At 57.4% G+C, this 45,226-nt stretch carries 43 protein-coding genes and 1 tRNA gene (1 of these 44 cut by a window edge); 18 read left to right on the top strand and 26 right to left on the bottom strand.

Annotated features, from left to right (window positions below):
• Both istA and istB read left to right on the top strand, forming a co-directional pair.
• Positions 1-1,257, top strand: a 1,257-nt coding sequence (istA, locus tag J2X56_RS20235; protein ID WP_310162078.1) for an IS21 family transposase, incomplete at its 5' end; no start/stop codon positions are given.
• Complete coding sequence (gene istB, locus J2X56_RS20230) at positions 1,241-2,011, top strand: IS21-like element helper ATPase IstB (protein WP_310162075.1); 771 nt, start codon at positions 1,241-1,243, stop codon at positions 2,009-2,011. The genes istA and istB, both read left to right, overlap by 17 nt.
• A 138-nt stretch (positions 2,012-2,149) precedes the next feature.
• On the opposite strand, the gene J2X56_RS20225 is transcribed toward istB, so the two are convergent.
• Positions 2,150-2,893, bottom strand: coding sequence for an HNH endonuclease (locus tag J2X56_RS20225; RefSeq protein ID WP_310162073.1), 744 nt, complete (start codon positions 2,891-2,893; stop codon positions 2,150-2,152).
• An 8-nt stretch (positions 2,894-2,901) separates the two neighbouring features.
• Entirely contained in the window at positions 2,902-3,675 is a 774-nt protein-coding gene (locus J2X56_RS20220; RefSeq protein WP_310162071.1) for an HNH endonuclease, read from the bottom strand.
• A gap of 174 nt (positions 3,676-3,849) precedes the next feature.
• On the opposite strand from J2X56_RS20220, the gene J2X56_RS20215 reads away from it, so the two are divergent.
• The gene (locus J2X56_RS20215; RefSeq protein ID WP_182993668.1) at positions 3,850-4,047 is read left to right on the top strand and encodes a hypothetical protein; all 198 of its coding nucleotides are present in this window, start codon (positions 3,850-3,852) and stop codon (positions 4,045-4,047) included.
• Positions 4,048-4,051: 4 nt separating this feature from the next.
• Here J2X56_RS20215 and J2X56_RS20210 read toward each other — a convergent pair whose 3' ends face one another.
• On the bottom strand, positions 4,052-4,393 hold the full coding sequence (locus tag J2X56_RS20210; protein WP_182993669.1) for a helix-turn-helix domain-containing protein: 342 nt from the start codon (positions 4,391-4,393) through the stop codon (positions 4,052-4,054).
• A 528-nt stretch (positions 4,394-4,921) separates the two neighbouring features.
• On the opposite strand from J2X56_RS20210, the gene fliL reads away from it, so the two are divergent.
• The 3 genes from fliL to J2X56_RS20195 are packed head-to-tail and all read left to right on the top strand — an operon-like array spanning position 4,922 to position 6,374.
• Complete coding sequence (fliL, locus tag J2X56_RS20205; protein WP_310162066.1) at positions 4,922-5,677, top strand: flagellar basal body-associated FliL family protein; 756 nt, start codon at positions 4,922-4,924, stop codon at positions 5,675-5,677.
• Positions 5,678-5,693: 16 nt separating this feature from the next.
• Complete coding sequence (locus tag J2X56_RS20200) at positions 5,694-6,044, top strand: hypothetical protein (RefSeq protein ID WP_182993671.1); 351 nt, start codon at positions 5,694-5,696, stop codon at positions 6,042-6,044.
• 15 nt (positions 6,045-6,059) lie between these two features.
• Positions 6,060-6,374, top strand: coding sequence for a hypothetical protein (locus J2X56_RS20195; RefSeq protein WP_182993672.1), 315 nt, complete (start codon positions 6,060-6,062; stop codon positions 6,372-6,374).
• A gap of 184 nt (positions 6,375-6,558) precedes the next feature.
• On the opposite strand, the gene J2X56_RS20190 is transcribed toward J2X56_RS20195, so the two are convergent.
• The 3 genes from J2X56_RS20190 to J2X56_RS20180 all read right to left on the bottom strand — a co-directional run bounded on the left by J2X56_RS20190 (position 6,559) and on the right by J2X56_RS20180 (position 10,499).
• Positions 6,559-6,903 carry a hypothetical protein gene (locus J2X56_RS20190; protein ID WP_182993673.1) on the bottom strand — a complete coding sequence of 115 codons (345 nt, stop codon included), beginning with the start codon at positions 6,901-6,903 and terminating at the stop codon, positions 6,559-6,561.
• An 85-nt stretch (positions 6,904-6,988) separates the two neighbouring features.
• A complete protein-coding gene (locus J2X56_RS20185) occupies positions 6,989-8,131 on the bottom strand; it encodes a site-specific integrase (RefSeq protein WP_182993674.1) in 1,143 nt (380 codons plus the stop codon).
• Between the two features lie 103 nt (positions 8,132-8,234).
• Positions 8,235-10,499: a phage/plasmid primase, P4 family gene (locus tag J2X56_RS20180; RefSeq protein ID WP_310162059.1), complete on the bottom strand. Its 2,265-nt coding sequence runs from the start codon at positions 10,497-10,499 to the stop codon at positions 8,235-8,237.
• 702 nt (positions 10,500-11,201) lie between these two features.
• Between J2X56_RS20180 and J2X56_RS20175 the strand changes: the two genes are divergently transcribed.
• A complete protein-coding gene (locus J2X56_RS20175; protein ID WP_310162057.1) occupies positions 11,202-11,552 on the top strand; it encodes a hypothetical protein in 351 nt (116 codons plus the stop codon).
• Positions 11,553-11,921: 369 nt separating this feature from the next.
• On the opposite strand, the gene J2X56_RS20170 is transcribed toward J2X56_RS20175, so the two are convergent.
• The 3 genes from J2X56_RS20170 to J2X56_RS20160 form a co-directional block, all read right to left on the bottom strand.
• Complete coding sequence (locus J2X56_RS20170) at positions 11,922-12,413, bottom strand: hypothetical protein (RefSeq protein ID WP_310162055.1); 492 nt, start codon at positions 12,411-12,413, stop codon at positions 11,922-11,924.
• 157 nt (positions 12,414-12,570) lie between these two features.
• Entirely contained in the window at positions 12,571-13,320 is a 750-nt protein-coding gene (locus J2X56_RS20165) for a hypothetical protein (protein WP_310162052.1), read from the bottom strand.
• A gap of 5 nt (positions 13,321-13,325) precedes the next feature.
• The gene (locus J2X56_RS20160) at positions 13,326-13,952 is read right to left on the bottom strand and encodes a hypothetical protein (protein WP_310162049.1); all 627 of its coding nucleotides are present in this window, start codon (positions 13,950-13,952) and stop codon (positions 13,326-13,328) included.
• A gap of 293 nt (positions 13,953-14,245) precedes the next feature.
• Here J2X56_RS20160 and J2X56_RS20155 point away from each other — a divergent pair.
• Positions 14,246-14,319 (top strand) — tRNA-Gly (locus J2X56_RS20155).
• Between the two features lie 81 nt (positions 14,320-14,400).
• Positions 14,401-15,120, top strand: coding sequence for a tRNA (guanosine(46)-N7)-methyltransferase TrmB (gene trmB / locus J2X56_RS20150; RefSeq protein WP_310162046.1), 720 nt, complete (start codon positions 14,401-14,403; stop codon positions 15,118-15,120).
• 140 nt (positions 15,121-15,260) lie between these two features.
• On the opposite strand, the gene J2X56_RS20145 is transcribed toward trmB, so the two are convergent.
• The 4 genes from J2X56_RS20145 to J2X56_RS20130 form a co-directional block, all read right to left on the bottom strand.
• Positions 15,261-16,829: a methyl-accepting chemotaxis protein gene (locus J2X56_RS20145; RefSeq protein ID WP_310162044.1), complete on the bottom strand. Its 1,569-nt coding sequence runs from the start codon at positions 16,827-16,829 to the stop codon at positions 15,261-15,263.
• A gap of 236 nt (positions 16,830-17,065) precedes the next feature.
• The gene (gene recQ, locus J2X56_RS20140; RefSeq protein WP_034338828.1) at positions 17,066-18,919 is read right to left on the bottom strand and encodes a DNA helicase RecQ; all 1,854 of its coding nucleotides are present in this window, start codon (positions 18,917-18,919) and stop codon (positions 17,066-17,068) included.
• A 38-nt stretch (positions 18,920-18,957) separates the two neighbouring features.
• Positions 18,958-19,830 (bottom strand): undecaprenyl-diphosphate phosphatase, encoded by an 873-nt coding sequence (locus tag J2X56_RS20135; protein ID WP_039789393.1) that lies wholly within the window; start codon positions 19,828-19,830, stop codon positions 18,958-18,960.
• A 157-nt stretch (positions 19,831-19,987) separates the two neighbouring features.
• Positions 19,988-20,842 carry an undecaprenyl-diphosphate phosphatase gene (locus tag J2X56_RS20130; protein WP_310162040.1) on the bottom strand — a complete coding sequence of 285 codons (855 nt, stop codon included), beginning with the start codon at positions 20,840-20,842 and terminating at the stop codon, positions 19,988-19,990.
• Positions 20,843-21,207: 365 nt separating this feature from the next.
• Between J2X56_RS20130 and arsC the strand changes: the two genes are divergently transcribed.
• Together arsC and J2X56_RS20120 are read left to right on the top strand one after the other, a co-directional pair.
• Complete coding sequence (gene arsC / locus J2X56_RS20125) at positions 21,208-21,570, top strand: arsenate reductase (glutaredoxin) (RefSeq protein WP_034338820.1); 363 nt, start codon at positions 21,208-21,210, stop codon at positions 21,568-21,570.
• 122 nt (positions 21,571-21,692) lie between these two features.
• A complete protein-coding gene (locus tag J2X56_RS20120) occupies positions 21,693-21,860 on the top strand; it encodes a hypothetical protein (RefSeq protein WP_008325257.1) in 168 nt (55 codons plus the stop codon).
• Positions 21,861-21,875: 15 nt separating this feature from the next.
• On the opposite strand, the gene J2X56_RS20115 is transcribed toward J2X56_RS20120, so the two are convergent.
• Positions 21,876-22,163, bottom strand: a complete 288-nt coding sequence (locus J2X56_RS20115) for a YkgJ family cysteine cluster protein (protein ID WP_199725089.1) — start codon at positions 22,161-22,163, stop codon at positions 21,876-21,878.
• A 141-nt stretch (positions 22,164-22,304) separates the two neighbouring features.
• On the opposite strand from J2X56_RS20115, the gene J2X56_RS20110 reads away from it, so the two are divergent.
• From J2X56_RS20110 to J2X56_RS20100, 3 genes are all read left to right on the top strand, one after another.
• Positions 22,305-22,934, top strand: coding sequence for a TetR/AcrR family transcriptional regulator (locus tag J2X56_RS20110; protein WP_204726131.1), 630 nt, complete (start codon positions 22,305-22,307; stop codon positions 22,932-22,934).
• A 152-nt stretch (positions 22,935-23,086) separates the two neighbouring features.
• Positions 23,087-23,752: a protein-L-isoaspartate O-methyltransferase gene (locus tag J2X56_RS20105; RefSeq protein WP_034338812.1), complete on the top strand. Its 666-nt coding sequence runs from the start codon at positions 23,087-23,089 to the stop codon at positions 23,750-23,752.
• A 28-nt stretch (positions 23,753-23,780) separates the two neighbouring features.
• On the top strand, positions 23,781-24,104 hold the full coding sequence (locus J2X56_RS20100) for a rhodanese-like domain-containing protein (protein ID WP_034338809.1): 324 nt from the start codon (positions 23,781-23,783) through the stop codon (positions 24,102-24,104).
• A 173-nt stretch (positions 24,105-24,277) separates the two neighbouring features.
• Here the strand turns inward: J2X56_RS20100 and J2X56_RS20095 are convergent, their stop codons facing one another.
• On the bottom strand, positions 24,278-24,913 hold the full coding sequence (locus tag J2X56_RS20095; RefSeq protein WP_310162024.1) for a TetR family transcriptional regulator: 636 nt from the start codon (positions 24,911-24,913) through the stop codon (positions 24,278-24,280).
• A gap of 593 nt (positions 24,914-25,506) precedes the next feature.
• Here J2X56_RS20095 and J2X56_RS20090 point away from each other — a divergent pair.
• Genes J2X56_RS20090 through adeC form a run of 3 tightly spaced genes read left to right on the top strand, consistent with a single transcriptional unit; the run spans position 25,507 to position 31,327 of the window.
• Complete coding sequence (locus tag J2X56_RS20090; protein WP_209568127.1) at positions 25,507-26,715, top strand: efflux RND transporter periplasmic adaptor subunit; 1,209 nt, start codon at positions 25,507-25,509, stop codon at positions 26,713-26,715.
• Positions 26,716-26,726: 11 nt separating this feature from the next.
• A complete protein-coding gene (locus tag J2X56_RS20085) occupies positions 26,727-29,873 on the top strand; it encodes an efflux RND transporter permease subunit (RefSeq protein WP_121042797.1) in 3,147 nt (1,048 codons plus the stop codon).
• A gap of 2 nt (positions 29,874-29,875) precedes the next feature.
• Entirely contained in the window at positions 29,876-31,327 is a 1,452-nt protein-coding gene (gene adeC / locus J2X56_RS20080) for an AdeC/AdeK/OprM family multidrug efflux complex outer membrane factor (protein ID WP_121042795.1), read from the top strand.
• Positions 31,328-31,436: 109 nt separating this feature from the next.
• Here the strand turns inward: adeC and J2X56_RS20075 are convergent, their stop codons facing one another.
• The gene (locus J2X56_RS20075) at positions 31,437-34,277 is read right to left on the bottom strand and encodes a DUF3857 domain-containing protein (protein WP_310162019.1); all 2,841 of its coding nucleotides are present in this window, start codon (positions 34,275-34,277) and stop codon (positions 31,437-31,439) included.
• 183 nt (positions 34,278-34,460) lie between these two features.
• Here J2X56_RS20075 and J2X56_RS20070 point away from each other — a divergent pair, with 183 nt between their 5' ends.
• Positions 34,461-35,474 carry a UDP-glucose 4-epimerase family protein gene (locus J2X56_RS20070; RefSeq protein WP_409025221.1) on the top strand — a complete coding sequence of 338 codons (1,014 nt, stop codon included), beginning with the start codon at positions 34,461-34,463 and terminating at the stop codon, positions 35,472-35,474.
• Here the strand turns inward: J2X56_RS20070 and rffA are convergent.
• The 10 genes from rffA to J2X56_RS20020 form a co-directional block, all read right to left on the bottom strand.
• Complete coding sequence (gene rffA, locus J2X56_RS20065; protein WP_121042791.1) at positions 35,471-36,622, bottom strand: dTDP-4-amino-4,6-dideoxygalactose transaminase; 1,152 nt, start codon at positions 36,620-36,622, stop codon at positions 35,471-35,473. The two genes, J2X56_RS20070 and rffA, sit on opposite strands and share 4 nt — an antisense overlap.
• 23 nt (positions 36,623-36,645) lie before the next feature.
• Positions 36,646-38,289: a hypothetical protein gene (locus tag J2X56_RS20060; protein WP_310162015.1), complete on the bottom strand. Its 1,644-nt coding sequence runs from the start codon at positions 38,287-38,289 to the stop codon at positions 36,646-36,648.
• A gap of 32 nt (positions 38,290-38,321) precedes the next feature.
• Positions 38,322-38,696, bottom strand: coding sequence for an EamA family transporter (locus J2X56_RS20055; protein ID WP_039789368.1), 375 nt, complete (start codon positions 38,694-38,696; stop codon positions 38,322-38,324).
• Positions 38,697-38,709: 13 nt separating this feature from the next.
• Positions 38,710-39,453 carry a hypothetical protein gene (locus tag J2X56_RS20050; RefSeq protein WP_227022651.1) on the bottom strand — a complete coding sequence of 248 codons (744 nt, stop codon included), beginning with the start codon at positions 39,451-39,453 and terminating at the stop codon, positions 38,710-38,712.
• Positions 39,454-39,617: 164 nt separating this feature from the next.
• Positions 39,618-40,283 (bottom strand): acetyltransferase, encoded by a 666-nt coding sequence (locus J2X56_RS20045; protein WP_121042785.1) that lies wholly within the window; start codon positions 40,281-40,283, stop codon positions 39,618-39,620.
• A gap of 4 nt (positions 40,284-40,287) precedes the next feature.
• Complete coding sequence (locus tag J2X56_RS20040) at positions 40,288-41,277, bottom strand: glycosyltransferase family 2 protein (protein WP_121042783.1); 990 nt, start codon at positions 41,275-41,277, stop codon at positions 40,288-40,290.
• Positions 41,274-41,969, bottom strand: a complete 696-nt coding sequence (locus J2X56_RS20035; protein ID WP_039789364.1) for a WbqC family protein — start codon at positions 41,967-41,969, stop codon at positions 41,274-41,276. The genes J2X56_RS20040 and J2X56_RS20035 overlap by 4 nt, the downstream gene beginning before the upstream one ends.
• A 46-nt stretch (positions 41,970-42,015) precedes the next feature.
• Positions 42,016-43,563 carry a DUF2079 domain-containing protein gene (locus J2X56_RS20030; RefSeq protein WP_310162009.1) on the bottom strand — a complete coding sequence of 516 codons (1,548 nt, stop codon included), beginning with the start codon at positions 43,561-43,563 and terminating at the stop codon, positions 42,016-42,018.
• Entirely contained in the window at positions 43,560-44,894 is a 1,335-nt protein-coding gene (locus J2X56_RS20025) for an NAD(P)/FAD-dependent oxidoreductase (protein ID WP_134135598.1), read from the bottom strand. The genes J2X56_RS20030 and J2X56_RS20025 overlap by 4 nt, the downstream gene beginning before the upstream one ends.
• Positions 44,887-45,226, bottom strand: partial view of a lysylphosphatidylglycerol synthase transmembrane domain-containing protein gene (locus tag J2X56_RS20020; RefSeq protein WP_034337895.1) — the 3' portion only. The gene runs 656 nt beyond the window's last position; only the last 340 of its 996 coding nucleotides appear in the window; the start codon falls outside the window, past its right edge; it ends in the stop codon at positions 44,887-44,889. The genes J2X56_RS20025 and J2X56_RS20020 overlap by 8 nt, the downstream gene beginning before the upstream one ends.

The raw sequence follows: 45,226 nt of genomic DNA, 5'->3' as shown, positions 1-45,226 counted from the left end.
GGATATCAAGGGTCGTACGACCGTGTGGCCGCCTTTGGTAGACGATGGAAGGTGGGTCAAATGGAGAGGGTCAAATCTGCGAGCAAATCAACATATATTCCGCTCTCATTCGCTCCTGGAGAGGCATTTCAGTTTGATTGGAGCGAGGACTGGGCCGTAATTTCTGGCGAGCGGACAAAACTACAAATTGCCCATTTCAAGCTCAGCCATAGCCGAGCATTTTTCTTGAGAGCCTATTTGCTCCAGACCCATGAGATGCTTTTCGACGCACATGGACACGCCTTCGATGCCTTCGGCGGAATCCCTCGCCGTGGCATATACGACAACATGAAAACGGCTGTTGATAAAGTGAAGTCCGGCAAACAACGAGAGGTAAATGCACGCTTCATGGCTATGGCCAGCCATTATCTTTTTGACCTGGAATTCTGCAACCCGGCATCGGGCTGGGAAAAAGGGCAGGTCGAGAAAAATGTCCGTGATAGCCGAAATCGAATCTGGCAGAAGGTCCCGGCATTTGCCACGCTTGATGAGTTGAATCGATGGCTAGCAGTGGAATGCAAAAGGCTATGGAAGCAGGCTAGGCATCCTGAGCTAGACACCGCCGTGTGGGACGTATGGCAAAACGAACGATCACATCTCATGCCACTAGGAAAGATATTTGACGGTTTTGTTGAGCAGTCCAAACGCGTATCACCGACATGCCTCGTGACGCTTGACCGCAATCGATATAGCGTTCCTTCGTCGTTCGCCAATCGTCCCGTAAGCCTCCGGATCTACGCAGATCGCCTAGTCTTCATAGCAGAGGGGCGGCCGATAGCTGAGCATCGGAGGGTCATTAATCGCGATCACGGGCCTGGTCAAACAATCTACGACTGGCGTCATTATTTGGCGGTTTTGCAACGGAAACCAGGGGCCTTGAGGAACGGAGCACCGTTTTCTGAGCTCCCAACTGCCTTCAAAGAGATCCAGTCTATTTTGCTACGGCGCGCCGGCGGAGATCGCGAAATGGTTGAGATTCTTGCCCTAGTTATGTTTCATGACGAACAGGCCGTTCTAGCTGCTGTAGAAGGAGCGCTTACGAGCGGAGCGCCTTCTAAGCAAGTGGTGCTCAATATACTCAGTCGGTTATTGGATACCGGCCCTGCACCCAAAATCACAGCGCCACAGGCGCTCCAGTTGACGAAAGAGCCGACGGCGGACGTTGGACGGTATGACGCTTTAAGAGGAAAGGACGACGACCATGTCGACGCAGCCTGAATCTATGATGGAGATGTTCCGCGTCCTCAAGTTAAGAGGCATGGCACAAGCCGTGGCAGACTTAGCTGAGCAAAATTCGCCTGCATTCCAAGCGGCGCTGCCTGTTCTTTCAGATCTCGTCAAAGCAGAGGTTGCGGAACGAGAGGTGCGTTCACTCGCTTATCAAATGAAGGTCGCTAAATTCCCGGCCTATCGAGATCTCAACGGCTATGACTTCCGCGCCAGCGAAGTTAATGAGCCCTTAATTCGGAAATTGCATTCTTGCAATTTCATGGAGAGCTGGCAAAACATCGTATTTCTCGGTGGTCCTGGCACAGGGAAGACGCACTTGGCCAGTGCTATTGGCATTCAGGCTATAGAGCGCCACAACGCCCGTGTCCGCTTTTTCTCGACCATAGAACTAGTGAACTTGCTGGAGCAAGAAAAACAACAGGGAAGGGCGGGAAACCTGGCTACTCGGCTGAAGCACACAGATCTCGTTGTACTTGATGAGCTTGGCTATCTCCCCTTTAGTCAAACAGGGGGGGCTTTGCTTTTTCACCTCATCAGCAAACTTTACGAACATACTAGCTTGATCATTACAACGAACCTTGGATTTGGAGAATGGGGAGCCGTCTTCGGAGATCCCAAAATGACCACGGCCCTCCTTGATCGTCTTACCCATCATTGCCACATCGTAGAAACAGGCAATGATAGCTACCGCCTTAAGACCAGCTCAACTCGCAACATGAAGAAAGAGAGGACAACAGACTAAATCACTGCTCGAACACAAACTTCTGCGGGTCATGATTCGATGCAAAGCCAGGGTCAGTATTAAATGCAATATCACACTTGAAGAACGGAAAATTGCAAAACGGCATACGTACGTTCAACCGAAGAATTCCACAAGTAACTATCCGCGTGCAGCCTGTCTAATTTCCTGAAGTTCTTCAATGGTTCGCACTACTCCCAATCGATGAATCATTGCATGGCAATTGGGACATAACGGGCGTAAGTCTTTGATTGGATCAACCTCATATTCCTGCGCTATTTCGGCAAGAGGAATCAAATGATGCACATGGATATAACGTTTCCCTAGTACCCCATACTCTTCCTCAAAGTCAAATGCGCAGACACTACATTTAAATCCGTAGTGATCAAGGCATTTTTTTCTCGCCTCTAAATTACGCTCATAGCCGTTAATCAACACTTGAAATACTGCACCCTCAATGTATTTCAGCGACGGATCAACTTCATCAGGAGCAGACAAATTCAGGTCATCAACTGCATACCAATCACCTTCTACTTTTCTTAATAATTTATCAGTAAGAACTCTTTCAAAGCCTTTGATCGTTGAAGGCCCCTCGCCATCCATATTCTGTTTTTCATCAGAAAATATGATGCGGAAGACCTTCAAAGAATATCCCTCCTCCTCTATTAAACGAATGTGTTCTCGCGATTGAGGATAGGCCGACCGCTTACTCCCATTCCGCTTACGTTGCCATTTCTCGCTGAATATCAGAGCGCCATTTTCTTTGGTGTTTGTATCCCACGCACCAAATATGATGAATTTTTCATTGTGATTTACAAATGACCAACTCCATGTCCAGTTGTCGCACACAGCTCCGTTGGACAATATAAATTTTTTTCTATTCATTTCTTCACCTAGAAATCAGCAAACAGCTTTTCATCTTGGCACCGGAAGACATTTGCTAAATGGTCTTCTAAATAGCTCGCTTGCTCCACATTAGGTGTTACGCGAAGGTGACGTGGGATACCGCCAAGCAGAGTCTCCTCATCACTTAGCTGGTCAGAAATGCGCATCTTCCCATCTTCATCGAAGCCAATGAGCCCAGCGTCAAATAAAGCATCTAGATTTGCAACGAGTGGCAGGCCATTGTTTGGATCGAGGCGCTCGCTATCATTGGAAATACGCCACGGTTTTGCGTGAGATGCACGAAGCACCTCACTTACGGCACAACCTGTTACAGCACATTTTCCATCCCACAGCGCTAGAAGTTCCTTTCGATACTTCCCCTGCCCCAGTCTCGCCATCACGAGAGTCGCCCTAACAGTCGGATTATCCTGATGCGCGCGATCAATTTCTTCGATATCTGACTCAATGAATGCGCTCTGACCTATTTCGGAAACTTGCGTAGCGACGGTTCCTTTCGGAACGATGAGAAAACCGAGGGACTTAAACAGTCTGTGCCACTTCCCGTCTTTGACTCCAGCAAAATCCGATGGCATCAGTTCACCAAGTCCAGCGAGCCTGCTCGAAATTGCAGCTATAGCTTTTGGTGGATAAGGCCTGCCATTAACTAGCACATCGTATGTTGTGCTGTCACGAAATCCGCTGTAGCCCGGACTTTCCTCCCAAAATAACGCTGCTTTCTCAACGTGATGTTGGAGTATTTGCTTTTCCTTGCGAATTGCCATCCGTATCCCCCTTTAGAATTATATGTAGTGCATACGACAAACAAGATCGATGTGATGCTTATACTGACTAACAAGCGGCGGATATTTTGCGCGAAAGCATTGCGGTACGAATCCAGCGTTGTCTGAAAACAAAACGTAAACGATGCTTTCCCATATTATTTTCCGACAATCGAAATGGATGCACTCAGCGCCACAGAAAAGAAAACGCTAGTAGAAACAATCCAGTGCAATAGCGGTACGGATTTAGATTATTTCGGCTTCGTCGAAACCGCGCTTGCCGCTTTCGAAGACATCCCCGGCTTCGAAACGAAGTCGCCAGATATCGATTTATTAAACGATCTCTGGCACATTTATTCCCCTACCACTGAATAACAGCCTACTTCCGGCGCTTTGCAAGTTGCTTCGCCCATACCTGCAGCTGCTCCATCAGAAACAGGCGGTCCTCATCATGCAATGGCGCTAAATGCGTAATGATGCTATCTGCGAGTGCGGTGGAATTCGCGGACACTCCACCAAATAAGCCTCCTAGGGGCACATTAAGCTCGCCGGCAATCTTGTCTAGTGTTGCAATCCCGGCAGTCACTACCCCGCGCTCGATACGGGACAACGAGACCGTATCCATACCTACGGCTTCGGCCACCTCTGCCTGCGTGCGGCCCTGTGCCTTACGAGCTTCAGCGATGTTTCTTCCGATTCGGACGGCAATATCGTTGCTCATGAGATAAACATAATTTGCATAGAAGATGCAAGTTATGTTGTCCTAGGGCAGTAAAATATGTAATATCACAATATGCCTACAAAAGGCATATTACGATTATAAAATCATGGCGCATCTCTAGTTGCCTGGCGGACCTCCACCGGTGCAGCTTCATGAGAACAGAAGGAGCCTCTTTTGACCGCAGAATGTTCCATATGCAGAAGCGCAATTTCCCCCTTCGCGCGGAAGTGCCCGTATTGTCAGACTGATTTCCGATTTGATGAGGGTTATGTAATTGGCGGCGCTAACTACAGCAGCGACGTTGACCAACTGCTGGAAATCCTTGTAACTCCAGGACTTTACCTATTGGTATTGCTAATTCCTCTCTGCCTCTTGCTGGACTATTTCGACGTTCCCTTCTGGCTTGGATCAATCATCACGCTCGTATTTGGATGCGTATTATTAATAAATCGAAAAAAACTCCCCGACTTTTGAGCGGGAGGGGCGTGCGCCGCGATTCTGGAACAGACTGATTTCAAGAAAAAACCCATGCCGCAATCTACCCACAAAACTAAGCTGGTCGCTCTAGCAGCTATTGGATCTGCCCTCCTTGGGGGGGTGTTCTTCTACTTTTTTTTCCCCTCGTCGAGCGCTTCACCAAATTTGCCTGATGACCCGCGAATAAGTGATTCCATTTTTTCAAATGCGGTGGTGATTGCCGCTCATTTAAGAGATGACCCGCGATGTATTCCTTTGGGTAAGCTGATCATCGGCTACGCCGATCCTCGTCGTGGCCCCGAAGCCTACCGAGAACAAATACTTTATAAGATGACAGAGCGAATTCCTCGCGCTTGCTTCGATGAAAAGGCAACTGCCGCACCGCCTGAATTGGTCGCTTATATCAACAATACCAACCCGGCATTGCAGCAGAACAAACAGAGCCCGTTATCAGTAAGCGACAATAATCCGCCAGTCGCTAACGCTCCATCCGTGGTTCAGATTGAGCCTCTTACTGTTGTCTTGGCTGATCCAGAAAAAGCCCACTATTTCCAAACGATTTTTTCCGTCCAAGTGAGCGATAAAGAGTCCGCGGAAAAAACAAAACGTGCCATGGCGGAATTGAAGGACAGGGCCCTTAAGCTTCTGTCTACAAAAACATCTTCTGACATCACCACAGTTCTCGGCAAAGAAGCCCTGGTAAAAGAATTAGTCTCACTCTTTAATCAACCGATGTCCAGCATCGGTGGCGAGAGCATTAACGCGCAGAACATTTACTTCACGACGTTCGTAATCCAAACAGAATGAAATATACGGGGACTAAATGTACTTATTATTGTGGCTGATTTTCATCTTCGGTATTGATACATTTGCTAAGAAGGTACGGGGAGTAGCTGGCTGGCCCTGGGTTATCGGAGCCACTGTAATCAATGTCGTCGCATATCTGGCTGGAAATTTTTCAGACCTTGCCTTCACCGCTTGGACAGCCGCTGTCGGCCTAGTCACGATTATTTTTATCGTGGCCTTCACCAAAAATCCAAATGATGCCGATGTACCAAAGAAGAAATGTACTTACTGCGCTGAAACGATCAAGGAAGAAGCCCAAATATGCAAACACTGCGGCAGAGACTGTCTGCCCACTGAACTAGAGCAATCGTCATCTTCACAACCATAGCAGCGGAAGAATACGATGAAGAAAACACTCATACTGCTGGCACTCATTTTGGCCTCTAGTCAAGCATTCGCTGTGGGGGATAATCAGTTCTACACCTATGCAGAAGTCTTTGAGTCAGCCCCTGTTCATGGGAAATCTTCGCTTGATTGCATCACATGCCCTGATGTTCTTCTTGGCTATAAATTAGGCATCAGATTAGTGCAACGAACAAAAACGAATGACCTTCCGATCATCTTCGATGTGGTCTCGAAAGAGCCAATAGCGGCGGGAACATGGATCAAGGTAGGCATCAAGATGAATCTCGTTACCCCCATTAAGACCGCCCGATAAAAATTTCCAGTGCCGTTTCCCGGAAATACACACCTGCGGAGAACATACTATGGCACTCCCAATTCGTAGATGAGACTTCTCCAGCCCGTCGACGGAAACGCCACGTTTCGTGCAGTCTTTAGCTGACCTATAGCACAACATTTACTTAACCAGATTGCGGCTAAAAATCGGCAGCCAGAGAAGCTCACGGATATGGGTATAAGATCAATTGAATACCATCTACCCGCGGTCGTCCCTCCCAGTTGTAGAGAAGGTCGTATAGCTTTTTGAATTTCGGATCATCCTCGTTCCACGAAAGATCAACATACACCTCCCCGGAATATCCTTCTATCCTTCCAGAGTCAGAAAAAGGACCACACGGTTGAAAATCGATCTCCTGATCTACAAGCCAAGAAAGAATGTATTGACGAACCGCATCCTGCTCTGGCGGAACCAACAGCTTCTTGCCGGGAGAATCAAATTGAATTGTAACGGCACCACGTCTATTCGCCGCGGTAAGTTCATCGATATACGGAATCAGTAAAGGCATGAAATTGCTCCTGAAAATTATATTTATTTACTGATCGACGTACTCGTGAGGGTGAAGTGGCAGTATCACACTGCCCTTCATCACTTCAAGCTGCCTGCAATCCATCGAGCACTTGCACCGCGAGGCGACTGGCGTCGTTAGGAGCCAGATGCGCATAACGCTGGGTCATCTTCGAATCTTTATGCCCCAGCAGCGCAGAAACTTGGTACAAGCTGACTCCATTCGTTACCATCTTCGATGCGAAGGTATGCCGCAGCGTGTGAATGGAAACTTTTCCACCTTTCTCGGCAACGATATCGGGACGATTCAGACCGGCTCTGTCGATAGCCTTCCTGATTGCTTGGACGGCATATCCTCGAGCTTTACCCTCGCGGTTTTCGAACACGAATCGACTTCCGTCCCGTCGCTCGTTGGCTCTGCGTTCGATAACGGCACGCAAGCGACTCGGCATATAGAGCATATCTTCATTGCCGACCTTTGACCGATAGAGGCTAATCGTTCCTTTCTCTACGCTGATAGCAGACCAAGGGATATTGGCGGCTTCCGAATAGCGACAACCGGTATCCAGCAAGAAGACGACAAGATCGTAGTTGTCCTGCAAATTGCGCTGCATTTCTGCGGACCACGCTTCAGAACGCTTAATACCGCTTCTCTGCGTATTAACATCGAGCGCGCGCAGCAATGCCGCCTCTTCTTCCGAATCGAGATATCGCAGCCTAGAATGCGTTTTAAGCGTGGGGAAATTAATCTCCTTATTAACTCGGAAACCAAGCCGCGCCATCTCGTTAATAGTTGAGCGAATCAATCCAATTTCATGCTTGATGGTCTCAAATGAAAGGCGTTCGGATTTACGCGCTTGCACCAGACGTTCAATGTCCTTCGTCTGGACATCATGCAGGTCCGTTGTGCCCGGCAAACCATAGCAAGCAATCTTTTGCTGGGTCTTCGGTTGCAGTTTGTAGCCACAAATCTTGCGAGCCATGCCTTGCATCCCCTTGTAGTACGAGGCAGAACGTCGAGCATTAACATATTTGTTGAGCGCGTCCTCCAGCGTAATGGTCTCTGCCTCTCCGAGGAAGACTTGACCATGAACTTTATTGCGCATTTCACGCTCGACTTGTAGCGCCTTGGTTTTATTGGCCGTACCGGTTGTACCGGTATAGCGTTTGCCGTTTACTTGAAATTGGTAGTGCCAGCGAGAGCTGTTTTTTGGCTTATGGAGAGACATGTGAATCACCGTTATTAGAAGTCAGTGCTTGCACCATCCGTTCTCTTCAAGTTGAAGAGAACGGATGGGCTGAACAGAAGAGAACAGAGGACAACTACTCCTTCTAGCCCTCGTCGCTTTCTTCATCGGTGATTGCAGAGATCCCCATCATCGTAGCGGCTAGTCGACGGAATTTCGCTCGCCGCTCATCCTCCTCATCGGTAATCAGCCCGCTCGAACGCGCTGATTGGTCGTACTTAACGAGGTCTACCTTGCTCACGTTATCGCGCAACGTCAGACCGAGATATACGATTTTCGGTGTCTTCTTAGATTTGAACCCATGCTCCGCGAGTTTCCTACCAAAGCGATTCTGGCTCCAGCTCCAAGAATGGTAATTCTTCGCCCATTCGCTGAATGACGCATACAACTCAGCGGAGCTAGCCCGATACTTGCTGTCAACTACGACATGCTCGGCCATCCAAGCCTTGAGGATGTTCATCTCGGCTTCATACTCCTCAGTTGCTCTAACGACCGCCTTCGGCGATGTCAGGCCGTGCTTCTGCCATTCCAGGCAACCCTTAATCGCCCAATTCAAGATGCCGGGGGCCTCTTCCCGCAACTTGTGTTCCAGCTGGGGATCCTGATCTTCTTTCTTGATAGTCATCTCAAAGGGGATGAGTCGCAGCCGACGATAGAATCCGTGGCCTCCGCTCTTTGCAATTGGCTTATGGTTTGCCGCCAGAAACAACTTGAACGCCGGCAGATATTCAAACATCCCCTGATAGAGCCGCCGCGCAGTAATCGGCTCGCCACCCGTCAACGACTTGAACAAGCCTTCGGCAAAAGCTTTGCCGTCATCAACTTCGCTCAGGGCGACGAACCGTTTTCCACGCAGACGGGCGAGATCTTCGGAAGGCCCATTGCTAGAGCGATTTTGCTCCAACAGCGTCTCACCGGCTGCTTGAGCGCCGTAGTCGCCAACCACAGCACGGACGATATTCAGAAAGGTACTTTTCCCGTTTGCACCATAGCCGTAGAGGAAGAACAGGCATTGCTCCGAAACCGAACCACTCAACGAGTAACCAACGGCCTTTTGCAGGTACTCAACCAGTTCCTTATCCTTCTTCATGATCTGCATCATGAAGCTCTCGAACAACGGGCAAGTTGCATTTGGATCATAGGTTACTGGCGATACCTGGGTGATGAGCATTTCGCGCTTCGCCTCCTTGAATTCCCCGGTTTTCAAGTTGATCACGCCATTTTGGACGCCAAACAAGAAACGATTTCGATCCAGGTCGTCGATGGATACCGCGATATTTGGTTCAGACTTGAAGAGCTCAATCATGTGCTGCAACTTCAACGCACCTTCACTTGCGCTAGCATGGCGCTTCATCTCTTTGCGCAGGTTGTCGTCAGCGACTTGATCGGCTTCGACATGTAGTTCCATAGGAATAGTCTTTGCCATCGCTACAATGTCGAGATTGTTGATTTCCATCCAGTAGTTGCCTGTCCAGATCAACCACTGCTTAGTCTCGACGACGTAGCGGATATCGGCGCCATACTTCATGGCCATACGTTTGGCATTGCCCATGTCGGTGAAGTGCGTGCTCTTTTGGTCTTCATAGTTGCGGAAGACGTTATCGATAATGTGCAGCACCTCAGTATTTTCCAGCGGTGGGTCACAGAAATCGTTGTTGGCATCCATGACCAACTCCGTAACCTCTTCGCGGGAAGCCCCTTTCTTCAACTGTTTCATCGCCAATCGCATGAGCTGGTCGTTGCGACCACCTTGTGGGATGGCGTCAACGGACGCCTCCGCGTCCTTATCCTTTTTCTGACGGGACTTTGCCCAGGCAATCAGGGCTTCAGGTGCTTCAGCAATCAGCACAGTATCGTCAACCCATTCGTAACTGGTTCCAGCAATGACGGAAGGTGCTGCAACGACATAGCCACCATCCGCGCGGATATCAATGCCAGGCATGATATTCGTACGATTTCTCAACTTGGTATCGAGGGGGAGACGGAAATACAGATGCAGACCGCCAGAGGGAGTCTTCGCTGTCAGTGTTTCAGCGAAAGGAATGTTTTCGCGCAGGTAAGCGAGCGACTCCATGCCTTTCGCTTCGCCTTTAACATCAACATCTACGACGAAGAAATTGAGGCCTTCTTGCTGCCCGGTCGCAACACCGACGTTTGCCCAAGGCATGGTACGCGCCCAGGAAGACACTTGAACCGCATCGTTGGTTGCTTGCTTGAAGCCGTGCTCTACGGCTGGATTTTTCCCGCCATGCACCAGCGGGAATACCTTGAAACCGCGCTCTACGAGGGTAGACGCTGAGAGGAAAGGAGTAGCTTGGGAATTGGGGGAAGTGCTTGCGTTTTGGGACATGATTCACTCGGGTAATAACCGAGTATGCCCACAGTGCAAGCAGATGAATTGGGCACACTCGTAGTTGGAAATACAAAACGCCAAAGGGCGCTTCGCATCCAACTAGAGGTTATACCCACCGAGTAATCTAAACTTCAGACCTGACTTGAATCAGACCATCTTGCGAGGACGGCTACCACGGCTTGAATTCTCATTTTCATATGAATAATTCATACGAAAACAAATCGTCGCCTGCTTCCACTAGTTGTGCTGCACTGTTGAGACCGAATTAAGCCACACTTAGATTTTTTTTGCAAGCCCCCTCACCACGCGATGAATTTTCGTTTTGACTATTAAACGATTGTTCGTACTTTTTACAAACTGCTGCTACGACTCCTCTTCGTTTTTTCCAACTTTTTTATTTAAAGAGAAATCGTCAAATCGTTTAAATAATCTTCTCTCTGGCAGCAACATGACCAGCGGTGGCCAGCGCTGCAATGTATGCCAGAAGCTAGTTAAGCTTCGAGCCGACATGCCGACCACCCACGGAGAAAGCAGATTAGCGGCCATATGAGTAGGTGACTTCGGTGGAAAAGTTGGGTGGTCAGCCGCAAAAACATGCGGCACAACATAAGAAATAAATTGGTGAAGCGTCCGACATGTTGCCCAGCTACTAAAAACGGTAGGACGGTGGCTGCTCCCATCAATCGAGGAGCCCACATCATGCAAAACAATCAGACCAAGTCCAGCACCACTGCCCAGCAAACCAAGCCTGCTGAAAACACGACCACGCCATTGCAGACGGTAAAGATCACCGATGGCATGTCTTCGTCCAATGCGGTAAGCAAGTCCACAGAACATTCAAGCCAAGAGGCTAAGGCTGATTCAAAGGGTAAGGAAGCGAAGGCACAAGCCCCCGTAAAAATGAAAATCGCTACGGCGATCTACGTGCGGATGCAGAAGAATAAAAACGTCACACGCAAGGAAATTATCGATGAATTCGTCAAGGAAGCAAAGCTATCGAAAGCTGCTGCATCGACTTACTACCAGCTGATTAAGGCGAAATTTAGCTGAAAGTATGCAACAAAAAAGCAAGCATCGGAGGGCTTGCTTTTCCTATGAGATTCCGTAGGTTTCGGAAAATCGACATCCAGCCAGCCCTTGTAACTTCTCACCTTATTTTGATGAATTTGCTGTGCCTGAACGACTTAATCAGTTCATTCTTCATCTCAGCGACTAGCTTGTCGGCATAATCGTGCGCGATAGAAATCCCTATTGCCTTAGCAACCACAAATAAAGACGTTACGTCATTCTCGTTGCCGCAATTCGCACATACAACTAGACTTCCAGCTGAAGGGGAATAACCAGCATATGGCAATGCGAACTCATGAGAGCGGCAAAAAGTGCAGCGCAATCTGATAGTTTCCTTCAGATCTTCCATGACTATGGTAGTCCCGCCAATGACCCGGCGAGGCCCCCTAAGATTGATGCTACTAATGGATGCCTGAGAAACTCTGTCAGCCGACCTTTGGCCTCTTTTTTCTCATCCTCCGAAGCAGAGGATTCATCAATTTTCTGTACGAGCTGATTAAACACCGTCTCAATATTCTGCACATTACCGTTTCCGACTTGTGCAGGCCCATGTACATTCAATGTTGCAATTTGCATGCTAGCTCCTAGCTCATACGAGCGGTTTTTTCCATGCTTTATTGAGATCGCTCTACTTTGGCCTTCTTCGGTGAGGGAGATGTGTGAGAAATCCCCAAACGTCTTCTTCAAAAGCGATCGCGAATTACAGATATTGATAATTCTAAAGAGATGCTCTTCAGACCAATGGAATTTCTCATCAAACGCTGCTCGATCACTCTTGCCCATGACGAAGGAGAAATAAACGGAGTTAATTGTGCTTCCCGTTCCCTCCATATCGTCATTCATAAAACTCAATAGGGAATCTATGTCGGATTGTATTTTTTCTGCGTCCATATTTTAAAAATTGGTGATCAAAATACCGTCTGGATTCTTATGGGGCCCAAGCTCTAATTCATTTCCGAAAGTACGAAAAGGATCTGAATAAACAACAGCCAGTTAAGAACTAAAGATCTTCCTTTAACAATATATTCTCTGCGAGATCAAATATCACTTCTTCTGCACTCACCACAGTAAATATGGTTGAAGAAGGATGCGACGCATTATTCCGTTTATTCAGCTTCTCAAGCAAAACCTTATAAGACGAAACGCTAATCATTCCACCGGCTTTCGCAATCTCCAATATTCGACCTTCCTTCATATCTTCAAAGTCAGTACGTTTGGTAATCGGCTTATCTTTGGCCCCCATCTTTATCAACTGAGCATTAAATTGTTCAATACGCGTGAATAGCCGATCACATACATAACTGAATGTGAGATTCCACATCATTACAATCGCAGCACGGTAAGCCTGAGCGTGGAAACACCCGAGTGTTTCATCAAAAAAGGTTTTATGGATTTTCAGTGTCAGCCGATCAGGTATCGAAGACAAAAGGCTGGATGCGGCTGCTTGTGACGCTCTAGTTCTGGGATAGCGAGCATCACACTCCGTACGTGCTACCAGCGACAAACGATAGCCGCGGTGGTCTTTCAACATGCGTGCAGGCTTCTTTACGCAAAGATTTCGCAACAGTCCAGATGTGTTTTCCGGTCGCTTAATGTGCAACAAATCGAAGCATGCGTTGAGGTCTGCGGCAGAAACGCGCTCCCGCCCGTCCTGAGTATGCAGAAACCATGCGAATAACTCCAGTTTTGCCGTTGCGGACTGAGACTCGAAACGATCCACCCCTGCGACGAAAACTTCAAGCTTCTCCATTGCACTTAAAGTTTATCCACGGCATTTTCGCCGAGGTGATTAATAGAGGCAAACCCTGGTGCTGTCCCACCGCTGAATTTCCCGTTCCGTGAGTTACGCAAATCCCGTATCGGCTGAGAAATATCTTTGGGGACTGGCCACTTCATGAACCGATAGGCTGTGAAAAAATGATCGGCGCTCAGTTCGCTAATTTTTTTATGGTGCTTATACCAGTACGCTATAACTAGATAACGCGTTAAATCGCTCGCCGGCTTCTTTGACGCACAAAACTCCTCCAGTCCGGGCTCAACATCATCAAATCGCACGTTATCAATTATTTTTCCTGGCGTTATCTTTTTCGGAGCTCGTTGAGTTACTCGCTTCGCAGGCGCTCTAGAGACATCCACATCGGAAATCTCCCCTTCTGCTACAACCGCATCTCCAGCAGCATCAACTTCATCAGGAAGGGAATTTAAAGAAGGGGCAGTATCGTACTTGACCGGTTTAGCAGCATTTCCGCTTCCCCGCATCAGCGCAGCAGCCATCGTCTTTAAACTGTCTTGAAGAGACTCGTCTGATCCTTCAACCTCGAACTCAATGATGCGAAACTTCACTTTTCCAACTTGTTCCGAAGGTTTGTGCCCTTTAGCCATCAATTTTCCCCTGCGTCAATGAAACCGGATATTTCAACCACTCGTGGAAATCGATGAACATCTGAAGCTCATCGTTAATTAATTGTAGCCGCCTCCTGCGAATTTAGTAACTATTAAGCAAGAAACAGGGTTAATTGCAGTACCGCAACATGTTAGTTATACCTTATTGCCATGTGTTTGAATTACACGTAGGTCACAGAGCATCAGATCCGGAGCCACCTCAATATCGCCTCTACGCACGAAGTTCACATGTTTGCACGTCCTTGCTGAACCCACGTAAAATACGCCGTTTCGCGGGTGTAGCTCAATGGTAGAGCAGAAGCTTCCCAAGCTTAAGACGAGGGTTCGATCCCCTTCACCCGCTCCAGATCGCTTCCCTGCGGCCCTGTTCGCCCGTCCCTGACCGGTGCGACTTTGCGGGCCGCGCCTCAATTGCTTCGAGTCATCCATGTCTGAAAACAAATCCGGCAAGCCGCTGTTCTATGATCCCAGCGAGCGCCGCATCCGCAGTTTCGTCACCCGCGCCGGGCGCGTGTCGGTCGCGCAAGGACGCGCGCTGGAAGAACTGGGTCCGCGCTTCCTGGTCCCCTACGACAAGGCCCCGCTGGACCTGGCTGTCACCTTCGGTCGCCAGGCTCCGACCATCCTCGAAATCGGCTTCGGCATGGGCGAAACCAGCGCCAAGATCTCGGCCCTCATGCCCGAGAAAAACTTCATCGGCGTCGAAGTCCATACCCCCGGCGTCGGCAGCTACCTCAAGCTGATCGGCGAAGGCAACCTGGACAACGTGCGCATCATCCAGCACGATGCCGTCGAAGTGCTCACCAACATGATCGCCCCCGAGTCGCTCGCCGGCGTGCACGTGTTCTTCCCCGATCCCTGGCACAAGGCGCGCCACAACAAGCGCCGCCTGATCCAGTCGCCCCTGGTGCAACTGATCAGCTCGCGCCTGGCCCCCGGCGGATATCTCCACTGCGCCACCGACTGGGAGGAATACGCCATCCAGATGCTGGAAGTGCTTTCGGCTGAACCCACCCTGAAGAACACCGCCACCGATCCCTCCGGCTACGTGCCGCGTCCGGATTACCGCGATACCACCAAGTTCGAAAACCGTGGCCTGCGCCTCGGTCACGGCGTGTGGGATCTGGTGTTTGAAAAGCGCGCCTGAATACGCGCGCTGCATGCATGATTCAACGCGCAATCGTGCATGCGACAGGTGATGAATGAAAGCGATCACCTACGGTGATCACTTAAAGATCGCTCCGATGGCATGCTCCAAGGCATGCCATTGTCATTTCTGTGACGGCCTCACTGAAGCTTGAAGACCGCCACCGCGCGTGACAGCGATTCCGCCTGGAACTGCAGGCTCTCCGCCGCCGCAGCAGCTTCTTCCACCAGTGCCGCATTCTGCTGCGTGACGCTGTCCATCTGCACCACCGCCTTGTTGACTTCATCGATGCCCGCGCTCTGCTCGCGGTTGGCGACGTTGATGTCATCCATGATCGCCGCCACTTTCTGGATGGCCGTGATGATGTCTTCCATGGTGCCGCCTGCACCGCTGACCAGGGCCGAGCCAGCATTGATCTTGCCGACCGAATCGTCGATCAGCTCCTTGATCTCGCGCGCGGCCGTGGCGCTGCGCTGGGCCAGGCTGCGCACCTCCGAAGCCACCACCGCAAACCCGCGCCCCTGCTCGCCGGCGCGCGCGGCTTCCACGGCGGCATTGAGCGCAAGGATGTTGGTCTGGAAGGCAATGCCGTCGATGACGCTGATGATCTCGACGATGCGATGCGAACTCTCCTCGATGGCCTGCATGGTCTGCACCACCGCACCGACCATGTCGCCGCCCTTGCGTGCCACGCCCGATGCCTCATCGGCCAGTTGATGCGCCTGGTGCGTGTTCTCGGCGTTCTTCTGCACGGTGGAGGTGATCTCTTCCATCGAGGCGGCCGTCTCTTCGAGCGAACCGGCCTGCTCTTCGGTGCGCTCGGACAAGTCCCTGTTACCGCTGGCGATCTCGGTCGCGGCCACGGTAATAGCACCGGTGCCGCTGCGCACCTCAGAAACGATGCCGACCAGGTTGTCGTTCATCTCTTTCAACGAGCGCAGCAGTTGCGCCGTCTCATCCTTGCCGTGAATGACGACCTGTGAGCGCAGATCGCCCGCCGCTACCGTCTGTGCAATCTGCACCGCTTCGCCCAGCGGGCGCACGATGCTGCGCACCAGCGTCCAGGTGATGGCCAGGCCCACCAGCAGCGACAGGCCGATCGAGACCAGCAGCAGCACGCGCGCCTGCTGGTAGTCGAAGAGGCTGTCGGCATTGATGGCGTCACGCGTCTTGCGGCTGTGGTCCAGCACGGCGACGACGATGTCATCGATCATCTTGGTCGGCACGCGATCCACACCCTTGACCTGTTCATCCACCCGCGCCACCGAGGCAGGATCGTCGGAGGCGTAGAGCTTGAGCGCTTCCAGATATCGATTGAGCAACTCGGCATGGGCCTGCTGGGCCTTGCGCGCAGGCTCGGCATCCATGCCGATACGCGGCATCAGCGCTTCAAGGGTCTTGAGCTGCTTCTGGGTGGCGGCGCTTTCATCGATGAAGGCCTGGCGGTATTTGTTGAAGGCAGCGGGATCCTTGCCGCGCAGCAAGGTATTCTTCCACTCCTGCACCTGGATCTTGAATTGCACCTGCGCACTGCGGGCGGCATCGACCGATTGCTCGATGAGGGCTCCCGTCTCCATGCCCTGCGCCCCCTGGCCGTAGATTTCCCCGACCACCATCACACCCCGTATGCCGATGAAAGCGATGGCTGCCAGCAACAGTGCCGACAGCATGCCCAGGCGCACGCCTATCTTCAGATCATTGAGTTTCATGTAGCCCCCCGGCTCACCTTCGTTGGTGTTGAACCCGATTCCCCGTGCTTGATCATATCGCCAAGCAAGAGCCGCAAATCAGGGAAGAGGCCGGTAAAAGTGCCGTATGAAGGAAAGTTGTATTACCGCCGCAACGTCGGCCGCAAAGGCCCGTCCGGCGCTGCACAGCGCTGGTGCAGGTGACGCAGGAAATGAAGAGATTTGACGAGAATCAGGGAGAATCCGCCGTCGCCCTCTCAGGCGTCGGCCGACTCCATGCCGGCGATCAGGTCGATGATCTGGGCGCCATAGGTTTCCAGCTTCTTCTCGCCCACACCGGTGACATGGCGCAGGTCGTCCAGCGATTGCGGCCGGGCCTTGGCGATCTCGCGCATGGTGGCATCGTGGAAGATGACGTAGGCGGGCACGTTGTGTGTGCGCGCGGTTTCCATCCGCCACCAGCGCAGCTTCTCGAAGAGTGCCTGCTCTTCGCTGCTGAGATCGGTCTCGACGAAGCTGGAGCGCTGCGAGCTGCGCTTGGCTTTTTCCGGCTTGCGATAGCGGCGCAGCTGCACCTGCTGTTCTCCGCGCAACACCGGGCGCGCGGCCTCGGTGAGCTTGAGGGCGCTGTAGTTCTCGGCATCCACCGTCAGCAACCCCAGCGCGATCACCTGGCGCAGGATGGCGCGCCATTCGGCCTCGCCGCGATCGCTGCCCACGCCAAACACGGAAAGCTGATCATGACGCCATTGCTTGACGCGCTCGCCATCGATGCCGCGCAAGACCTCGATCACGTGACCGGGGGCAAAGCGCTGTTCGACGCGATAGACGGTGGAGAGCAGCTTCTGTACCTCGACCGTGGCATCGAAGGAGACCGGGGGCGTGAGGCAGGTATCGCAATTGCCGCAGGGGCTGGATTTCTCGCCGAAGTAATCCAGCAGGTGCACGCGCCGGCAGTGCAGCGTCTCGCACAGGGAGAGCATGGCATCGAGCTTGGTGCCGAGCACGCGCTTGAAGGTTTCGTCGGCTTCGGATTCGTCGATCATGCGGCGCTGCTGCACCACGTCCTGCAGGCCGTAGGCCATCCAGGCGTCCGCCGGCAGGCCGTCGCGGCCGGCGCGGCCGGTTTCCTGGTAGTAGCCTTCCACGCTCTTGGGCAAATCGAGGTGGCAGACGAAGCGCACGTCGGGCTTGTCGATGCCCATGCCGAAGGCGATGGTGGCGACCATCACGATCTTGTCTTCGCGCAGGAAGCGCGCCTGGTTTTTGGTGCGCAGCGCGTAGTCCATGCCGGCGTGGTAGGCCAGCGCATTGAGGCCTTCGCCGCGCAGGAACTCGGCGGTCTCTTCGACCTTCTTGCGCGAGAGGCAGTAGACGATGCCGGCGTCTTCCGGGTGTTCGTTCTTGATGAAGTCCAGCAACTGTTTGCGGCCATTGGCCTTTTCCACGATCTGGTAACGGATGTTGGGACGATCGAAGGAAGAGACGAACTGGCGCGCATCTTCCAGTTGCAGGCGGTGGATGATTTCTTCGCGGGTCTGCTGGTCGGCGGTGGCCGTCAGCGCAATGCGCGGCACCTGCGGGAAGCGCTCATGCAGGATCGAGAGCTTGATGTATTCCGGACGGAAATCGTGGCCCCATTGCGAGACGCAATGCGCCTCATCGATGGCGAAGAGCGAGATGCGGGCGGACTCCAGCAGGTCCAGGCAGCGCGGCGTCATCAGGCGCTCGGGGGCGACGTAGAGCAGGTCCAGGTCGCCCTGGCGCAGGCGGCGCTCGATCTGCAGCGCTTCGTCGAAACTCTGGGTGGAATTGAGGAAGGCGGCCCGCACGCCGACTTCGGCCAGTGCATCGACCTGGTCCTGCATCAGCGCGATCAGCGGCGAAACCACCACGCCGGTGCCCTCGCGCAGCAGCGCCGGCACCTGGTAGCAGAGCGACTTGCCACCGCCGGTGGGCATGAGGACAAGGGCATCCCCGCCCCCGGCGACGTGCTGGACGATCTCGCCCTGATGACCGCGGAAGGACGAGTAGCCGAATACCGTTTCCAGCACGTGCAAAGCACGTTCTTGCTGGGTGGCACCGGGAGGCAGGGAATCGAAATCGACCATGGAAAAACCTGAAGCTGCTGCGTAGCGAAGGCGCTATTTTATTGCAGCCAGCCTCGCGACACCGCCAGCAGCAGGAAAACACCCAGCGCAGCTCGATAGACGATGAAGGGCCATGTCGAGAAACGCTCCAGGAATTTCATCAACCCCCAGATGGCGGCGAAGGCCGACACGCTCGCCACGGCCAGCCCGAACAGCAGCACGCCCCAGGCTTCCAGCGGGATATGGGCGTGCAGCAAGACCGCCAGTTCCTTCAGTCCGGCCAAGGCGATGGCAGGCAAGCCCAGCAGGAAGGAAAAGCGCGCCGCTTCCTCGCGGCGGAAGTTCAGGAACAGCGCCGCCGTGAGCGTGGAGCCGGAACGCGAGACGCCCGGGATCAGCGCACCGACCTGGGCCAGGCCGACGATGAGCGCATCGCGCAGGCGCATCTGGTCGACGCTGCGGCGATGGCGGCAGACCATTTCCGAGATCGCCAGCAGCACCGCCATGACGATGCAGGACCAGCCGATCACGGTCAGGCTGCGCAGCGGCGAGCCGCAGGCGTTCAGGACATGCGACAAGGCCAGCCCGGCAATGCCGATGGGGATGGTGGCCAGGATGATGGCCACGGCCAGCTTGAACATGGGATCGTTGAAATCGCGGCGACGCCAGGCCGCCAGGCTGCCGCCGGTGACGGCGCTCACGTCGCGCCGGAAATAACTGATGACGGCGGCCAGGGCCGCCAGCTGCATGGCCGCGGAGAAGGCCGAGCCGGGATCATGCCAGCCGAGGAAGGCCGGTACCACGCGCATGTGGGCGGTCGAAGAAATGGGGAGCAGTTCGGTGATGCCCTGGACGATGCCGAGGAAACCGATCTGCGCGTAACTGAGGGAGGCAAAGCCGATATCAAGCCCGGCGCTGCAGACGTTGGCCATGGGGTGTGCTCTGAAGGGAGTTGGCGAAAAGGAAGTTGTAGACCGCCGCCGGCAGCGAGGCCGGCCACGGGTGCTGCAGTGTACCGCGCCCGCCAGGGCGCTGGCTGACAGGCGCCTGACGCCCGCACAGTCCATGCACGGGCATCAGGCAGGGGGGTTACTCCACCCAGGCAACGGCGCCCGTATAAGCGGTCACCAGGACAATGATGCCGAAGACGATGCGATACCAGGCGAAGATGGTGAAATCATGCGAGCTGATGTAGCGCAGCAACCAGCGCACGCACAGGAAGGCCGAGACGAAGGCAGCCACGGTGCCCACGGTGAACAGCGGGACGTCGGCGGCCGACAGCAGGGCGCGCTCCTTGTAGAGCGAATAGATGGTGGCAGCGAACAGGGTCGGGATGGCCAGGAAGAACGAGAATTCGGTCGCCGCCTTGCGCGACAGGCCGAACATCATGCCGCCGATGATGGTGGCACCCGAGCGGCTGGTGCCGGGGATCAGCGCGAAGGCCTGGGCGATGCCGACTTTCAGGGCATCCAGCGGGGTCATGTCATCCACCGTTTCGACGCGCGCCGAGCCCATGCTCATGCGGTCCTTGTTGCGGCGCTCCACCCACAGGATGATGAGGCCGCCGACGATGAAGGCGATGGCCACCGAGACCGGGTTGAACAGCACTTCCTTGATGCGGCGGCTGAACAGGAAGCCGAGAATGGCCGCCGGCAGGAAGGCCACGATCAGGTTGATCACCAGGCGCTGGGCCTTGCGGTCGGTGAACATGCCGGTCAGCACGGTGGCGATGCGGACCCGATACTCCCAGCACACCGCCAGGATGGCTCCGGCCTGGATGACGATCTCGAAAACGTCGGCCTTCTCCTTGGAAAAATCGGGGCCGGTGAATTGCAGCAGGCTGTTGGCCAGGATCAGGTGGCCGGTGGAGGAAATGGGCAGGAATTCGGTCAGGCCTTCGACGATGCCCATGATGAGCGCCTTGAGCGCGAGGAGAGTATCCATACGGGTGCTGTGGGTGGCTGTTGATGTGGGGTTGACGGGAAATGAACGAAATGAAGGAAATGGCTGCTTTCAGGCCCGAAAGCCCGGCAATCCGGCCATCGGAACACAATAAGCCGCTACAACATGAAGCAAATGGCCTTTTTCCGTCCCGGCCAGGGGCAAACCCTGCAAAAGTGGCAGCGAAGGACCGTCCGGGATGGCTGGCGTCGCCATAAAGCGGCCTTTCGACCACACCCGGCAGCAAAAAGTGCACTCGGTGCGCTGCAACAAAATCGGATTTTACCTTAGCAGGGTGACAAAACTTACATTTTGCTGTCAGGAATCCGCGCTAACATGGCTTTTTATTCCCTTCCTCAGCTGACGATATGAGCAAGAACACCGGCATCACGATCTATCACAACCCCAAGTGCGGTACCTCACGCAATGTCCTGCAAGGGCTGCGCGACGGCGGCGTCGAGCCGACCATCATTGAATATCTGAAGAATCCGCCCGACCGCGCCACGCTCGAAGGCCTCATCAAGGCCATGGGCGTGCCGGTGCGCGAGGTGGTGCGCAGCAAGGAAGCGCTGTTCCAGGAACTGGGGCTGGATGCGGACGGCGTGACAGACGCCCAGCTGATCGATGCGATGCTGGAACACCCCGTCCTGATCAACCGCCCGATCGTGGTGGCACCGAAAGGCACGATGCTGGTGCGTCCCAGCGAGCGGCTGGCGGAGATTTTCCCGTAAGCACCGAAACGGGGCGTATCGGGCCGGCATCCGCTGTCATTTGATGCCAAACTCGCCAGAAGCGCCCGATCCGTGGTACAAAGGCAGAGTTCCTCCCTCCCCTTATCGACTCAGGAGCAGCGGTGCATCATCGACACGAAGAAAGTACTGCCGATCTGAAGGAGCTGACCACCATCGCTCCCATCAGCCGTGAAGCCCATGCCGCACACCTCAAGGAAAAGGTGGATACCCGCCGGCTCATCGAGGATATCCGCGAAGAAGCCCGACGGCGGCGCGAGGAAGCCTTCTAGACAGGCTTCCCAGCTTCAGATGCTCTCCCCTCGCCGGCCAGCTTGGCTGCCCGGCGCTGTCAGCGTCTCCAGTTCACTGAGCCAGGCGATGGCCTGACCGCGGTGCTCTCCACACATCTCCACTGAAGGCTGCAAGCCGGCACAGAAATCCGGACGTTCGGGCTGGCCGAAGATCTTGCAGCGCATGTCCTCGCCCAGTTGTACGCACGGCACGCCGGCCGGCTTGCCGTCGGGCATGCCGGGGATCGGGCTGGTGATGGAAGGGGCAATGCAGCAAGCGCCGCATGCGTCTCGGCAGTTCATGGACTTTCCTGATGGCGGTTGGCGCGGAGGGACTGCATTGTAGTGCATCGGGCGGCGCGCAGTGCCGGCGGCTTGATCTGGCCGCTTGACGGCGGCGCGGCTTGCCACTTACAGTGCCCCGTCCCGGTAATCTTGTTTCTCATGTCTGCATCGGCCAAAGAACCGCGTTGGGAACGACGCAAACAAGACCGCCCCCAGGAATTGCTGGCGGCGGCACTGGAATTGTTCGTCGAGCGCGGTTACGCCGCGACCCGGCTGGAAGACGTGGCCAGCCGCGCGGGTGTCTCCAAGGGCACCCTTTATCTCTACTTCGATGGCAAGGAAAGCCTGTTCAAGTCGGTGGTACGCGCCAATGTGCTGCCCCTGCTGGACCAGGCCGAAGCCCGCATCGAAGGCCACGCCGGCAGCAGCGCCGAACTGCTGCGTGATCTCATCCTGCACTGGTGGCAGTCCGCCTCGCACTCCGGCGTGGTCGGCATTGCCAAGCTGATGGTGGCCGAATCCGGCAATTTCCCTGAACTTGCACGCTTTTACCATGATGAAGTGACCGCGCGCGGTGATGCGACGATAGTGCGCGTGCTCGAACGCGGCATGGCACGCGGGGAATTCCGACGCATTAACGCCGACGCCATGAAGAAAGTCATCGTCGCCCCCCTCATCATGCTGATGCTGTGGGAGCAGTCACTCGCACCCTGCGCGGCCACGCCCATCGATCCGCTGGCCTACCTGGAGAGCATGATCGACCTTTGCCTGAACGGGCTCAAAGCCTGACGCCAGCCTGTCGCGCTCGCATTGCATTGAGGAAAACCCGCAACAGAAGCGCCTCCAGCGGCTTTTTCGGCGCATAGATGGGCTGATTAGCCGGGCGGTGTTTGCTAAAATGCTGCCTTTCCGTCGCTATTAGATTAGATCGAGCCACCGCCATGAATATCGAACAAGCCCGCTTCAACATGATCGAGCAGCAAATCCGCCCCTGGAACGTGCTGGCGCAAGACGTGCTGGACCTGCTGATGGTCGTCAAGCGTGAAGAATTCGTCCCGGCCGCCTATCGCAGCCTGGCCTTCTTCGACACCGAGATCCCGCTGCCGGGTGGTGAAAACATGCTGGCTCCGAAGATCGAAGCGCGCATCCTGCAGGAAGCCAATGTGAAGAAGCACGAATACGTGCTGGAAATCGGCGCAGGTTCGGGCTACATGGCAGCCCTGCTGGCGCACAAGGCGCGCCACGTGACGACCGTGGAAATCTCGCCGGAACTGAAGGCCCTGGCCGAACAGAACCTGTCGGACTACGGCGTGGCCAACGTCGACGTGCAACTGGGCAATGGCGCGCAAGGCTGGACCGGTGCCGATGGCAAGGCTGGCGAATACGACGTCATCGTGATCTCCGGCTCGCTGCCGCTGCTGCCGGAATCCTTCGGCAAGCAACTCAAGATCGGCGGCCGCCTGCTGGCCATCGTCGGTTCGGCCCCGGTGATGGAACTGCAACTGATCACCCGCACCTCGGAACACGCCTTCGAGACCGTCAACATCGTGGAAACCCTGGCCAAGCCGCTGCACGCAGCGATCACGCCGTCCCACTTTACGTTCTGAGCCTCAGGGCCGAGACAGGAAAAGCATCATGGAGCACATCTCTGCCCCGGAACTGGCGGCCTGGATCAACGATCCGGACCGCCCCACGCCCCTGCTGCTGGATGTGCGTGAACCCTGGGAACACCAGACCTGCCACATCGCCGGCTCGCAGCTGGTGCCGATGAACACCATTCCCGGCCGCTTCGCGGAGCTGGACGAGGAACAGCCGGTGGTCTGCATCTGCCATCACGGCGGCCGCAGCATGCAGGTGGCTGCCTTCCTGGAGCGCCAGGGCTTTACCAAGGTCATCAATCTGAGCGGCGGCGTGCACGCCTGGGCGGCCCAGGTGGATCCTTCGATGCCGACCTATTGAGCCTGGTCTTTTGGTTTATTGATTCATATCGCATTCTGGCCGGCGGGCGTCATGCACATGGCGCAGGCCGGTCAGGCGGGGGCCGGGTTCTCCGGCCTGCCTGAATTCCCTTACGTTTTATCCTGATCCTTCATATCGCCTGAAAACCACCCGGGTTTCGAGGCTTGGTCCGGCTACGCCTTCTGCAGCGACGGCGCGGTCTTGAGCGCGTAGAGCGAGGCCGCCAGGATGCGCTCGCCATCCTTGACCAGGTCGAAACTGTCGGGGGAAAAGAACCAGTCAGTGAGCAGACCGCTGAAGGTCGCATGCGCCGCCAGGCAGGCCAGGCGGATATCGAGCGTGGCCGGAAGCTGGCCGCGTGCCACCGCATTGAGCAGGATCTGCTCCAGCCGCAACAATCCATCGACGTGGCATTCGCGCTGGCGAATCAGGATGGGGTCCTGCGCGTCGGCGAATTCGCATTTGTTGAAGATGATGTCGAACACGCGCCGGCAGCGCTCATCGGTCGCCGCCATGGTCAGCACATAGATGCCGCTGCGCAGGAACTGGCCCAGCGGATCCTCCACCTGCGGGCTGGCGTTTTCTTCCAGCACCGCTTCCATGGGCAGGCGCACGCGCTCGCACATGGCGTCGAACAGATCGCTCTTGTTCTTGAAGTGCCAGTAAATGGCCCCGCGCGTGACTTCAGCGGCCTTGGCCACGTCGGCCAGCGAGGTCTGCGAGACGCCGCGCTCATGGAACACCTGCTCGGCCGCATCGAGGATGCGGGCACGCGTTTCCAGCGCTTCTTCCTTGGTCGAACGGGCCATGTCAACAGACTCCCGGGCAAATGGCCATGGCGCAGCCCCTCAGGCGCGCCACTGGACGGCCGTGTTGCGGATGCACATCACCCGCAACCGGCAGAGTTTCGTCAAAGGCTTCATGTGCGCAATGATCGTCATGAAGAAGTAAGTGAGTTTCGTGCACAATATCAGGGCGTCAAATTCGTCTTCCCAGCAGCTCGGCCTCAAGCCCGACGGCATGGAAGAGCTCGGGTTCAGACCAGCGGAAACGGCATCAGAGTAGCTTTCGAATCAAAATGCAAGGAATCGCTCATATTTTGCTACGCCGTTTCGAACAAGTTTGTTAAATTAATGTGATGTTTGGAAGAAATACATACATTCATGGATGTATGTATAATAGCATCCGCTTCAAGTCCCTGCCGTTCATCATCTGCAAAAAAATTCATCACCCTGGCATGAAGGGGTGGGGACTTTCTTGCATTGCAACAATCTGTAGCCCGGCTCATCCATCCCCTCCATCACCGGATGACAGGCACAGCATCATCGTCGTGACCGGTTCTACCGAATTCGTTTCATCGCCGCCCCTGGCGGCTTCAACTTTACTTTCGTGCGAGATATCTATGAGCTCAGTCAGTCGTTTCACGCGCCTCACCATGACCGTCGCCGTTGCCGCCGCGCTGGTTGCCTGCGGACAGAAACCCGCCGCGCAAGGCGGCCAGATGCCGCCGGCCGAGGTGTCGGTGGTGACCATCGCCCCGCAGCGCGTGGCCATCACCAATGAACTGCCGGGCCGCGTGGAAGCCTTCCGCGTGGCGCAGGTGCGTGCACGGGTGGCAGGCATCGTGCAAAAGCGCGTCTTCAAGGAAGGCAGCGAGGTCAAGGAGGGCCAGGTGCTCTTCAAGATCGATCCGGCCCAGTACAAGGCCAGCCTGGAAAGCGCGCAAGCCACGCTGGCGCGCGCCCAGGCCAACCTGACCCAGACCTCGCTGACTGCGCAGCGCTACAAGCCGCTGGTGGAAGTCAACGCGGTCTCCAAGCAGGAATACGACAACGCCGTGGCCGCCCAGAAGCAGGCTGAAGCCGATGTCGCCGCCGGCAAGGCCGCGGTGCAGACGGCCAACCTGAACCTGGGTTATGCCACCGTGACCTCGCCCATCTCCGGCCGCATCGGCCGCGCGCTGGTGACCGAAGGTGCGCTGGTCGGCCAGGGGGATGCCACCCAGCTGGCCCTGGTGCAGCAGCTCGATCCGGTCTACGTCAACGTGACCCAGTCCAGCGCCGACCTGTTGAAGTTGCAGCAGGCGATGGCCGCCGGTCAACTCAAGAGCGTGGGCGACAACAAGGCCAGCGTGACCCTGGTGCTGGAAAACGGCCAGGCTTACGAACAGCCGGGCAAGCTGCTGTTCTCCGACATCAGCGTGGATGAAAGCACCGGTTCGGTCTCGCTGCGTGCCGAATTCCCCAACCCCAAGCGCCTGCTGCTGCCGGGTACCTACGTGCGGACCAAGATCGAGCAAGCCGTGGACGAACAGGCCCTGCTGGTGCCGCAACAAGCCGTGGTGCGTGATGCCGGCGGCTCCTCGGTGATGGTGGTCAATGCCGAGAACAAGGTCGAGGCGCGTCCGGTCAAGACCGGCGGCGCACGCGGCAACAACTGGCAGGTCATCGATGGCTTGAAGGAAGGTGATCGCGTCATCGTGGAAGGCCTGCAGAAGGTCCGCCCGGGTGCCGCCGTCAAGCCGGTCCAATGGAATCCCGCGGGCGCTCCCGCACAAGCTGCTGGCCAGCCGGCCAAGCAAGAGGCGAGCGCCCAACCGAAAGCTAACTAAGAGGCTGCCAGATGGGAAAGTTCTTTATTGATCGCCCCGTATTTGCGTGGGTGCTAGCGATCTTCATCATGCTGGGCGGTGCGCTGGCCATTACCGGATTGCCGGTAGCCCAGTACCCCAGCATCGCGCCGCCGACCATCGTGGTCACGGCGACCTATCCGGGTGCGACCGCGCAGACCCTGGACGATTCGGTGACCAGCCTGATCGAACAGGAAATGAACGGTGCCGATGGCCTGCAATACATCGAGTCGCAAAGCCAGGCCAACGGCCAGGTGCAGATCACCATCACCTTCTCGCCGGAAACCAATCCGGACCTGGCGGCGGTGGATGTGCAGAACCGCCTGAAGCGCGTCGAGGCCCGCCTGCCGGCAGCCGTGACGCAACAGGGCGTGCAGGTGACCAAGTCGCGTTCCAACTTCCTGCTCTTCATCGGTCTGTCTTCCACCGATGGCAAGCTCGATCCGGTGGCGCTGGGTGACTATCTGTCGCGTAACGTCCTGAACGAAATCAAGCGCGTGCCCGGTGTGGGCCAGGCGCAGCTGTTCGGTACCGAACGCGCCATGCGCATCTGGATCGATCCGAACAAGCTGATCGGCCTGAGCCTGACCCCTGCTGACGTGACGGCCGCGATCCAGGCGCAAAACGCGCTGGTGGCCGGTGGTACGCTGGGTGCCCTGCCCAGCCCCGGCAGCCAGCAGATCGCCGCTACCGTGGTGGTCAACGGTCAGCTGACCTCGCCCGAGCAGTTCGGCAACATCGTGCTGCGTGCCAATACCAACGGTTCGAGCGTGCGCCTGCGCGACGTCGCCCGCATCGAAGTGGGTGGCCAGAGCTATGACACCTCCGGCCGTCTGGATGGCAAGCCTTCGTCCTTCATCGGCGTGCAGCTGTCGCCGACCGCCAACGCGCTGGGTACCGCCACCGCCGTGCACAAGAAGATGGAAGAGCTGGCCAAGTATTTCCCGGCCGGTGTGAAGTACACCATCCCTTACGACACCTCCAAGTTCGTCAAGATCTCGATCGAGGAAGTGGTCAAGACCCTGATCGAAGCCATCGTGCTGGTGTTCCTGGTGATGTTCCTGTTCCTGCAGAACATCCGTTACACCATCATCCCGACCATTGTGGTGCCGGTGGCGCTGCTGGGTACTTTTGCCACGCTGCTGCTGTTTGGCTTCTCGATCAACGTGCTGACCATGTTCGGCATGGTGCTGGCCATCGGTATCCTGGTCGACGATGCGATCGTGGTGGTGGAAAACGTCGAACGCATCATGAGCGAGGAAGGTCTCTCGCCGGCTGATGCGACCCGCAAGGCCATGGGCCAGATCAGCGGCGCGCTGATCGGTATCACGCTGGTGCTGATCGCGGTGTTCATCCCGATGGCCTTCTTCGGCGGCGCGGTGGGTGCGATCTATCGCCAGTTCTCGCTGTCGATGGTGGCTTCCATGGTGTTCTCGGTGCTGATGGCCTTCACCCTCACGCCGGCACTGTGCGCGACCATCCTCAAGCCTGTTGAGAAGGGTCACCACCACGAGAAGAAGGGTTTCTTCGGCTGGTTCAACCGCAAGTTCAACACCACCGCCAATGCCTATCAGGGCGTGATCGGCAAGATGCTCAGCAAGGCCGGCCGCTACATGATCGTCTACGTGGTGATCGTGGCCTGCGTGGGCTTGCTGTACGTGCGCCTGCCGGCCTCGTTCCTGCCGAACGAAGACCAGGGCTACATCATCACCAACGTCCAGCTGCCGCCGGGCGCAAGTACCGCGCGCACGACCGAGGTGGTCAAGAAGATCGAGGAGTACTACCTCAAGGATCCGGCCGTGGAACACGCCATTGCGGTGCTGGGCTTCTCGTTCTCGGGTAATGGCCAGAACGCGGCGCTGGTGTTCACTCCGCTGAAGGACTGGGCCGAGCGCGACAAGTCGCAGTCGGCCGATGCGATCGCCGGCAAGGCCTTCGGTGCCTTCTCGCAGATCAAGGATGCGATCGTCTTCCCGCTGAACCCGCCGCCGATTCCGGAACTGGGTAACGCGACCGGCTTCACCTTCCGTCTGCAGGACCGTGCCGGTCTGGGTCACGACGCGCTGGTGCAGGCGCGCAACCAGATCCTGGGTATGGCCTCGCAGAGCAAGGTGCTGGCCGGTGTGCGTCCGGAAGGTCTGGAAGATGCGCCGCAGCTGCAACTGGACATCGACCGCGACAAGGCCAATGCGCTGGGCGTGCCGTTCTCGACGATCAACAGTGTGCTGTCCACGGCGCTGGGTTCGTCCTATGTGAACGACTTCCCCAACCAGGGCCGCCAGCAGCGCGTGATCGTGCAGGCCGATGCCAACCGCCGCCTGCAACCTGAAGATCTGACCAGCCTGTACGCCCGCAACGCCAATGGCGGCATGGTGCCCTTCTCGGCCTTCGTGACGGCCAAGTGGATCAACGGCCCCGTGCAGCTGATCCGCTACAACGGCTATCCGGCCATGAAGATCGCCGGTGGCGCAGCGCCTGGCCGCAGCACCGGTGAAGCCATGGCCGAGATGGAATCCTATGTGGCCAAGCTGCCGCCGGGCTTCGGTTTCGAGTGGACCGGCCAGTCGCTGGAAGAAAAGACCTCCGGCAACCAGGCCCCGGCGCTGTATGCCCTGTCGCTGATCGCCGTGTTCCTGGTGCTGGCCGCGCTCTATGAAAGCACCTCGATCCCGCTGGCGGTGATGCTGGTGGTGCCGCTGGGTATCCTCGGTGCACTGCTGGGGGTGACGCTGCGCGCCATGCCCAACGACGTGTACTTCAAGGTGGGGATGATTGCGGTGGTGGGTCTGTCGGCCAAGAACGCGATTCTGATCATCGAGTTCGCCAAGGATCTGCAGGCGCAGGGCAAGGGCCTGATTGAAGCGACGCTGGAAGCGGTTCACCTGCGTTTCCGTCCGATCATCATGACCTCGCTGGCCTTCATCCTCGGCGTGCTGCCGCTGGCCATCGCTTCGGGTGCCGGTTCGGCCAGCCAGCGCGCCATCGGTACCGGCGTGATGGGCGGCATGATCACTGCCACCGTGCTGGCGGTGTTCCTGGTGCCGATCTTCTTCGTGGTCGTGCGCAAGATTTTCAAGGGCAGCGAGCGTCAGCGCAAGTTTGACGCCGACCACTCGCCCAAGATCAATAGTGGAGAATGACAATGGCTAATCTGTCGTTGCCGCGCTCGCCTCGCCTGCTGCAATTGTGCGCAGCGCTGATGGTGGCCGGCGTACTGGGGGGCTGCTCGCTGGCTCCCACCTATGACCGTCCGCAAGCCCCGGTGGAGACGGCCTACCCGGCCGATGCTGCCGGCCGTGCCGAGCTGCAGGCGGTCAACCTCGGCTGGCGCCAGTTCTTCCCGGACCAGCGCCTGCAGCAGCTGATCGCGGCTGCCCTGGAAAACAACCGTGACCTGCGCACGGCCGTCCTCAACATCGAGGAAGCCCGCGCGCAATACCAGATCGCGCGTGCCGATCTGCTGCCCAACCTGAACGTCAATGGCAGCGCCGCCCGCACGCGGACTGCGGCCAGCCAGTCGCTGACCGGCCAGCCGTTCATCAGCAACAGCTATCAGGTCGGCCTGGCGGTTCCCGCCTACGAGCTGGACTTCTTCGGCCGCGTGCGTAACCTGAAGGATGCGGCACTGGCGAGCTACCTCTCCACCGAAGAAGCGCAGAAGTCGGCGCAGATCAGCCTGATCGCGCAGGTGGCGCAGGCTTATCTGTCCGAGCGCTCCTATGCGGAACAGCTGCAGCTGGCCAACGACACGCTGAAGTCGCGCGAATCCAATCTGGATCTGGCGCAGAAGCGCTTTGACGTCGGTGCCAGTTCGGCGCTGGATTTCCGCCTGACGCAGACGCTGGTGGAGTCGGCTCGTGTATCGAAGTCCCAGCTGGAACGCCAGCGTGCCCAAGCCGAGAATGCACTGACGCTGCTGGTCGGCAAGAAGGTCGGCGACCTGCCGCCGGCACAGCTGCTGTCGGATGAAAAGATCGTGACCGATATTCCGGCGGGCTTGCCTTCCGATCTGCTGACCAATCGTCCGGACATCCGCTCGGCCGAGCAGAGCCTGCTGGCGGCCAATGCCAACATCGGCGCGGCGCGGGCGGCGTTCTTCCCGCGCATCTCGCTGACCGGCAGTTACGGGAGCGCCAGCAGCACGCTGGGTGGATTGTTCGAGTCGGGTTCGGGCGCGTGGAGCTTTGGTCCTTCGCTGTCCTTGCCGATCTTCGACTTCGGCCGCAACAGCGCCAATCTGGATCTGGCGGAAGTGCGCAAGAACAAGGCCGTGGTGACCTACGAGAAGACCATCCAGACCGCCTTCCGCGAAGTGGCCGATGCCCTGGTGGCACGCGGTACGCTGGACGATCAGGTCAAGGCGCAGGAAGCTTTCCTGGCGGCCCAGCAGGAACGCCTGAAGCTGACCGACCTGCGATTCAAGAACGGGATTGCCTCTTCGCTGGATCAGCTTGATGCGCAGCGAGACTTGTTCTCGGCGCAGCAGGCATTGATTCAGGCACGGCAGTTGCGCTTGAACAATGCGATTGATCTGTACAAGGCGTTGGGTGGTGGCCTCAACGAAAATACGGTGAGCGTGGCTGCCAAGCAGTAAGCGACAAACCAACTGCCATTCATCGTTCGGACGTCGAAAACGCCGAAGCAAAAAGAGCAGACCCGAGGGTCTGCTCTTTTTTTTTCCTTCAGATCCAGTTCTGCTGGCGCTACTTGCTGGCCGCCTGTTCCAGGCGGGCCAACTCCCAGCCCGCCGCCTGGTACTCGAAATAGACGCTCACGCCCGGCTTGCGCGCATTCTCGAATGCCTCCCGTGCGGCCGGGACATTGCCGCTGGCCAGGCGCATCTGGCCGATGAAGAACCAGGCTTCGGTCAGTGCCATGTCCTTGTCATCGCCCTGCTTGCGTTGCGCTGCCTGAAGCACGCCGTCCTCGCCGAGGCTGCCGGCCACCAGCGCCAGCAGCGGGTTCGGCCAGACATCGTCGCTGCCCTTGCCGCGCGCCGCCTGCAGCAGCTCTGCACTGGGTGGCTGACCGGTTCGCCGGGCCGCCAGACCTTGCCATAGCAGCACGTAATGGCGGGACTCGGCGTCATCCTTGGAAATCAGAACCGACTGCGTGAAATCGGCCAGGGCCTCCTGGTACTTGCCCATGAAGAAACGCGAGATCCCGCGCGACTGGTACAGCGAGCCTTCATTGCCGCCCAGGGTCAGCGCCCGTGTGTAATCGGGAATGCTGCGTGCAAAATCACGGCTGTCACGCGCGACGTGGCCGCGGCACTCCCAGGCACGGGGATTGGACGGTCCCTGGCGCACGGCCTCTTCGGCGTCGGCCATCCCTTTGGCCGGCTCGTCCATCTCGGCGCGCACTTCGGCGCGGCGGCACAAGGCCTCGACCAGGTCATTGCCACGCAGGCGGCCAGCCGCGATGACGCGGTCGTAGGCGGCCAGTTCCTCCTGCAGGCGACGACGCACGGTGTCCTTGAGCGTGCTGCTGCCCATACCCAGGAAACCGCTCGTCTTGATCGCCTCGCGCTCCACGAACTCGCCTTGCGCCGTGATCGAATCCAGCTGCTGGAGCGCGCTGTTGAGTGCCAGCAGCTCGTCGGGAGTGACCGTGTCCTTGAGCACTTCCAGGCTGCGTTCGACCTGCAGCACGTTACCCCGGAAGACCCGCTTGGTCGAATACGTGAAGAACTCGTTACGCAGGTTGCGCTCCAGCGGATCGCGCATCATCGAGACATTGGAGGGCCAGACCATGCGCAAGGTGTAACGCAGGCGGTAAGGGGCACGCGAGACCTTGGCCGGGTAGCTGCGCTTGAAGTTGCGCGGCAGATCATAGATGCCCTGCATGATGCTGGCCCCGTACTTGACCACCCACCCATCCGGATAGGCCTTGGCCGGCTTGGGCAGCTTGAAGCGGGCACGCGCGATGACGCGGTTGTTGGCGGCATCGTCCTCCAGCACCGGCACGCCCACCAGGTCGATACCGGGATAGCGGCGCTCGTAGCCACCGAGTGCGAACTTGCGCAAGCGCTCTTCCGGCAGGCTGCGGGAGACTACGCGCATGGTTTCGGCATCACTGCCGACCCAGGTCCAGGTCGCGCTGAGCGTGCCATCGGCATCCAGGGCGGGAATCTCGATCACTTCATCCAGGATGGCGGTATTGCGCGCCACGGCATCAGTCCAGTGCATGCTCTCCAGGGCAGTCGTCTCCGGTGCCACCGCCAGTATCGCTGCGCCTTCAACACCGCTGCCCTGCTTGCTGAGCGAGCCGGACTGTCCCTGCATGGTCGGGTCCAGGTAGTAATCCGCACCATCGAGCCGCAGGCGCACCAGCACATGGTCGAAGACCAGGGGACTGGGCAGATAACGCGCAACGGTGCGCGGCTCGGCCAGCGAAGTCAGGATGGGAACGGCGTTCATCCCCATGGCGCGCAGCAGCGTCACCAGCAGATAGGTCTTGTCCTTGCAGTCACCGTAGCGGTCACGGACCACGTCGGCGGGCGGGTGCGGACGGTGCGAGCTTTCTCCCATGGAGACGGAGAAGTAGCGGATCTCGTCCTGCACCCAACGCAGGGCCGCCACGGCCCGCTGCTCATCGGTGGGTAGTTTCTTCCATTGCTCCAGACGGGCTTGCAGCGCGGCCGGCACCGGCGCGGGCGGGAACAGGCCATCGGCCCAGCGGGCGACGCTGTTCCAGCTATCCCAACTGGTGAACTGCAAACGACGCAGGCTGAAGTCGGCCGGGACCCAGCGATCGGGTTCCTCGATCCGGATGCCGCGCTCGGTGAAGCGAAGCTTGCGCCAGCCGGCGGCCTGGCTGATGTCGGGACGGATATCGGTGTTGCCAATCTCGCCCACCATTTTCCAGTCCACGCGCTGGCCGACAGGATGGCTCAGGATGACACTGCGCAACTCGACCGGAATGGGCCAGTCCCACCCTGCCTCATTCGCGTAGGTGCTACCGAAGACCGGATTGGTGCCTTCGACCGAATACGCGTATTGCACCGTATCGCCCACGCGCAGGTCCGGCACCAGCATGACTGCCTGGACCGAGCCGCTGAAGACGCCGTTTTCCATGCCCAGTTCGCGCTGCAGGAAGCGCACCTGAACCCGGCTGGTGTGATCCAGCACTTCTTTACCGCGCAACACGCGCAGGCTGTGCAGATGCATTTTCTGATACTGCGGCACGAAGTCGATGATCAACTGCCCGGCCGAGGCCAGGGCGCTGCTGTCATTGATCTGTGCTGCGCGATTGACGTAGAAGACCGGCTGGCTGTCGGCGCGGAACTGTGTGTCCCACAGGCGCATGACGATGGCCTCGGTACGCCGCGTCGCGGGCACCTCGATGGGTTCCACCCAGGAAGGAATCTTGTCGCCGCGCGTGAAGGCTTCGGAGGCGACCTGGATCTCGCGCACGGGCAACGACGGGGCTTCCGTGGATTCCGTCGCTGCCGCGCCGGGAGCGGCTGGCAACTGGGCATGGACGACGAAGGACAGACTGCACAGGAGGGTGGCGAGCAGCCCTCTCGGCGACACGAATCGCATGAATTTTCCCCTGATGATTTGCCGACGCATCGGAGGCCAACGGCCGGCTTGATTTTGGTGCTGAGATTGTACGATGGCCACCGGGCTTTTGTGCAGGCATGACGCAACTGCCCAACGGGGCCGGACGATGGCGTCCGGCCGCGACGTGTTTCCGGATCATTGCGAGCCGGATCGGATGTTAGTATGGAGCCCCTTCTGGCCATCACGACCCCGCACTCCTTCATGCGTATCCTCGTTACCGGCGCTTCCGGCTTTGTCGGCAGCGCACTGCTGCGGCACCTCGCTCCCCGTCCCGATCTCGCTCTGCGTGCGGCCCTGCGCACCGCGGCGTCCGGCGGCTTGTTGCCTGCTGGTGTGGAGGTGGTGGAGACCGGCGACCTCGGACCGCAGACAAACTGGCACACGGCGCTGACCGGCGTTGACACGGTAGTGCATTGTGCTGCGCGCGTTCACGTGATGAACGAGACCGCCGGCGATCCGTTGAGCTTGTTCCGCCGGGTCAATGTGGAGGGCAGTCTTGCGCTGGCAAGACAGGCCAGGGACGCGGGCGTCAAGCGACTGGTGTTTCTCAGCTCGATCAAGGTCAATGGCGAGCAGACTGCGCCGGGACACCCGTTCACCGCCGACGATACGCCGGCCCCCGTCGATGCGTATGGCATTTCCAAAATGGAGGCCGAGCAGGCACTGATGGCTCTGGCTGCCGAGGGTGGCATGGAAGTAGTGGTGATCCGGCCGGTGCTGGTCTACGGGCCGGGCGTGAAGGCCAATTTCAGGAGCATGATGCGATGGCTGCAAAAGGGGATCCCGCTCCCGCTCGGTGCCATCACCGGTAACCGCCGCAGCCTGGTCGCCCTGGACAACCTGGTCGACCTGATGACGCTGTGCATGCATCACCCGGCGGCAGCCAATGAAATCTTTCTGGTCAGTGATGGGGAGGATCTGTCGACCACCGAGCTGTTGCGCCGCATGGGCCAGGCCTTGGGCCGGCCGGCCAGGCTGATCCCCGTGCCTGCGCGGGTGCTCGAATGGGGGGCAAGGTTGTTGGGGAAGGGAGCGGTGGCGCAGAGATTGTGCGGGTCGTTGCAGGTGGATATCGGGAAGACCAGATCAGTACTTGACTGGTCACCGCCCGTGTCCACCGACGTCGCGCTGCGCCGCGCGGCCTCGGCGGTGTATGCCGATGCGGAACGACGTTAAGAGCGCGATGCCTTCAGGGTACTGGTCAGGATATCGATGACCTTGTCCTGCTGTTGAACGGTCAGCCCCGCCCATAGTGGCAGACGAATCAGACGTTCGGATTGCTGATCGGTGACGTCCAATGCACCGCTGACGCGGCCGTAGCGCAGACCTGCGGGCGACGAATGCAGCGGCACGTAATGGAAGACTGCGCCAATCCCTTCCTGCTTCAACGCATCCAGGACCTGCTGACGCTGCCCAGCTTGCGGCACAATCACGTAATACATGTGCGCATTGTGGACGCATCCGTCGGGCACGACAGGACGACGCAAGAGACCGTCCTGTTCCGCCTGGGCCAGTTGTTCATCATAGCGATGCCACGCCGCCAGGCGCGCGTCGGTAATGGCGTCCGCACCTTCAAGCTGGGCCCACAGGAACGCCGCTATCAGTTCACCTGGCAAGAAGGATGAACCTACTTCCTGCCAGGTGTATTTGTCGACTTCGCCCCGGAAGAAGCGACTGCGGTCGGTCCCCTTTTCCCGGATGATCTCGGCACGCTGCGCGAGCGCCGGCTGGTTGACCAGCAATGCGCCGCCTTCGCCGGAAATGACATTCTTGGTTTCGTGAAAACTGTAGGCACCGAGATCACCGATGGCACCCAGCGCCCTGCCCTTGTAGGTCGACATCACGCCCTGGGCGGCATCCTCGACGACGTGCAGGCCATGTTGTCGGGCGATGGCAAGGATGGCGTCCATCTCGCAGGCCACACCCGCGTAATGGACCGGGACGATCGCTCGCGTGCGCGATGTGATCGCCTGCTCAATCAGCCGCTCATCCAAGTTGAGCGTGTCCTCCCTGATATCGACGAACACCGGAATACCCCCCCGCAATACGAAGGCATTCGCGGTGGAGACGAACGTATAGGAGGGCATGATGATTTCATCGCCCGGCTGGATGTCCAGCAGCAGCGCCGCCATCTCCAGGGCTGCGGTGCACGAATGGGTCAACAGGACCTTGTGACTCGCTGTCCGCTCCTGCAGCCAGGCATGGCATTTGGCAGTGTACGGACCGTCGCCGGCCAGCTTGCCATTGAAATGCGCCTCGGCAATGTAATACAGCTCCTTGCCGGTCATGTGGGGCCAGTTAAAGGGGATATTTTTCCCTTTCATCGCTTCTCTCTCAGAAAGCGCGCCTAGCGGCGCAACAGCATGTAGTGATTGATTTCCATGACGGGCTTGTAGCCGGCGGCCCACACCTTGTCCGTCACGCATTGCCGGGCCTTCAAATGGCCCTCCGGGGATCCCACCACACCAACGGGATCAAACATTATCCCGCCGTCGGCCTTCTTTTCAAAGGTCACCAGAAGATATTCGCTGACCCCGGTACCGACCGGGAAAATCTGAATGGAATTGTGGTTCCTGAACAGTTTCCAGACGTTGAACGGCGGCATGAACGTCACCGATGCCCCGGCTGGTATGGCCGCAACCAGACGATCAGCGCGATCAGTCTCGTAGCGATTGGAGGAAAACTTGGGGTCGATCACATAAAGGTCATTCACCGGCCGCCACAAGCCTTCCTTGATGAACGCGGTTCGCCATGACAGGTCGGGGCCATAGGGATTGAGAAAACTGACGACAGCCCCGATCAGGGACAACATGACGACGGCCGCCAAGCTCCTCGGCCACCGGCCTTGAGTGCCAGCATCGTACTGATCGCGCCGGGCAGCAAGCAAGCCGGTCAGGCCAACGGCACCCGCATAGATGACGAACGGGAAATAGAAGCTGTGATAGTGGGTGATCCAGCCGTCCTTTTCCGCTCCGCCAATCGACACGATGACATTGGGGAAAATCGTGATGCCGGCAATCAGCGCGGCACGCCAGTTGAACAGGGCTGCCAGCAAGATGAAAGGTAGATTGAATGCGATCAGCTTGACCAGGCCCGGACGAAAAACGTTGTTCAGGAACCGGGGAAGATCGAAAAAGCTCTTGTAGACCTCGGCATTGTCGACGTTGTGCTGAAGGACGCTGTAGACGGCGAGATAAGCCATCAGCGCCGCTGACACGGCCAGCACGAACAGAACGTTGCGGCGAGGTGCGGACCGGTAAAGTATCGCATGGCCGAGCGCGACTACCAGCATGAGCAAGGCACCGCGTTCGTGAATCATCGCGCCAATAGCGGCAATCACGACGACCAGGATCATGCGCGAGCGTCCCATCACCTCCTTGTTGGTGAACGCGTCATGCATCAGGAATGCAAACGCCAGCGCGAAGGGCATGAACAGACGATCAAAGTAGATCCAGCCTTCCGTCGCGATACGCCAGGCCGGATGCAGACAGACGATCACGGAAAAGAACAGGCACAGGAAGGCAGGCACGTTGCGCCGACGCAGGAACAGATACGAAATGGCGGGCAAGGCAACAAAGGCTGACGCGGTAGAGATCGCGGCGACACGCTCAGCGCCCAGCCACTGCGCCAGCGCACTCAAGGGATAGACGATGAGATTGGCATGGCCAAGCAGAATGTTGGCAGGAATGGTGGAGAACTGCGTCTGATCGATCGCACAAAACTTGTCCGGATCCATCAGGATGAATGGGTACACATTCAGAAACGCACGCACCGCCGATGTCGTGGGTAACCCGAGGTGCCAGGTATTTTCCAGGACATCAAGGAAAAATGCAGTATCCGTATCACCGATGCCGTGATGCGCCTTCCAGAAGGTATAGGCGTACAGCAGCCCCAGCATGCCCAGCAGGAACAGACACATCGCCACGTCGATGACACGGCCCGACAGCGGGGCGCGCACGCTTTTCGAATTGCCTGGTTTGAGCGAGAACATTTGCATTGATAGTGATGCAGTGGGCGCCTGGATCAGCCGCGGGCGGCCACGACGGTGCCGATGATGATGAGTGAAATCCCGAACAGCTTGGGCATCGTCAACCCCTCATTGAGCAGCCAGACGCTCAGGATCAAGACGATGGCGAAATTGAGGCTCATGAAAGGATAGGCATGGCTGAGCTCGAATTTCGTCATCGCTGCCATCCACGCCAGCGACGCCAGAAACGCGGAAAAGAATCCCGAAAAGATGAGGGGATCAAACAACAGGCCCAACAGAAACTTGAGCTTGTCGGCACCGCCCAAGGGCAACGCGCCAAAATGGCCGATCCGCCACTTCAGAATCAGCTGGCCATACACCGTGAATACGATCGTGGCCAGGATGTAGAGGTAATCAAAGAGACGATTCATGTGATCCGCCTGCTCAGCCTTCCAGCACGGCGATGCCAAAACCCGTCTTGCCGTATCCGTTGCCGTTGTAGAGCATGAAACGCTGTCCCTTGTGATCGAAGACGAAAGGATATTCGACCATCTCGCTGTCCCAGCCCTCAGCGGAGACGTCGATGCCTGCCGCATCATCCATGCGGCGCCATTGCTTGGCATCGTCCGACTCGGCATAGCCGATCCGGTAACGATCGCCCCGATACGAATACCACATCTTCCAGACGCCACCATCGCACAGGACAGAGGGACGGGAAATGGCATATTCACCTTCATCGGCATAATCGATGGCGACGATACCTTGCCGGTCCCAGGTGATGCCGTCGGCGGACTCCGCGTATTTGATGTGATAGCGATGTTGCGGCTTACCCTCGCTGATACGCCAGCCGGTGCAGGACAGGTACCACATGCGCCACAGATCCTCGCCAGGCATCACGCTGCAGCTGGCGCAGAAGTGCGGTTCCTTCATGGAGCGATCCACGATGGGACCATCAGCGTAGCGTTCAAAACGGCCAGAGCCTTGCCCCATGGCCAGGCCGATCGAATTGCGGAACGGCACGGTCACACCCAGATTCCATCCGATGTAATACATGTATTGCTGGCCGCGGTAGGTCGTCAGCCAAGTCGCCATGGTGCCGCTGTCATCGAACTCACCCAAGGCACCGGGTGCCAGCACGGGTTGATCCGACAATTCCAGGATCTCCTGCGGACGGGCAAGATCAATCACCACGTAGCCTGTATGACTGCGGTTTTCTGCATCACGCGAGCTGAAATAGATGCGATACACGTCATCCCGGACGTGCTCCGCGATCGGGACCGCAGCATGAGTATGCAGCCATGGCCGCTCGCCAGCGGGACTATAGATGAGCCCCAGTTTTTTCCACTTTTGCGTCATATTCCTCTCAACCTGTTGCTTGGAACCCTGGAACGTTCCGTTGCCGTGCCGACGTACACGCCATTGGGCTCAGCATCTGCCAGGAGCAACGCCCCCGCACCGATCACGCATTGTGCCCCGATCTTGATCCTGTCCCGCAAGGTGGCATTGACGCCGATAAAACATTGCTCGCCGATCTCGACACCACCCGAGATGACCGCATGGGAAGCGATGAAGCAGTGATCGCCGATCAGGCTGTGATGGCCAATGTGATTGCCGCTCCACAAGGTCACGTTGTTGCCGATCCTGACGAAGGGCTGGATCGTATTGTCTTCGAAGATGAAGCAGTTCTCACCGATGTTTCCCTGGTTGCGGATAGTCGCATCCGGGCTCAGGTAACTGGCCAGCCGGTAGCCTTTGGCCTTGGCCGCCAGGTACTTTTCCTTGCGCACCGCGTTCAGCCTGGAGTAGCCCAGGGCGATGAACATCGCATGCTGCTGCGGCCCATGCGTACGCTCAAGCTCCTCGAATGGGACCACCGGCAAGCCGCAGAAAGTGGACTCCTTGATGTAATCGCCATCGAGAGTGAACGCCACGATCTCATATTGCCCGTCCAGTCCGAAATAGAAATGGGCGAGCTGGGCAAAGTCGCCTACGCCGAATATCACGAGGGGCGTTTTCATCGGGTCATGCTCCGGTAGTGTCATGTCGGGTATCTGCCTGGCGATCCGTACCATCGGCGGCCACATGTACGGGCATACGCCGGTAGACGTGGCGCACGATCGTGTACGGCCGCTGCTTCACCTCGGAAAATATTCTGGAGAGGTAGAGACCCACCACTCCGATGAACGAGATGATCATGCCGCCCAACAGCCAGACGGAGGCCATCAATGAGGTCCATCCGCTGACATGGCGCGCAATGAGCAGCCATTGTCCCACGATATAGGCGATGCATAGCATTGCCAGTACGGAGATGCTGACACCGATATAGAAAATGCCGATCAGCGGGGCGTTGCTGAAGGACGTCACCGAATTGACGAATTGAGACATCTTCTTGCGGAAGGTATACGTTGTCTCGCTGGTACTGTGCTTTTTGACCAGCATCGGCTGCTGATCAAAACCGGTGATATGCCACAACCCGGCAATGAACACCTCACGCTCGGTGTGCAGCAAAAGCGCATTGACATAGCGACGCGACATCAATCGCGCCGTCACCACGTTCTGGGGCAATGCGATACCGGTCCACGAGCGGAAGGATCTGTAAAACAATTCCCCGCTCCAGCGTTCGAACCATCCACCCTTGCGCTGCTCCTGAACGCCATACACCACGTCGCAATCGCTGCCGTTCATTTTCTCGGAAAAAGGCAGGAGAAACTCGGGATCTTCTTCCAGGTCGGCATCAATCAGGAACACACGCTCTCCCTGCGCGTGGGCCAGCCCGGTCATCATTGCCTTGTGGTGACCAAAATTGCGCGAGAGATCGACGACCACGACGTGGGGATCGCTTTCACCGAGCCTGATGGTCAAGCCCAGGCTGTCATCAGGAGAACCATCGTTGACGAAGACGATCTCGTAGTCGTCACCGACCAATGCCTGGGCGCAACGGCTGCAACGCTGGTAGAACTCCTCGATGTAGGGTGCCGACTGGTAGAGCGTGGCAACAATGGAAAGCTTCATGACGGGATGTTCCTGAGAAATTGACCTGCATCGCTTCCGCAGTTGAACAAGAGATCCAATATCGTAACGGTTGGCAGAAAGTCGCCCCACTGCTGCGGGTAGTCCTTGAAGCCTGCGTAATCAAACCATTCGAGGGTGATTCCCGCGCGGAGGAATTGCTCCTCCTCCACATACCCTTTTGCAGAAGGGCCGGAAATGTAATGTGTTGCACCCGCCTGCAGACACAGATCGACCAGGCGTTCCGTCTTGCCATCGACCAGTTCGTAATCCCAGGAATTGGTGATCCTGGTCTTGATATGCAGGAAGCCACAGATGGCCTCGATGAAGCCGCGATTCAGTTCGGACAGGTGCGTATGCTGGCAATCTTGGTACAGCGGATGCAACCACTCGGCTACCTGATCGAAGTGGGCAGCCCGCCGATAGTTCTGCTGCAAGGATTTCCAGTGTTCAGCGGCCCAGGCAGTCCCTTCAATTTCCGTCTCGCGGATCTTCTGCAGATACTTGCCCTTGACGCGAACGGGCACGGTCAGCCACTGCAAACCCTGTGGCGTCTTGATCTGGTTGCGGTTCCGCCAGTCACGCCGGGTATATTGCATGTCGTCGTAGAGAATGAATTCATCCACGGCAGCGATCATGTCGAAGTAACCGCGCCAAGGGATGTAGTTGGACTGCAGGATTGCGATTTTCTTCATTTCTCTTGGGTCTGTCTATGGTCACGCACGATGGCGCAGGTCGGCATCATTCCGGCCTCTTCGCGGTGTTCCTGACTCCAACGCAATGGCCGGGAACGTGCGCGATCTCGTGAAAAGTAAAGCCAAACTGCTGTTCCAGAACGGTGGAGACCGGCTTTCCGGCAACCCAGTTGGCATCATCGGGAAGCTTGCCGTCCAGTTCCCCGCAGTCGATGTAGACATAGTCAGCTTTGCGCAGACCGAGGGGATAAACACCCACCTTGACCCGTTGATGCAGCATGGCCATTCCGGCTTCATTGGTAACGACGAGACTGCCGGCGGCAAACTCGGCGTTGATCAGACGTCTGGTGTCATAGCCGGTGGGCGTTCCCCGCCGGTTTGCCTGATACATCGCAACAAACTCCCTCATGACGCTGGAGGGGACCGCGATCATGTTCCAATTCAGTTTTTCTTGGGTGTACCACACGAAGGCGGAAGCCAAAGCAAATCCGGCAATCAACGCACCCTTGAATGTTGCCCGCGAGCAAAGAAGATAGAGGTTGCAAACACCGGAGGCTGCCGCGAAGCAGAGCACCGGGAAGTAGTAGGAATGGTAGTGGGACAGCCATCCCACCTTCTCCGCTCCACCGATGGAGCCGACCAAATTCGGCAATAGCACCACCAATGCGATGAGAAGGTAACGCGGCGCGAACACCGCCAACATCAGAAGCAATGCGTTGTTCTTGAGATTGATGAAAAGATTGTCGGCAAAGCCCGGAATCTGGGTATAGCGATAGACAAGATCATCCCAGCTGACGGGCAAAAATGTGTCGTAATACAGATTGGTCAGCACCAGTTTCTTGATCAGAAAAGCATATGCGACGAGCAACCCGGCGACGGCCAATTGCGTGAGCAAGCGCTTGCGCTGGTGCCAGCCGAACAAGATCGCATGCATTCCGACCAGCAGGCCACTGATCAGTGCAGCACGCTCGTTGACGAGGGCCAGCAAAAGCGCCACCAATGCCACATACCTCCACCGCAACTGGAAGTGCAGGCAACACAAGAGGATGAAGCCGAGAGGTACGAACAGCCGATCAGGATAGAACTGGCCCGCCAAGCCGAGGAACACCTGGGGACTGAAGAAAACGAGTCCGCAAGACAGAACGGATAGCACCACGCTTCGAGTACGCACCATCACGTAAGCCGCGGTTGCCCAGACCAGCAGCGCATAAGCCGTGGTCTGCAGCACGACCAGCGCCATGGAAGACGACATCATCCACAGCAGCCAGGAGATGGGATAAAGAATGTAATAGGCGTGGAAACCCAGCATCGAACGTTCGTCAGCTGCAGGATGGACCAGCATGCCCTGCAGTTCCCGAGAAAGCAGCTCGGTGTTGGGAATTCCGATGTAACGGTGGTCGATGAAGTTCTGCGTATTGGCAAACACGTTGGAGACGGCACCTTTACCCGCATGGATGTTTTCGATGAGCTGCTCGAAGAGAGCAGCATCACCCATACGGTTCGTCTGCATGGCGTCCTTGCCGATGCAAAGGATGCAGGCGGCGATTGCGATGAGCAGCGCCAGCAAGCCCAAGGTCAAGCGTTGCCGCGTCATTGCTTGGACTTCCCCAGCAATCCGACGACATGCCGTCCAATCTTGCGCCCTTCACGCACCGCATAATTGGTACCGCGATCTTCCGGATAAATCTGCGCCATGGAGGCAATGTGCAGTCCCGGCAGAGGTCCTTCGGCCGACGGAATCAGGCGGCTGTAGTGCTTCTCCACCACGGGCTGCGACCAGCGCGACTTCCATACCTTGTGGTCGAGGATCCAGCTCTCGTCGAAGCGCGGGAACATGCGTTTGAGGTGCGGCATGGCATAGGCCAGGACTTCATCGGCACTCATGGAATACAGCGCCTCGTCGACCGGCAGATACTTGGACAGATAGACGATGTGACGTCCGCCATACGTGTCGGTGGACTCGAAGTTGGTGTGCTCGATCACCCCCACGAACGGGAAAGTCGGATCGTTGACGTTGAGCCAGTAGGTACTGGAGAGACTGTTGTTCAGTTCCAGCACCAGGCAGACGTTGCCCAGGTATTCGATGCGACGCAGCTGCTGCAGGTAGTCGGGGCTGGCCCATTCCTTCACCATATCGGCGATCAGTGGCAGCGCCGGCGTGGCAATCACATGATCGGCGACGATGACACCCTTGGGCGTCTGCACTTGCCATAGTCCATCGTCGCGACGGAAGCTCTGCACCGGTGCCCGCGTGATGACGTGGCCGCCGGCCTGCGTGATGCGCTCTGCCAGGCGGGTCGCAATCGAGACAAAGCCGCCCTTCAGATAGGCCAGGCGCTCTTCCCCACCCTTGCCGCGGCTGCCGCCGCGCAGCTTCAGCTTGTTCCAGAACCACACGGCCGAGACCTTGCGGGCGGCCGCTTCACCGAACTTGCCCTTGAGCAGCGGTTCCCACACCACGCGGAAGACCGACTCGCCGCCCAGTTCCTTGAGCCATTGTTCTGCGGTCTTGTCTTCCAGCTCCATCCAGTTCTTGACGCGGCGCGCGCGCAAGGCCAGCAGGCCCAGGCGAACGCGGTCAAAGAAACCCAGCGGCGTGAAGCGCAGCAGATCCATCGGCGTGGAGAGCTTGAAGAACTGGTTGGCATAGTACATGCCGGTATTGGTCGGGTTGATGGTGACCTTGTCGGACAGGCCGATCTCATCGATCAGGTGCATCACTTCGAGGTCATTGGTAAACCAGTGATGGTAGAAGCGATCCAGCTTTTCGCCTTCCACATCGAAGGCAGCAGCCAGGCCACCCAGCTCTTCTTCAGCTTCCAGCACGGCCACGGAGGCACCGGCCTTGGCCAACTCATAGGCTGCGCTGAGCCCGGTAAAACCGCCACCGATGACGGCAACGCTGACGCGGATCTGTTCACTCATGTTCCAGCACTTTCTTGGGGCGCAGCGAGCGCACCAGCAGGTAAAGACCACCGCTCAGGGTCGGCGGCAGCCACAAAAGAAGATGGACCAGCAGCGCATAGGCCGTCGAGGCAGCCATATCGTTGCCGCCAATGGCAAGGGTCTTCGCGGTAAAGAAATCAAAGGTGCCGACGTAGCCGGGCGTGCTGGGGATCAGCGTGGCCAGGGTACCGACCGGCAGCGCCAGCCAGGCACTGGCAGGCTCGCTGACGGCGGGCAGTGAAAGCGCCGCCAGCCAGAACAGCATGCCTTCGCACAGCCAGGCCAGCAGCGACCATCCCACCAGCACCAGC

Source organism: Herbaspirillum sp. 1173 (assembly GCF_031455335.1).
Classification (GTDB): domain Bacteria; phylum Pseudomonadota; class Gammaproteobacteria; order Burkholderiales; family Burkholderiaceae_D; genus Herbaspirillum; species Herbaspirillum huttiense.
Note: the sequence above shows the minus strand (reverse complement) of the source record. Positions and strands in the feature narration are given on the sequence as shown.

What these genes read in the sequence shown, in the direction of transcription:
- istB (WP_310162075.1), top strand. Translation starts at nt 1,241, where the DNA reads ATGTCGACGCAGCCTGAATCTATGATGGAGATGTTCCGCGTCCTCAAG.
- J2X56_RS20225 (WP_310162073.1), bottom strand. Translation starts at nt 2,893, where the DNA reads ATGAATAGAAAAAAATTTATATTGTCCAACGGAGCTGTGTGCGACAAC.
- J2X56_RS20220 (WP_310162071.1), bottom strand. Translation starts at nt 3,675, where the DNA reads ATGGCAATTCGCAAGGAAAAGCAAATACTCCAACATCACGTTGAGAAA.
- J2X56_RS20215 (WP_182993668.1), top strand. Translation starts at nt 3,850, where the DNA reads ATGGATGCACTCAGCGCCACAGAAAAGAAAACGCTAGTAGAAACAATC.
- J2X56_RS20210 (WP_182993669.1), bottom strand. Translation starts at nt 4,393, where the DNA reads ATGAGCAACGATATTGCCGTCCGAATCGGAAGAAACATCGCTGAAGCT.
- fliL (WP_310162066.1), top strand. Translation starts at nt 4,922, where the DNA reads ATGCCGCAATCTACCCACAAAACTAAGCTGGTCGCTCTAGCAGCTATT.
- J2X56_RS20200 (WP_182993671.1), top strand. Translation starts at nt 5,694, where the DNA reads ATGTACTTATTATTGTGGCTGATTTTCATCTTCGGTATTGATACATTT.
- J2X56_RS20195 (WP_182993672.1), top strand. Translation starts at nt 6,060, where the DNA reads ATGAAGAAAACACTCATACTGCTGGCACTCATTTTGGCCTCTAGTCAA.
- J2X56_RS20190 (WP_182993673.1), bottom strand. Translation starts at nt 6,903, where the DNA reads ATGCCTTTACTGATTCCGTATATCGATGAACTTACCGCGGCGAATAGA.
- J2X56_RS20185 (WP_182993674.1), bottom strand. Translation starts at nt 8,131, where the DNA reads ATGTCTCTCCATAAGCCAAAAAACAGCTCTCGCTGGCACTACCAATTT.
- J2X56_RS20180 (WP_310162059.1), bottom strand. Translation starts at nt 10,499, where the DNA reads ATGTCCCAAAACGCAAGCACTTCCCCCAATTCCCAAGCTACTCCTTTC.
- J2X56_RS20175 (WP_310162057.1), top strand. Translation starts at nt 11,202, where the DNA reads ATGCAAAACAATCAGACCAAGTCCAGCACCACTGCCCAGCAAACCAAG.
- J2X56_RS20170 (WP_310162055.1), bottom strand. Translation starts at nt 12,413, where the DNA reads ATGAATGACGATATGGAGGGAACGGGAAGCACAATTAACTCCGTTTAT.
- J2X56_RS20165 (WP_310162052.1), bottom strand. Translation starts at nt 13,320, where the DNA reads ATGGAGAAGCTTGAAGTTTTCGTCGCAGGGGTGGATCGTTTCGAGTCT.
- J2X56_RS20160 (WP_310162049.1), bottom strand. Translation starts at nt 13,952, where the DNA reads ATGGCTAAAGGGCACAAACCTTCGGAACAAGTTGGAAAAGTGAAGTTT.
- trmB (WP_310162046.1), top strand. Translation starts at nt 14,401, where the DNA reads ATGTCTGAAAACAAATCCGGCAAGCCGCTGTTCTATGATCCCAGCGAG.
- J2X56_RS20145 (WP_310162044.1), bottom strand. Translation starts at nt 16,829, where the DNA reads ATGAAACTCAATGATCTGAAGATAGGCGTGCGCCTGGGCATGCTGTCG.
- recQ (WP_034338828.1), bottom strand. Translation starts at nt 18,919, where the DNA reads ATGGTCGATTTCGATTCCCTGCCTCCCGGTGCCACCCAGCAAGAACGT.
- J2X56_RS20135 (WP_039789393.1), bottom strand. Translation starts at nt 19,830, where the DNA reads ATGGCCAACGTCTGCAGCGCCGGGCTTGATATCGGCTTTGCCTCCCTC.
- J2X56_RS20130 (WP_310162040.1), bottom strand. Translation starts at nt 20,842, where the DNA reads ATGGATACTCTCCTCGCGCTCAAGGCGCTCATCATGGGCATCGTCGAA.
- arsC (WP_034338820.1), top strand. Translation starts at nt 21,208, where the DNA reads ATGAGCAAGAACACCGGCATCACGATCTATCACAACCCCAAGTGCGGT.
- J2X56_RS20115 (WP_199725089.1), bottom strand. Translation starts at nt 22,163, where the DNA reads ATGAACTGCCGAGACGCATGCGGCGCTTGCTGCATTGCCCCTTCCATC.
- J2X56_RS20110 (WP_204726131.1), top strand. Translation starts at nt 22,305, where the DNA reads ATGTCTGCATCGGCCAAAGAACCGCGTTGGGAACGACGCAAACAAGAC.
- J2X56_RS20105 (WP_034338812.1), top strand. Translation starts at nt 23,087, where the DNA reads ATGAATATCGAACAAGCCCGCTTCAACATGATCGAGCAGCAAATCCGC.
- J2X56_RS20100 (WP_034338809.1), top strand. Translation starts at nt 23,781, where the DNA reads ATGGAGCACATCTCTGCCCCGGAACTGGCGGCCTGGATCAACGATCCG.
- J2X56_RS20095 (WP_310162024.1), bottom strand. Translation starts at nt 24,913, where the DNA reads ATGGCCCGTTCGACCAAGGAAGAAGCGCTGGAAACGCGTGCCCGCATC.
- J2X56_RS20090 (WP_209568127.1), top strand. Translation starts at nt 25,507, where the DNA reads ATGAGCTCAGTCAGTCGTTTCACGCGCCTCACCATGACCGTCGCCGTT.
- J2X56_RS20085 (WP_121042797.1), top strand. Translation starts at nt 26,727, where the DNA reads ATGGGAAAGTTCTTTATTGATCGCCCCGTATTTGCGTGGGTGCTAGCG.
- adeC (WP_121042795.1), top strand. Translation starts at nt 29,876, where the DNA reads ATGGCTAATCTGTCGTTGCCGCGCTCGCCTCGCCTGCTGCAATTGTGC.
- J2X56_RS20075 (WP_310162019.1), bottom strand. Translation starts at nt 34,277, where the DNA reads ATGCGATTCGTGTCGCCGAGAGGGCTGCTCGCCACCCTCCTGTGCAGT.
- J2X56_RS20070 (WP_409025221.1), top strand. Translation starts at nt 34,461, where the DNA reads ATGGAGCCCCTTCTGGCCATCACGACCCCGCACTCCTTCATGCGTATC.
- rffA (WP_121042791.1), bottom strand. Translation starts at nt 36,622, where the DNA reads ATGAAAGGGAAAAATATCCCCTTTAACTGGCCCCACATGACCGGCAAG.
- J2X56_RS20060 (WP_310162015.1), bottom strand. Translation starts at nt 38,289, where the DNA reads ATGTTCTCGCTCAAACCAGGCAATTCGAAAAGCGTGCGCGCCCCGCTG.
- J2X56_RS20055 (WP_039789368.1), bottom strand. Translation starts at nt 38,696, where the DNA reads ATGAATCGTCTCTTTGATTACCTCTACATCCTGGCCACGATCGTATTC.
- J2X56_RS20045 (WP_121042785.1), bottom strand. Translation starts at nt 40,283, where the DNA reads ATGAAAACGCCCCTCGTGATATTCGGCGTAGGCGACTTTGCCCAGCTC.
- J2X56_RS20040 (WP_121042783.1), bottom strand. Translation starts at nt 41,277, where the DNA reads ATGAAGCTTTCCATTGTTGCCACGCTCTACCAGTCGGCACCCTACATC.
- J2X56_RS20035 (WP_039789364.1), bottom strand. Translation starts at nt 41,969, where the DNA reads ATGAAGAAAATCGCAATCCTGCAGTCCAACTACATCCCTTGGCGCGGT.
- J2X56_RS20030 (WP_310162009.1), bottom strand. Translation starts at nt 43,563, where the DNA reads ATGACGCGGCAACGCTTGACCTTGGGCTTGCTGGCGCTGCTCATCGCA.
- J2X56_RS20025 (WP_134135598.1), bottom strand. Translation starts at nt 44,894, where the DNA reads ATGAGTGAACAGATCCGCGTCAGCGTTGCCGTCATCGGTGGCGGTTTT.